48 protein-coding genes, 1 tRNA gene, 5 pseudogenes and 1 riboswitch (1 of these 55 cut by a window edge) are annotated in these 57,671 nt (G+C 64.7%); of the genes and pseudogenes, 15 read left to right on the top strand and 39 right to left on the bottom strand.

Annotated features, from left to right (window positions below):
• Positions 1-217 precede the first annotated feature (217 nt).
• Positions 218-448: pseudogene (locus NVV79_RS22505) on the top strand (PAS-domain containing protein); the annotation flags it as partial.
• A complete protein-coding gene (locus NVV79_RS03370; RefSeq protein ID WP_303986410.1) occupies positions 390-1,841 on the top strand; it encodes a hybrid sensor histidine kinase/response regulator in 1,452 nt (483 codons plus the stop codon). The pseudogene NVV79_RS22505 and the gene NVV79_RS03370, both read left to right, overlap by 59 nt.
• Here the strand turns inward: NVV79_RS03370 and NVV79_RS03365 are convergent.
• From NVV79_RS03365 to NVV79_RS03355, 3 genes are all read right to left on the bottom strand, one after another.
• Entirely contained in the window at positions 1,838-3,187 is a 1,350-nt protein-coding gene (locus NVV79_RS03365) for an MATE family efflux transporter (protein ID WP_303986224.1), read from the bottom strand. The genes NVV79_RS03370 and NVV79_RS03365 overlap by 4 nt on opposite strands.
• A 343-nt stretch (positions 3,188-3,530) precedes the next feature.
• Positions 3,531-4,202: a nucleoside/nucleotide kinase family protein gene (locus NVV79_RS03360; protein ID WP_303986222.1), complete on the bottom strand. Its 672-nt coding sequence runs from the start codon at positions 4,200-4,202 to the stop codon at positions 3,531-3,533.
• A complete protein-coding gene (locus NVV79_RS03355) occupies positions 4,202-4,492 on the bottom strand; it encodes a DUF6460 domain-containing protein (protein WP_303986220.1) in 291 nt (96 codons plus the stop codon). Before NVV79_RS03355 ends, NVV79_RS03360 begins: the two co-directional genes overlap by 1 nt.
• A 318-nt stretch (positions 4,493-4,810) precedes the next feature.
• Here NVV79_RS03355 and NVV79_RS03350 point away from each other — a divergent pair, with 318 nt between their 5' ends.
• Both NVV79_RS03350 and pdeM read left to right on the top strand, forming a co-directional pair.
• Positions 4,811-7,297, top strand: coding sequence for a ligase-associated DNA damage response DEXH box helicase (locus tag NVV79_RS03350; protein WP_303986218.1), 2,487 nt, complete (start codon positions 4,811-4,813; stop codon positions 7,295-7,297).
• A 41-nt stretch (positions 7,298-7,338) separates the two neighbouring features.
• Entirely contained in the window at positions 7,339-8,001 is a 663-nt protein-coding gene (gene pdeM, locus NVV79_RS03345; RefSeq protein ID WP_303986215.1) for a ligase-associated DNA damage response endonuclease PdeM, read from the top strand.
• Here pdeM and NVV79_RS03340 read toward each other — a convergent pair.
• The 5 genes from NVV79_RS03340 to NVV79_RS03320 all read right to left on the bottom strand — a co-directional run bounded on the left by NVV79_RS03340 (position 7,998) and on the right by NVV79_RS03320 (position 14,805).
• Complete coding sequence (locus NVV79_RS03340; RefSeq protein WP_303986213.1) at positions 7,998-8,750, bottom strand: 3-oxoacyl-ACP reductase family protein; 753 nt, start codon at positions 8,748-8,750, stop codon at positions 7,998-8,000. The genes pdeM and NVV79_RS03340 overlap by 4 nt on opposite strands.
• Positions 8,751-8,832: 82 nt before the next feature.
• Positions 8,833-9,450 (bottom strand): TetR/AcrR family transcriptional regulator, encoded by a 618-nt coding sequence (locus NVV79_RS03335; RefSeq protein WP_303986211.1) that lies wholly within the window; start codon positions 9,448-9,450, stop codon positions 8,833-8,835.
• 11 nt (positions 9,451-9,461) lie between these two features.
• Positions 9,462-10,223 (bottom strand): TIGR02186 family protein, encoded by a 762-nt coding sequence (locus tag NVV79_RS03330; protein ID WP_303986209.1) that lies wholly within the window; start codon positions 10,221-10,223, stop codon positions 9,462-9,464.
• Positions 10,220-11,146 carry a sulfite exporter TauE/SafE family protein gene (locus NVV79_RS03325; RefSeq protein WP_303986206.1) on the bottom strand — a complete coding sequence of 309 codons (927 nt, stop codon included), beginning with the start codon at positions 11,144-11,146 and terminating at the stop codon, positions 10,220-10,222. Before NVV79_RS03325 ends, NVV79_RS03330 begins: the two co-directional genes overlap by 4 nt.
• 152 nt (positions 11,147-11,298) lie before the next feature.
• A complete protein-coding gene (locus NVV79_RS03320) occupies positions 11,299-14,805 on the bottom strand; it encodes a peptidoglycan-binding protein (RefSeq protein ID WP_303986204.1) in 3,507 nt (1,168 codons plus the stop codon).
• A 200-nt stretch (positions 14,806-15,005) separates the two neighbouring features.
• Here NVV79_RS03320 and NVV79_RS03315 point away from each other — a divergent pair, with 200 nt between their 5' ends.
• Positions 15,006-15,677, top strand: a complete 672-nt coding sequence (locus NVV79_RS03315) for a response regulator transcription factor (RefSeq protein ID WP_303986203.1) — start codon at positions 15,006-15,008, stop codon at positions 15,675-15,677.
• Between the two features lie 131 nt (positions 15,678-15,808).
• Here the strand turns inward: NVV79_RS03315 and NVV79_RS03310 are convergent.
• A pseudogene (locus NVV79_RS03310) lies at positions 15,809-16,897 on the bottom strand (quinone-dependent dihydroorotate dehydrogenase); the annotation flags it as partial.
• On the bottom strand, positions 16,894-17,250 hold the full coding sequence (locus NVV79_RS03305) for a DUF952 domain-containing protein (protein ID WP_303986201.1): 357 nt from the start codon (positions 17,248-17,250) through the stop codon (positions 16,894-16,896). The gene NVV79_RS03305 and the pseudogene NVV79_RS03310, both read right to left, overlap by 4 nt.
• 129 nt (positions 17,251-17,379) lie before the next feature.
• Here NVV79_RS03305 and NVV79_RS03300 point away from each other — a divergent pair, with 129 nt between their 5' ends.
• Both NVV79_RS03300 and aac(6') read left to right on the top strand, forming a co-directional pair.
• Positions 17,380-18,021 (top strand): helix-turn-helix transcriptional regulator, encoded by a 642-nt coding sequence (locus NVV79_RS03300; RefSeq protein WP_303986200.1) that lies wholly within the window; start codon positions 17,380-17,382, stop codon positions 18,019-18,021.
• The gene (aac(6'), locus tag NVV79_RS03295; RefSeq protein WP_303986198.1) at positions 17,988-18,470 is read left to right on the top strand and encodes an aminoglycoside 6'-N-acetyltransferase; all 483 of its coding nucleotides are present in this window, start codon (positions 17,988-17,990) and stop codon (positions 18,468-18,470) included. The genes NVV79_RS03300 and aac(6') overlap by 34 nt, the downstream gene beginning before the upstream one ends.
• Here the strand turns inward: aac(6') and NVV79_RS03290 are convergent, their stop codons facing one another.
• Both NVV79_RS03290 and NVV79_RS03285 read right to left on the bottom strand, forming a co-directional pair.
• The gene (locus NVV79_RS03290) at positions 18,471-19,133 is read right to left on the bottom strand and encodes a DUF4087 domain-containing protein (RefSeq protein ID WP_303986196.1); all 663 of its coding nucleotides are present in this window, start codon (positions 19,131-19,133) and stop codon (positions 18,471-18,473) included. It lies immediately after the preceding gene.
• Between the two features lie 16 nt (positions 19,134-19,149).
• Positions 19,150-20,799, bottom strand: a complete 1,650-nt coding sequence (locus NVV79_RS03285) for a lysine--tRNA ligase (protein ID WP_303986195.1) — start codon at positions 20,797-20,799, stop codon at positions 19,150-19,152.
• A 139-nt stretch (positions 20,800-20,938) separates the two neighbouring features.
• On the opposite strand from NVV79_RS03285, the gene NVV79_RS03280 reads away from it, so the two are divergent.
• Both NVV79_RS03280 and NVV79_RS03275 read left to right on the top strand, forming a co-directional pair.
• Positions 20,939-21,352 carry a tellurite resistance TerB family protein gene (locus NVV79_RS03280; RefSeq protein ID WP_303986193.1) on the top strand — a complete coding sequence of 138 codons (414 nt, stop codon included), beginning with the start codon at positions 20,939-20,941 and terminating at the stop codon, positions 21,350-21,352.
• A gap of 16 nt (positions 21,353-21,368) precedes the next feature.
• Positions 21,369-22,040, top strand: a complete 672-nt coding sequence (locus tag NVV79_RS03275) for a DUF2161 domain-containing phosphodiesterase (protein WP_303986191.1) — start codon at positions 21,369-21,371, stop codon at positions 22,038-22,040.
• On the opposite strand, the gene NVV79_RS03270 is transcribed toward NVV79_RS03275, so the two are convergent.
• The 3 genes from NVV79_RS03270 to metZ form a co-directional block, all read right to left on the bottom strand.
• Positions 22,034-22,657, bottom strand: coding sequence for a transporter substrate-binding domain-containing protein (locus tag NVV79_RS03270; RefSeq protein ID WP_303986189.1), 624 nt, complete (start codon positions 22,655-22,657; stop codon positions 22,034-22,036). The genes NVV79_RS03275 and NVV79_RS03270 overlap by 7 nt on opposite strands.
• The gene (locus NVV79_RS03265) at positions 22,654-22,854 is read right to left on the bottom strand and encodes a hypothetical protein (RefSeq protein WP_303986187.1); all 201 of its coding nucleotides are present in this window, start codon (positions 22,852-22,854) and stop codon (positions 22,654-22,656) included. Before NVV79_RS03265 ends, NVV79_RS03270 begins: the two co-directional genes overlap by 4 nt.
• 119 nt (positions 22,855-22,973) lie before the next feature.
• Complete coding sequence (gene metZ / locus NVV79_RS03260; RefSeq protein ID WP_303986185.1) at positions 22,974-24,182, bottom strand: O-succinylhomoserine sulfhydrylase; 1,209 nt, start codon at positions 24,180-24,182, stop codon at positions 22,974-22,976.
• A 43-nt stretch (positions 24,183-24,225) separates the two neighbouring features.
• Positions 24,226-24,301, bottom strand: a riboswitch (SAM riboswitch).
• A gap of 75 nt (positions 24,302-24,376) precedes the next feature.
• Between metZ and NVV79_RS03255 the strand changes: the two genes are divergently transcribed.
• Entirely contained in the window at positions 24,377-25,489 is a 1,113-nt protein-coding gene (locus tag NVV79_RS03255) for a 2'-deoxycytidine 5'-triphosphate deaminase (RefSeq protein WP_303986183.1), read from the top strand.
• On the opposite strand, the gene NVV79_RS03250 is transcribed toward NVV79_RS03255, so the two are convergent.
• From NVV79_RS03250 to NVV79_RS22495, 12 genes and pseudogenes are all read right to left on the bottom strand, one after another.
• Positions 25,486-27,228 (bottom strand): hypothetical protein, encoded by a 1,743-nt coding sequence (locus NVV79_RS03250; protein ID WP_303986181.1) that lies wholly within the window; start codon positions 27,226-27,228, stop codon positions 25,486-25,488. The genes NVV79_RS03255 and NVV79_RS03250 overlap by 4 nt on opposite strands.
• Positions 27,225-28,355, bottom strand: a complete 1,131-nt coding sequence (locus NVV79_RS03245) for a chemotaxis response regulator protein-glutamate methylesterase (protein ID WP_303986179.1) — start codon at positions 28,353-28,355, stop codon at positions 27,225-27,227. The genes NVV79_RS03250 and NVV79_RS03245 overlap by 4 nt, the downstream gene beginning before the upstream one ends.
• 10 nt (positions 28,356-28,365) lie before the next feature.
• Positions 28,366-29,250 carry a protein-glutamate O-methyltransferase CheR gene (locus NVV79_RS03240; RefSeq protein WP_303986177.1) on the bottom strand — a complete coding sequence of 295 codons (885 nt, stop codon included), beginning with the start codon at positions 29,248-29,250 and terminating at the stop codon, positions 28,366-28,368.
• Positions 29,251-29,305: 55 nt separating this feature from the next.
• Entirely contained in the window at positions 29,306-29,767 is a 462-nt protein-coding gene (locus NVV79_RS03235) for a chemotaxis protein CheW (RefSeq protein ID WP_303986175.1), read from the bottom strand.
• Positions 29,768-29,778: 11 nt separating this feature from the next.
• Positions 29,779-30,735: pseudogene (locus tag NVV79_RS03230) on the bottom strand (methyl-accepting chemotaxis protein); the annotation flags it as partial.
• Between the two features lie 170 nt (positions 30,736-30,905).
• On the bottom strand, positions 30,906-32,999 hold the full coding sequence (locus tag NVV79_RS03225; RefSeq protein WP_303986174.1) for a methyl-accepting chemotaxis protein: 2,094 nt from the start codon (positions 32,997-32,999) through the stop codon (positions 30,906-30,908).
• A complete protein-coding gene (locus NVV79_RS03220) occupies positions 32,996-33,496 on the bottom strand; it encodes a chemotaxis protein CheW (RefSeq protein ID WP_303986172.1) in 501 nt (166 codons plus the stop codon). The genes NVV79_RS03225 and NVV79_RS03220 overlap by 4 nt, the downstream gene beginning before the upstream one ends.
• Complete coding sequence (locus tag NVV79_RS03215) at positions 33,493-35,508, bottom strand: chemotaxis protein CheA (RefSeq protein WP_303986170.1); 2,016 nt, start codon at positions 35,506-35,508, stop codon at positions 33,493-33,495. The genes NVV79_RS03220 and NVV79_RS03215 overlap by 4 nt, the downstream gene beginning before the upstream one ends.
• Positions 35,505-35,873, bottom strand: a complete 369-nt coding sequence (locus NVV79_RS03210; RefSeq protein WP_303986169.1) for a response regulator — start codon at positions 35,871-35,873, stop codon at positions 35,505-35,507. The genes NVV79_RS03215 and NVV79_RS03210 overlap by 4 nt, the downstream gene beginning before the upstream one ends.
• Entirely contained in the window at positions 35,870-36,205 is a 336-nt protein-coding gene (locus NVV79_RS03205; RefSeq protein ID WP_303986167.1) for an STAS domain-containing protein, read from the bottom strand. The genes NVV79_RS03210 and NVV79_RS03205 overlap by 4 nt, the downstream gene beginning before the upstream one ends.
• Positions 36,206-36,757: 552 nt before the next feature.
• Positions 36,758-37,366 carry an HD-GYP domain-containing protein gene (locus NVV79_RS22500; protein WP_369684695.1) on the bottom strand — a complete coding sequence of 203 codons (609 nt, stop codon included), beginning with the start codon at positions 37,364-37,366 and terminating at the stop codon, positions 36,758-36,760.
• Between the two features lie 154 nt (positions 37,367-37,520).
• Positions 37,521-37,763: pseudogene (locus NVV79_RS22495) on the bottom strand (response regulator); the annotation flags it as partial.
• A gap of 146 nt (positions 37,764-37,909) precedes the next feature.
• On the opposite strand from NVV79_RS22495, the gene NVV79_RS03195 reads away from it, so the two are divergent.
• Positions 37,910-37,983: transfer RNA gene (locus NVV79_RS03195), tRNA-Gly, on the top strand.
• Positions 37,984-38,013: 30 nt separating this feature from the next.
• Here the strand turns inward: NVV79_RS03195 and NVV79_RS03190 are convergent.
• The 11 genes and pseudogenes from NVV79_RS03190 to NVV79_RS03140 form a co-directional block, all read right to left on the bottom strand.
• Complete coding sequence (locus NVV79_RS03190; protein WP_303986165.1) at positions 38,014-38,382, bottom strand: DUF1850 domain-containing protein; 369 nt, start codon at positions 38,380-38,382, stop codon at positions 38,014-38,016.
• Positions 38,382-40,483, bottom strand: a pseudogene (locus NVV79_RS03185) (TRAP transporter permease). The gene NVV79_RS03190 and the pseudogene NVV79_RS03185 overlap by 1 nt, the downstream one beginning before the upstream one ends.
• Before the next feature lie 68 nt (positions 40,484-40,551).
• A complete protein-coding gene (locus NVV79_RS03180; RefSeq protein WP_303986164.1) occupies positions 40,552-41,511 on the bottom strand; it encodes a TAXI family TRAP transporter solute-binding subunit in 960 nt (319 codons plus the stop codon).
• A 190-nt stretch (positions 41,512-41,701) separates the two neighbouring features.
• Positions 41,702-43,036 (bottom strand): sigma-54 dependent transcriptional regulator, encoded by a 1,335-nt coding sequence (locus NVV79_RS03175; RefSeq protein WP_303986162.1) that lies wholly within the window; start codon positions 43,034-43,036, stop codon positions 41,702-41,704.
• Entirely contained in the window at positions 43,033-44,838 is a 1,806-nt protein-coding gene (locus tag NVV79_RS03170) for an ATP-binding protein (protein WP_303986161.1), read from the bottom strand. Before NVV79_RS03170 ends, NVV79_RS03175 begins: the two co-directional genes overlap by 4 nt.
• Positions 44,839-44,933: 95 nt before the next feature.
• Entirely contained in the window at positions 44,934-45,674 is a 741-nt protein-coding gene (locus NVV79_RS03165; protein WP_303986159.1) for a FadR/GntR family transcriptional regulator, read from the bottom strand.
• A 1-nt stretch (position 45,675) separates the two neighbouring features.
• Entirely contained in the window at positions 45,676-46,653 is a 978-nt protein-coding gene (gene yjfF, locus NVV79_RS03160; RefSeq protein WP_303986157.1) for a galactofuranose ABC transporter, permease protein YjfF, read from the bottom strand.
• Positions 46,650-47,654: an ABC transporter permease gene (locus NVV79_RS03155; RefSeq protein ID WP_303986155.1), complete on the bottom strand. Its 1,005-nt coding sequence runs from the start codon at positions 47,652-47,654 to the stop codon at positions 46,650-46,652. The genes yjfF and NVV79_RS03155 overlap by 4 nt, the downstream gene beginning before the upstream one ends.
• A complete protein-coding gene (locus NVV79_RS03150; RefSeq protein WP_303986154.1) occupies positions 47,651-49,168 on the bottom strand; it encodes a sugar ABC transporter ATP-binding protein in 1,518 nt (505 codons plus the stop codon). The genes NVV79_RS03155 and NVV79_RS03150 overlap by 4 nt, the downstream gene beginning before the upstream one ends.
• Positions 49,169-49,258: 90 nt before the next feature.
• Positions 49,259-50,233: a galactofuranose ABC transporter, galactofuranose-binding protein YtfQ gene (gene ytfQ, locus NVV79_RS03145; RefSeq protein ID WP_303986152.1), complete on the bottom strand. Its 975-nt coding sequence runs from the start codon at positions 50,231-50,233 to the stop codon at positions 49,259-49,261.
• A gap of 155 nt (positions 50,234-50,388) precedes the next feature.
• A complete protein-coding gene (locus tag NVV79_RS03140; protein ID WP_303986150.1) occupies positions 50,389-51,051 on the bottom strand; it encodes a class I SAM-dependent methyltransferase in 663 nt (220 codons plus the stop codon).
• Between the two features lie 88 nt (positions 51,052-51,139).
• On the opposite strand from NVV79_RS03140, the gene NVV79_RS03135 reads away from it, so the two are divergent.
• Entirely contained in the window at positions 51,140-52,012 is an 873-nt protein-coding gene (locus tag NVV79_RS03135; protein WP_303986148.1) for a LysR family transcriptional regulator, read from the top strand.
• 2 nt (positions 52,013-52,014) lie between these two features.
• On the opposite strand, the gene NVV79_RS03130 is transcribed toward NVV79_RS03135, so the two are convergent.
• On the bottom strand, positions 52,015-53,058 hold the full coding sequence (locus tag NVV79_RS03130; RefSeq protein WP_303986147.1) for a LacI family DNA-binding transcriptional regulator: 1,044 nt from the start codon (positions 53,056-53,058) through the stop codon (positions 52,015-52,017).
• Positions 53,059-53,287: 229 nt separating this feature from the next.
• On the opposite strand from NVV79_RS03130, the gene NVV79_RS03125 reads away from it, so the two are divergent.
• From NVV79_RS03125 to NVV79_RS03115, 3 genes are all read left to right on the top strand, one after another.
• A complete protein-coding gene (locus tag NVV79_RS03125; protein WP_303986408.1) occupies positions 53,288-55,606 on the top strand; it encodes an alpha-L-rhamnosidase in 2,319 nt (772 codons plus the stop codon).
• A gap of 109 nt (positions 55,607-55,715) precedes the next feature.
• Entirely contained in the window at positions 55,716-56,963 is a 1,248-nt protein-coding gene (locus tag NVV79_RS03120) for an ABC transporter substrate-binding protein (RefSeq protein ID WP_303986406.1), read from the top strand.
• A 69-nt stretch (positions 56,964-57,032) separates the two neighbouring features.
• On the top strand, positions 57,033-57,671 hold the 5' portion of the coding sequence (locus tag NVV79_RS03115) for a carbohydrate ABC transporter permease (protein WP_303986145.1). Its footprint extends 273 nt past the window's final position; only the first 639 of its 912 coding nucleotides appear in the window; it begins with the start codon at positions 57,033-57,035; its stop codon lies off the right edge, out of view.

Here is a 57,671-nt window from a genome sequence, read left to right as displayed (position 1 = left end):
TCTGGTGATCCGCCTTCCCAAGACGGTCCGCGCGACCGGCGGGTGTCGAGAATTCCTTAGCTGGCAAGTAAATGCAATGGGTCCAGAGTCGGTCTTGCGCAGGTTTGATGGCGAGCCGATAGTTCCCGCGCGCCCTTAATCTGGTTTTGTCGCGTTTCCCAACCGCAAAACCGCATCCACTTTTGCTGGAAACGCTCAAGCCCCAGGATCGCATTCGATGTCCGCCCAAAGACATGACGCCGCCAGCAGCCTCAGGCAGGCGATAGACCACATTCCGCAGGGCATTGCCGTGTTCGATGCGAGGCTGCACCTGGTCACCTCCAACAGCCGCTACAATACGCTGCTGGCTTTGCCCATGCCGCTGACGCGGCCGGGCACGCCGCTATTCGATATCGCCCTCTTTCTGGGGGGATCGGGGCGATCTGGGCGAGGGCGACGCGGCGCGGCTGGCCATCGAGCGCATCAACCTGCTCACGGCGGCGCCGACCACCGTGACCCAGCGGCTGGGCAGTGGCGGACAGGTGCTGGAATTCCATTCGAGCCGCCTGCCCGATGGCGGTCTCGTCATCAGCTTTTCCGACGTCACCGCGCGGGTGCGGGCCGAAGGCGAGCTGGCCGGCATGAACCAGTCGCTGGAAGAGCGGGTGGAGGAACGCACGGCGGCGCTGACCCGGGTCAATGCCGAGCTCGAAAGCGCCCGCGCCAAGGCCGATGCCTCCAACCATGACAAGACGCGGTTTCTCGCCGCCGCCAGCCATGACCTGCTGCAGCCGCTCAATGCGGCGCGCCTCTATACCTCGACGCTGATCGAGCGCGCCAAATCCACCGGCCTGGCCGATCTCGCCAATTCCATCGAGGCATCGCTCACGGCCGTCGAAGATATCATGGGCGCGCTGCTCGATATTTCGCGCATCGACAGCGGTGCGCTCAGGCCGGCCCCGGCGGCGGTGGCCGGGCGCGATCTGCTCAAGAAGATCGAGGTCGAATTCGGTCCCATGGCGCGCGAGCGCAACATTTCGCTGCGCATCGTCGCCACTGACGCCACCGTATTGGTAGACCGCATGCTGGTGGGCCGCATCGTGCAGAACCTGGTTTCCAACGCCATCAAATATACCCAGCCCGGCGGCAAGGTGCTGGTGGGCCTGCGCCGCCGCGGCAACCGCATGCGGCTCGACGTGATCGATACCGGCATCGGCTTCAACAAGGACCAGCATCGGCTGCTCTTCGCCGAATTTTCGCGGCTCGAACGCGGCGCCCGCATGGCGCAGGGGCTGGGGCTGGGCCTGTCCATCGTGCAGCGCCTCGTGACGGCCCTGGGCCTGACGCTCGAACTCGACAGCCGCGAGGGCCATGGCTCGCGCTTCTCGCTGTTCCTGCCGGCCACCCGCACCATCCGCGCCGAGCCGGAAGCCAGCCCGGCCCCGACCGAGACCAGTTTCGGCACGCTCGATCTCAAGGTGCTCTGCGTCGATAACGAGCGCGCCATCATCGAGGCCATGGAGGGCCTGCTGCGCCATTGGGGCTGCGACGTGCGCAGCGCCCTCTCGCTGAAGCAGATCGACCGCGAGCGCCTGCTCGAAGGCTGGTATCCCGATCTCGTGCTGATGGATTACCACCTCGACCAGACATCGGGGCTCGATGCCATCGAGTGGCTGCGCCACAATGTCGGCGGCCACCTGCCGGCGGCCCTGGTTACCGCCGATCGCAGCCCGGCCGTGCGCGCTTTGGCCGAGGAACGCGGCATTGCCGTCGTCACCAAACCGGTCAAGCCCGCCGCCCTGCGCGCCGCCATCAGCGGCCTCGCCAACCAGAGCCGCAGCCCCGCCATGCGGGCGGGCTAGGCAGCCGCCGCGAACAGGCCCGCCTTGCGCCGCTCCAGCGCCCACCAGTAGATCCCGCCCCGCGCCACGAACCAGCAATGCATCGCGGCCCAGAGGCCCCAATTGCCCAGCACCGGCTCCAGCGCCAGAGCCGCCACCAGGAACACGACCAGCGACACGACCATGCCGTTGCGCATTGTCGTATTGAGCGTGGTGCCGACGAGAATCCCGTCATAGACGAAGGCCGGCATGAAGGTGACGGTGCAGAGCGCCGCGATGGGCAGGTAGGTCAGCGCATATTGCTGCACCTCGACATTGGTGGTCATCAGCCCGATGACCCAGGGCCCGCCGAAATACCAGGCCAGCCCCAGCGTCAGGGTAATGACCAGCCCCCACAGCATGGAGAGCCCATAGGCCTGGTCGAAGGCCGGCCGCCAATTGGCGCCCACCGCCTTGCCGGTCAGCTGCTCGGCCGCCTGGGCGATGCCATCGAGGAAATAGGCGACGATCATCAGCAGGTTCAGCAGCACGGCATTGGCCGACAAGGCCACCTCGCCCATGCGCGAGCCCTGCGCCGCAAACCAGGCATAGGCGCCCATCAGCGCCGCCGAGCGGATCATCAGGTCGCGGCTCAGCCCGAACATGCGGCGCAGAGCCACCGCATCCATCAGTTCGCCCGGCGCGATATGGCGCAAAACGGCGCCCAGCCCGCCATAATGGCGCAGCAGCAGGAAGAGGCCGACGAAAGCCGCCACCGCCTGCCCGATCACCGTACCAACAGCCGCGCCGGGCACGCCCCAGCCCAGCCCATGCACAAACCAGATCGACAGCACGATATCGAAGCCATGCAGCAGCAATTGCAGCATCATGCCAGTCTTGGCCGCCGCCCTTCCATAGAACCAGCCGAGCAAGGCGTAGTTGATCAGCGAGAACGGCGCCGACCAGATGCGATAATGGAAATAATCCGCCAGGGCCGCCGAGGCCCCCGCCTCCGGCGCCAGGAACCAGGTCGCCAGAAACAGGATCGGCCCGCCCAGCGCGATCATCAGCACGCCGATGCCGACCCCCAGCAGGATGGCCCGGCTCACATGCAGCAGCCCGTCGCGCTTGTCCCGCGCGCCCACCGCCTGCGCCGTCAGCCCCGCCGTGCCGATGCGCAGGAAATAGGCCAGCGAAAAGATGATGTCGAACAGCAGCGCCCCGAGCACCAGCCCGCCCAGCAGCCCCGCATCGCCCAGCCTGCCAATGACGGTGATATCGACAATGCCCACCAGCGGCTCGGTGATGAAAGCCACGGAAGCCGGCAGGGCGATCTTCCACACATCGGCATGACGCACGGTAAAGGGATATTGCGGACGGGGAGACATGGGAGACGACTCGGGACCAGGCAGGAACCCGACCCTATCCACGCTGTCATTCCCGCGAAAGCGGGAATGAACGGTCAGTTGGACGCATAGCTCGCCAACCCACCGGCCACCCCTCTCCCCTTGTGGGAGAGGGATAGAAAATCCTCGTTCAGAGGATTTTCGAGGGTGAGGGGTCTGCGCTATCCCATGCTTGGATGTTGCGGACAGCGCAGCCCCCTCATCCGCCCTTCGGGCACCTTCTCCCACAAGGGGAGAAGGGCAGCCTTGTGGGGGCGCAAGATAGCGCCACATCCCCAATCTGTTCCTCCCCTTTCAGGGGGAGGTTAGGAGGGGGTATTCCTCCCTACCTTTCCACATCCATGGCAATCACCACATCCGCCCGATCCTGCGACAGGCACACGAGATCATAATTCGGCAGGTCGTTCCGCTCGATATGCGCCCGATTGCGCTCCTCGGTGAACAGCCCTTCCTCGCCATGGCGCTTCAGCAATCGCGCCTTGACCAGCTCGCGCGACACATCCACGAACACCGCATAATCCAGCAGCGGCTTCACCCCGGCCCAAGGCCCCTCGGTCAACAGCAGGTAATTGCCCTCGACCACCAGCACGCGCACCTCGGCGCCGACGGTGAAATCGCCATCCACCACATCTTCGATCTTGCGCGAATAGCCCGGCCCGCTGACCGCTGCCGTCGCCACCTTGAGGTGATGCAGGAAATTGACGAATTCCGCGCCCTCGAAAGTGTGCGGCGCTCCTTTGTAGTCCACCTGCCCCAGGGCTTCGAGCTTGGCATGGCGCATATGGAAGCCATCCATCGGCACCAGAGCCGTGCTGCCCGGATGAACAGCATTGAGCATGGTCACCAGTTCCGCCGCCAGCGTCGATTTGCCTGACCCCGGTCCACCGGCCAGGCCCACGGCGATACGGTGCTGCGCCCGGCTTTCCATATCGAGAATATGCGGCACCAGCCGCGACAGCGCCTGTTGCGGCGTCAGGCGCAGCCGCTCGGGCGCCATCAGCGCGCCTTGATGGCGCGGATGACGACCCAGACCGGCACGACCAGCACGGCGCCGGTGACGATATAGGCCCAGATATCGCGGAACACGCCGAAGCCATCGCGCAGGACCTCGCGGAACAGCTCCACGGCGCCGCGGATTATCCCCTGCGGGCTGAAGCCGAAGACGCTCATCAGGAAACCCACCACCAGCGAAATCAGCGCCAGCCGCAGGATGACGTTGACGGGGTGACCGCCCATGAAGCGCTCGACCACGGAACGCGGCTTCTCGGTCTGGGATTGGTCGGTCATGGCTGTCCTCCGCTGCCCTGTTTTGAGCATTGCTGATCATATAGGGTGTTTGCCGATTTGCAGAAGGTGTGGCTGGTGGTTTTTAGGTTTGTGGATACAACCTCGACCGATAAGCGGTCGCTGGCCCAATCCCATGCACCGCTTCCCCTTCTCCCCCTTGCGGGAGAAGGTGCCCGAAGGGCGGATGAGGGGTCCTGTGCCATCCACCAGCACTGAAGCATGGGCGAGCGCAGAACCCCTCATCCGGTTCTTCCGCTGGACGCGGAAGAACCACCCTCTCCCGCAAGGGGAGAGGGGAAACCCCGAGGCTGGGCGAAGATGACAGCACATCTCAACCCGATCATATCCGACTGGTTCACCCGCAAGGGCTGGTCGCCGCGCCAGCACCAGCTCGACGTGCTCGCCTCCTGGCAGTCCGGCGCCTCCGCCCTGCTCATCGCCCCCACCGGCGCGGGCAAGACCCTGGCCGGGTTCCTGCCCACCCTGACGGACCTCGCCGAAGGCCCTTTCGACGGCCTCCACACGCTCTACATTTCCCCGCTCAAGGCGCTGGCGGTGGATGTGCAGCGCAATCTCAATGCGCCCATTTTCGAAATGGGTCTCAAGATCAGTGCCGAAACCCGCACCGGCGACACCCCCGCTTCCAAGCGCGCCCGCCAGCGTTCGCGGCCGCCCAATATCCTGCTGACCACGCCCGAGCAGCTCTGCCTGCTCATCAGCCACCCCCATGCCGACCTGTTTTTCGGTTCGATGCGCCGCATCGTGCTCGATGAATTGCATGCCCTGGTCACCTCCAAGCGCGGCGAACTTCTGTCCCTCGCTCTGGCTCGCATTGCCCGGCTCGCGCCGAACCTCCAGATCACCGCGCTCAGCGCCACGGTCGCCCGGCCGGACCTGCTGCGTGACTGGATCGCAAGGCCGGTGCCGGCGCGGGAAACCCATCTGCTCACCGCCTCGGGCGGCGCGCCGCCCGTGCTCGAAATTCTCGAAACCGAGCAGGTCTTGCCCTGGGCCGGGCATTCCGCCAATTACGCCCATCGCGACCTCTACGAGGTCATCAAGCGCCACAAGACCACGCTCTTGTTCGTCAACACCCGCAGCCAGGCCGAAATGCTGTTCCAGGGCCTCTGGGCGGTCAATGACGACATGCTGCCCATTGCGCTCCATCACGGCTCGCTCTCGGTCGAGCAGCGGCGCAAGGTGGAAAGCGCCATGGTCGCCGGCAATCTCAAGGCTGTGGTCTGCACCTCGACGCTCGACCTGGGCATCGACTGGGGCGATGTCGACCTCGTCGTGCAGGTCGGCGCGCCCAAGGGCAGCTCGCGCATGCTGCAGCGCATCGGCCGCGCCAATCACCGGCTCGACGAGCCCTCAAAGGCCGTGCTCGTCCCCTCCAACCGTTTCGAAGTCCTAGAATGCGAAGCCGCGCTCGAAGCCGTCGCGGAAAACCATCAGGACAGCGAAGCCCCGGTCTCGGGCGGCTATGATGTCCTCGCCCAGCACGTCCTCGGCATGGCCTGCGCCGCCCCCTTTGCCGCCGACGACCTCTATGACGAAATCCGCCATGCCTGGCCCTATCGGGACCTCGAGCGCGAGAAATTCGACCGCGTGCTCGATTTCGTCGCCACCGGCGGCTATGCCCTGCGCGCCTATGAGCGCTATGCCCGCCTCAAGCCCACCGAGGACGGCAAGTGGCGCGTCGCCAATGCGCAGGTGGTCCAGCAATACCGGCTCAATATCGGCACCATCATCGAGGAGCCAATGGTGCGGGTCCGCCTCATCCGCCAGCGCGGCCTCAAGAAGGGCCAGAGCAACAGCCCTATCGGGGCCGGCGGGCGCGTCCTGGGCGAAATGGAGGAATATTTCTTCGGCACGCTCCTGCCCGGCGACACCTTCATGTTCGGCGGCGAAATCGTCGCCTTCGAGGGCATGCGCGACAACGAGGCCTTCGTCTCCCGCGCCCAGGCCAGCAATCCCAAGATTCCCTCCTATATGGGCGGCAAGTTCCCGCTCTCGACCTATCTGGCCGAGCGCGTCCGCCGCATCATGGACAGTCCCGCAGAGTGGAAGAAGCTGCCCGAGCAGGTGGAAATGTGGCTCCGCCTGCAGCGCGACGTCTCGGTGCTGCCAAAACGCGACAGCCTGCTGGTCGAGACCTTCCCGCGCGGCGCCCACAATTACCTGGTCTGCTATCCCTTCGAAGGAAGGCTGGCCCACCAGACGCTGGGCATGCTGCTTACCCGCCGGCTCGAACGCGCCCGCGCCCGTCCGCTCGGCTTCGTCGCTTCCGAATATGCCCTGGCCATCTGGGGGCTCGGCGATCTCTCGGCCCTGATCCGCACCAACAGGCTGTCGCTCGACGACCTCTTTTCCGAGGACATGCTGGGCGACGATCTCGAAGCGTGGCTCGATGAATCGGCGCTGATGAAGCGCACCTTCCGCAACTGCGCCATCATTTCCGGCCTGATCGAGCGCCGCCATCCCGGCAAGGAGAAATCCGGCCGCCAGATCACCATGAGTTCCGACCTCATCTATGATGTGCTCTACCAGCACGAGCCCGACCATATCCTGATCCAGGCCACCCGCCGCGACGCCGCCCGGGGCCTCCTCGATATCGAACGGCTGGGCGACATGCTGCGCCGCATCCGCAATCACATCGTCCACCAGCCCTTGCAGCAAATCTCACCGCTCGCCGTCCCGGTCATGCTCGATATCGGCAAGGAGCCGATTTTCGGCGAAGGCCGCGAATCGGCTATGGCTGACGCGGCAGATGAATTGATGCGGGAAGCCCTCGGGCAGTCGTGAACCAGCCTCTCCACCGCGCCGAGATCACGGAGACCCCGGTCTTGCGCTTTGCCGGCCACAATTTCGAACCCCTGCCCTCGGGCGCGCTCTATTGGCACAACCAACAGACACTTTTGGTTGCCGACCTGCATTTCGAAAAGATGGCGAGCTTCGCCCGGCGCGGCCAGATGCTGCCACCCTATGATACGGGCCTGACTCTGGCGCGTCTCGAAGCCGATCTGCGGCGCACCGGAGCCACCCGGCTGCTGTCGCTCGGTGACACGTTCCATCGCGTCGATGCTAGCAGTCTGTTAACGAATTCGGACCGAATGAGACTCGATGCGGTCACCGAAATGGTCGATTGCATCTGGCTGTCAGGCAACCACGATCCGGCCCCGCATGCCATTGGCGGCACCTGCCTGCCCCGGCTGGAACTGGCCGGATTGACCTTCACGCACGAGCCGGAGCGCGGCACGACAGGGCTTGTGGCCGGCCATTTGCACCCGGCGGCACATGTCTGGTTCCAGGGGCGCTCGACCCGCCGCCCCTGTTTCGTCCACGATAACAGGCTGATGATTCTCCCGGCCTACGGAGCGTCCACGGGTTCGCTCAATATCTTATCCCCGGCCTTTTTCGGCTTGCTAAACTGGCCCTCGGTCGAGGTGACGATGCTGGGGAAGGACCGCACTTATCGGGTGAGCCCGAAGCGGCTTGTCCGGGGCTAGGTGGACATGCCCCCGTCCATGGTGAGGCTCGCCCCGGTCATATAGCCGGATTGGGGACCGGCCAGATAGGAGACGAGCCCGGCTATCTCGGCGGCATCCCCCATGCGCCCCACCGGCAGTTGGGCCAGTATCCAGGCGGCGCGTGGGCCATCGGCAGGGTTCATGTCGGTCACGGTCGGGCCGGGCTGCACATTATTGATAGTGATGCCGCGCGGTCCCAGGTCATGTGCCAGAGCGCGCGTCATCCCGGCGACCGCCGTCTTGGAAAGGGTATAGACGCTCGAACCGGCAACGGTGGATTTGACCGCGGTATTGCTACCGATATTGATGATCCTGCCGCCAGGTTGCATGTGCCGCGCCGCCGCCTGGGCAGCAAAGTACATGCCGCGGACATTGACGTTGATGGCTCTGTCAAAGTCGGTGGCGGTCATTTCATCGAATGGCGCAAAAACCATGACGCCGGCATTGTTGACCAGAATGTCGAGCCCGCCCATTTGCTCTGCGGCCTTGTTCACGGCCACCTGCAATTGAGCGACATCACCGCTGTCTGCCTTGATGGCTAGGGCGGAACCGCCATTGGCCTCGATTTCTCGCACGACGGCTGCGGCAGCGTCGGGGCTGGCAGAGTAGGTCAGCGCAACCTGCGCGCCATCGGCTGCAAGGCGCCGCACAATGGCCGCGCCAATGCCGCGCGAGCCGCCAGTCACGAGCGCACGCTTGCCGGAAAACGGAGAATTTGGAGAGGTCATAAGAGATCTTTCATGGTTGGGGTATTTTTGGACTGTTCAGTCCAAAATTGGGTATGCAGAGGCTCCGGGCGGTAGAGGGATATCAGGACATTGCTTTGAGTGCCCTCATGGCGAAATCGGCGGCCCGGCGGAGCTCGTCGTCACTGGCACCGGCCTGGGCTCTCACAGTAAGGCCCTGGAGCGTTGCATAGAGAAATTCGGCAGCCTGCCGGGGGTCGATCGTTGCAGCAAGTTCGCCCTGCTCCTGAGCGGCCCTCACCTGCCGTTCGATGATGGCCTCGCTCGTCTCGGCAGTTCGTCGGGCCAGGGCCGTCACGTCAGGGTTGGACTGCCCGAAGGTCGTCGTAGCATTGATACCCATACAGCCGTACTGACGCTCCTCGACAGTCTGATCCGCGAAGTGACCGAGGAACCGACCGATCACCTCCATAGGTGTCATCCCGTCAACGGCGAAGCGCCCAAGCGCCCCACCATTGGTCTCGTGGTAGCAGCGCAGCGAGTCCACGAACAGCTTATGCTTGTCGCCAAAGGTGTCATACATGGACTGCCGCCCGATCCGCATTGCCGACAGCAATTCATCGGTCGAGGCAGCCTCGTATCCCCTACGCCAGAAGACACCCATGGCCGAGGACAACGCCGTGTCGCGATCAAACTCTTTAGGTCTTGCCATGGCATCGGAATAGATATTCTGGACTGGCAAGTCAATAATTTTTATCGCCTGAACAGCACGCCGCCGAGCCAGCCGGTGAACAGCGCCAGGATGACGCAGACCAGGCCGTAGAAAAACGGCTGCTGCACCGCCGACTGCGCCAGAAACCGCTCGAAACCGATCTTGCGCACCGCAAAGCCCTCGGACTTGCGGGCGATGATCTCGCCATTCTTGAACACATAGGTCAGGGCGATATAGGGCCCCGGCGGGGCATTACTGGGCAGGGTGAGCCGAGCGGAATAGAAGTTGTCGGCCGGGAAATTGACGCCGTTTTCCTGCACACCGAACAGGCCCTGCTCGGTCATAAGCCGCACCAGTTCGCGGCCGAAGACGGCGCCCTTCCACCAGTCGCTGCCGCTGGCCGCCAGGGTGTGGGATTCGGGCAGGATGAGGTTGGTGGTCAGCGTGGTGACATCGGTAATGTCGGTCAGCCTGCCGCTCGACAGAACGTGGAAGTAGCTGGGAAAATTGTTGAATTCGACCTGCTCGGTATTGAGCCAGATGCCCAGCACATTGCTCATCTTGCGGGCCACGCGGTTCTGGGTGGGACCGAGCACGACCACAACGACATGGAACGGGCCGGTGACGAATTTGTCCGACGAGCCGGCATCGGGAATGATGGTGCCGAAGAAGTTCATGCGCTCGCCGGCAAAGCTCGACGTGATCTCGATGGTCTCGTTGGAGACCTGCGATACCAGCCGCTCGGCCTGCGCCGGCGCCGCGAAGACAAGCAGACAGGCCAGCAGGGCCAGCAGCCGGCTCATTGCGCCGCCCCCGTCACTGCCATGGAGAACACATCGGCCGGCGCCAGCACCAGCGACAGGCCGAAGCGGATCGCCACGGCCAGCACCAGCAAGGCCAGCAGGCCTCTCAGTTGTTCGCCGCGCAGATATTTGCCGGCCGAAGCACCGAACTGGGCACCGGCCGTGCCGCCCACCATCAGGCAGAAGGCCAGCAGGATATCGACGCTCTGGCTCTGCACGGCATGCAGGATCGTGGTGGCCGCCATCATCGCCACCACCTGCGCCAGCGACGTACCGATGACCACATTGCCGGGCACGCGCAGCAGGTAAACCAGCGCCGGCACCATGATGAAGCCGCCGCCGACGCCGAGGAGCGAGCCGACAAAGCCGATGAAGAGGCCGATAATCAGCACCGGCAACACGCTGATATAAAGGCGCGATTTCTTGAAGCGCACCCGCATGGGCAGGCCGTGGATCCAGTTATGCTGGTTGGGCAGGCGCTCGCGCACCACCACGCCCTTGCGCTGCTTGAGGATAGCGCGTGTGGACTCGACCAGCATCAGCACGCCGACCGAGCCGAGCAGGACGAGGAAGCCCAGGGAAATCACCAGATCGAGCTGGCCGGCATCGCGCAACAGGGCGAAGGTCGCGACGCCGCCGAACGCCCCCAATACGCCTGATAGCACCAGATAAAGCGCCAGATGCAGGTCTATGGCGCCGCGCCGGTAATGCGCCAGCGCCCCCGAAGTCGAGGCCGCCACGACCTGCCCCGTCACCGAAGCCACCGCCACGGGGGCCGGAACGCCGGAGAAAATCAGCAGTGGCGTCAGCAGGAAACCGCCGCCAACCCCGAAGAGCCCGGACAGGAAACCGACCGCCCCTCCGATCCCCACGAGAAAGAAGAGGTTCACGGACAACTCGGCGATCGGCAGATAGACCTGCAAGACCCTGATCCGTTTGAAAATGACTACGCCGCACGACCTTACAGGCCGTCCGTCAACAATAGGTCAAGACTTCCGGCGTAGCGGAAGCTCATCACGGCCCGGGATTAGGACCAGGGTCGGGCCGTGTCAAACGACAGTTCGGTGTCAGACAGTCAGACCGGCTGGCTGCCCAGCACGGCGAGCAGGCGCGGATTGACGGCACCGCTTTCGGTCATCCCGGTGCCCCGCTCGAACGCCTTGATGGCCTCGGCCGTCTTGGGGCCAGGCAGGCCGTCGGGCGTGCCGACATCGAAGCCGAGCTTGTCGAGCACCGTCTGCACCTTGGCGATCACATCCTTGGTGGTGATGGTCTCGCCCGGATCGAAGCTGGGCGACCAGGTGCCCAGCGGCGCGAAATTGGCCGCCAGGTCGATCGGTTCGGCCTGCCATTGGGCCAGTTCGCCGGTGACGCGGTCGACCGCTTCGGCGGTCAGCGACTTGGCGATATCGTCGCGAGCCTTGGCCGCATCGCCGTCGCCGCTACGGGCGGCAAGCGAGAACCATTTGTACGACTGCTCGAAATCCTGCTCCACGCCCAGCCCGCGGGCATAGAGCATGCCGAGGTTGAACTGGCTGTCGGTCATGCCGCGCGCGGCCGCCTGGGCGAACCATTCGGCCGCCGATTCGAACTGCTGGTCGCCCAATTGGCCGCCGGCATAGAGCGCGGCCAGATTGTGCATGGCCATGCGGTTGCCGGCCTCGGCGCCGCGCTGGTACCACAGCTTGGCAACCTCGAAATCCTGGTCCACGCCCTGCCCGGCTTCATAGAGATTGCCGATGCGGTATTGCGCCGGCACGAAGCCCTGTGCGGCGGCGCGCTCGTACCACCTGGCCGCCTCGGGGTAATTCTGTGTGACGGCGCGGCCTTCGGTATAGATGGCGCCGATTTCGAACTGGGCGCGGGCATCGCCATCGGCGGCGGCCTGGCGCAGTTCGAGCGGGCCGACGCCCTCGGGCGGCAGTTCGAATGTCTCGACCGCGGCCACATCGTTGTCGATGCTGCCGGTGACTTCCGGGGCAATTTCGGTGGGCACGTCAGACGGCGCAATTCCACCGCTGGTCAGCGCCATCAGCGAGGGCGGCATCGGCGTGGCGACGACGGGCTTGGTGAAGCTCATCGGCTGGCCGGGATTGATGGAGGCGGTGGCATCGCTGTCGATCATGTCGATAGCGCGCGGCTCGGGCCGGACCAGGGAAACATCGTCGGTCGCCGCCGGTTCTGGCGAGGGCTGCGCCACTTCACCCTCGGCCACGGGCGGGGCAGCAGGAGCGGTAGCCGGCGCCATGCGCTGCATGACCAGGTTGAGCGCCAGCATCGAGACGGCAACCAGCGTCGCCGCCAGCAGCAGCGGACGGCGGTGCCGGGTCAGGAAGCTCTGTTTCGGCTCGGCCAGCGTGTCCATTTCCCCATCGACGCCCAAAGCCGGCGCCATGGGCGGAAGATCGTCGGCCTTGGCCTTCTTCTGTTTGACTGGCTTGGCGGGCTTGGCCGGTTTTTCGGCCTTGGGCGCAGGCGGAACGGCCTCGTCGCCCACAGGCGCCGAACCGGGCTTTACCCGTGCCAGGGCGCGGCTGATCAGCGAATTGCTGGAGACGGCCGGGGTCGCGGCTTCCTGACGGGCCCGCTGGGCCCGGCGGGCCGCGGCGACGAACGTGCTGGTGCTGCTCTGGCTGACCGGCGTCTCGACCTGGGGCGCGGCAGTCACGGCGGGCGCCGCAAACGGATCGGTGCTGGTGGCAAAGCTCGATTGCGGGCGCGGCGGGCGCTCGACACTGTTCGGATCAAAGGCGGGGCGTTTGGCAGCCAGCTCATCCACCGGTGCCGATACCGGCTTGCGGACAGCATCGGCCTTGGCGTCGAGCGCGGCACGGACGGGGCCGGCATGCTTGAAGCCGGGATCGACCAGCGGCGCCTCATCGCCCGGATTGGCCGGCATGGCATCGCTTCGGGCGGCCGATTTCGGACCGGCCAATGCGGTCAGCATGGTGTCGAGGCGGGCCTGGTCGCCATCGGTCCGAGCAGCCGGCTTGGCGGCAGGTGCTGAAGCAGCCTGCTCCTTGCGCGCGGTCAGGGCGGCTTCCAGTCGCGCCAGACGTTCGGCGGTATCCTTGCCGGCGGTGTTGAAGAGCGCGGCCATGCGCTGTTCCAGCGCCGCCATGCCCTCTTCGCTCATGCCGCCAGCAGCGGCGGGGGCAGACTTGGCCACTGCCTCGGAAGCACGTTCGGCCACCAGGGTGGCAAGCGTTTCGTAATCCGGCGTCTTGCCGGCCGACTTGATCAGGCCAGTCAGCCGGTCCTCGATGCTCTTGAGGCTATCGGGGCCGAACATGGCGACCGGCGCCGGGGCCTTGCGGGTCACGGCATCGCTGGTGCGCTCGGCCACCAGCGTGGCCATGGCTTCGAGATCGGTCGCGTCGGTCTGGCTGGAATAGAGCTTGGCGAGATCGTTGAGCTGGCTGCCGGTCTCGTCCATGCGGGCCATCAGCAGCTTGAGCTGGCCTTCGACCTGCGCGGAATCGGCCGGGGCCATGCGGTCGGCCAAAGCTTCGATCTGGCTTTCGATGCGCAGGAAGCGCGGTTCCATCCCGGCCATGACAGCATCGCGCAGCGAGGCGATATCCTGCTTAAGGCCGGCGACATCACCGTTGGCAGTGTCGAAATCACCGATGCGGGAGGCGAGGGCATCGACCTTGGCGACGAGCTTGCCGGGCGCCGCCTCGCCCTCCTTCATCGCCTGGGTGAAGGCGGCCATTTCGCTGGTCAGCCGTTCGAAATCGCCGGACGACAGGGTCACATTCTTTTCGATCGCGTCGATGCGGTCATAGACGTTGCGGACGCTTTTCTCGATGGCCTGCATGGCCGGAGCCAATACGGAGGCGCCGGCGGGCTCGCCGGCCTCCCGCGCCATCTCGTGCTCCATCTGCCGGGCCTGCAATTCGGCCAGCGTGCCCACCGTGGCCGAGACGTCGTCGAGCCGCTTGTTGATGGCGGAGAGGTCGACACGCGGCCCGCCTTCGATCAGTGCGGCCAGCGCGCCGATCTGGGATTCGAGGCGCTTGACCTGGCCGGTTTCGCCGACGGCGCCGGCCAGCAATTCCACGACATGGGTCAGTTGCTCGACCTGGGCGGCGACCTCGTGCACGCTGCCACTGCCGCGCTGCGACTTGAGTTCGCCTTCGAGCCGTTCGAGGCGGCCGGACAGGCCACCGACCAGCGCGCTCAACTCGCGGAACTCGGGCATGTCGGCGGCGCGGCGGCCCAAAGCGGCGGCAGGCGCCGACATCTGGCGACCACGGATTTCGGCAATGGCGTTGCTCAGCTCGTCATGATCATGGCCGCCCAGATCGTCGCGCTCGGTGAAGCGGTCCACGGCGCGCTTGACGGTGCGCAAAGCCTCGCGGCGGCGCATGGCCGGTTCGGGCCGGACGACCTGATCGCGCAGATTACGCACACGGCGGGTGAGGCCGGACAAAGCCGGCTCGTCCCGTTCGTCATCGACGTAATGGCCTTCGACCTGATCGAGCAGGGCAACCAGTTCACCGCGCAAAGCCTGCCATTCGCCGGGCTGCGGTTCCGTTGCGGGCTCGGGCATATCCGGAAATTGGTAGGCGCGGGCCATGGTCAGTCCCTGTCATGAAAGGCGGTCCCCTCGCGATTCAACACGAAGGTATGACGGTCACTCTTGGGAAAACATGGTAAAGAACCCGTTAAGTATTGCCGCAATATGCAAGAGCCACAGGCTGAAAGACCTGATTTCGTAGCGATACGAAGCTGGCGATTCGGAACTTTGCGTATGCCGTTGAGGAGCTGTCTGCCGTCATGACCCGCCGCCGCATCATCATCGTCGACGATCATCCGCTGTTCCGGGCGGCGCTGCGGCAGACCCTGTCGGGGGGCGACGCCACTGTCAGCGTCGAGGAAGCCGGCGATCTCAACGGCCTCAGCGCCGCGCTCGACGCCGACCGCGACTGCGATCTCGTGCTGCTCGACCTCAACATGCCGGGCGTGCGCGGCTTTTCGGGGTTGCTGCTGCTGCGGGCCCAGTATCCCGATATTCCGGTCATGATCATCTCGGCTGTCGAGGACGGCACCGTGGTGCGCCGCGCTTTCGAGCTGGGCGCTGCCGGCTATCTTCACAAATCCGTTGGACCGACGGAAATCCGCCGTGCCATCGAGACGGTGCTGTCGGGCGAAGTCTTCGTACCGGAGGGCACGTCCCTCGGCAGCGACGACGATCACACGGCGCTGATGCGCCGGCTTTCGACGCTGACGCCGCAACAGGTGCGCGTGCTGATGATGCTCAGCGACGGGCTGATGAACAAGCAGATCGCCTATGAGCTGTCGATCTCGGAAGCCACGGTCAAGGCGCATGTCTCGGCGATCCTGCAAAAGCTGGACGTGGACAGCCGCACCCAGGCGGTGATCGCCGCGGCGCGGATCGAGGATGGCCAGTTCGAGGCGCTGTTCTCGATCGGAGGCGAGAAGGCTTAGCCGGATTCACGGAAACCTCATGGTGAGCTTGTCGAACCATGAGATTGAGCGAGTGGAGGGTTGGGTGCCACGCCCTCTTGGTTCGACAAGCTCACCATGAGGGCTACGGGGAGATCGTCCCCCCTGCCCTTCGCCCAGTCATCCGTCTTCGTTCCCACCAATTCCCCGATATTGGTCTTGCCCGCGGCACGGACGGCGGCCACCAGCCCGCGCTTGAGGCGATCGAGCAGGTCGAGCCCGCCGAAGACCATGGCCGAATAGAGCTGGATGGCGTTGGCGCCGGCTTCGATCTTGGCCAAGGCCGATTGCGGCGAGTGGATGCCGCCGACCCCGATAAGGGGCAGCGCGCCGACGCGCTGGCGCATCTGCGCCAGGCGCCGGGTCGAAAGATCGAAGAGCGGCTTGCCGGAGAGGCCGCCGGTTTCATCGGCATTTTCCAGCCCCGCCACCGCATCGCGGGTGATGGTGGTGTTGGAGACGATCAGCCCGTCGAGATCGGTCGCCAGCACGACCGAAGCGATGGCGTCGAGCGCCGCTTCATCGAGATCTGGCGCGATCTTGAGGAAGACCGGCACGCGCGTTTTCGCCTTGGCGCGGGCGGCCAGCACCTCGCCCAGCAAGCGTCGCAGCGCCTCGTCGGCCTGCAGATTGCGCAGGCCGGGCGTATTGGGCGAGGAGACGTTGACCGTCAGGTAATCGGCGAGGTCGGCGAAACGCTGTACGCCCAGAACGTAGTCGGCGACGAAATCCTGGCTGTCCTTGTTGGCGCCGATATTGACGCCGAGCGCCGCCGGAACGCGCTGGCCCCTGAGGCGGGCGAAGACGGCGTCATGACCTTCATTGTTGAAGCCCATGCGGTTGATGACACCCTCGGCCGCGCCGACGCGGAACAGGCGGGGCTTGGGGTTACCCGCTTGCGGGCGCGGCGTGACAGTGCCGATTTCGACCATGCCGAAACCCATCAGCGCCAGGGGCCGGGCCACTTCGGCATTCTTGTCGAAGCCGGCGGCCATGCCAAAGGGATTGGCCAGTTCGAGCCCGCAGAGACTGGTGCGCAATTCGGCGCCGTCGGGATGCCCCTGCTCTGGCGCAAGGCCCAGGCGCAATGCGGTGATCGTCGCGCCATGAGCCGTCTCGGGGTCCATCTTGAGCAGGGTTTGCTGGGTGAGGCCCGACAGGGCCGGAATGCGCAGCAGGGGCGAGAGCGCGGAGAAGATCATCGCACGGCCTCGGGCAGAATGCAGGCACCATCGGCTGCCACACTCAGCGGCGCCTCCCAGGCGATATCCGCTATCTTGAGCGGCCCGCCATAGAGATGGGGGAAGAGTGCGCCGCCGCGCGAGGGCTCCCACACCAGATCGGCGCCGAGATCCTTGCTGCGCACGGCCAGCAGCACCAATCCGCCCTGGCCGGAGAAATGCAGCCGCAGCGTTTCGGCCAATTGGTCGGCGGTGGAAAAGTGCATGTAGCCATCCTTGGCGTCGATGGGCATGCCGGCAAAGCTCGCGCTGCCGCGTGCGGGCGCGAAGGCCGCTTCCGTAGCGATCTTGTAGACGAATTCGGGGGTGCTCATGGGCGCGAACCTAATGGCGCGCGCCGGAGGCCGCAAGCGGAGGGCGGGCCTTTACAAGACAAAGTTGGGACGTTAAAAGATAGGACTTAATTCCATCAATAAGATATATTTCCTTATCCGGTCATTGCCATGCTGTCACACAGAGCTATCTGGGACGGGATCGACGCCCTCGCGCGCCGCCATGGCCATTCGGTCTCGGCGCTGGCGAAACTCGCCGGGCTCGACGCGACCGCCTTCAACGTCTCCAAGCGCGTCAGCAAGGATGGGCGCGAGCGCTGGCCTTCGACCGAGAGCATTTCCAAGATTCTCGAAGCCACGGGGGAGAGCTTCGATTCCTTCCTCACCGGCACAGGCGCCTTCCTGCAATTGAACGACAACCTGCCCAACCGCACCGTGCCGCTGCTGGGCCTGGCACAAGCCGGCTCCGGCGGTTTCTTCGACAGCGCCGGCTTTCCGGCCGGTCAGGGCTGGGACGAGATCGCCCTGCCCTCACCGGGCGAAGGCGGCATCTATGCACTCGAAGTGCAGGGCGACTCGATGGAGCCGCTCTATCGCGAGGGCGACCGGATCGTCGTGTCGCCCACCGAGCAGGTGCGACGGGGTGACCGCGTCGTGGTCAAGACGCGCGACGGCGAGGTGATGGCCAAGATCCTCCATCGCCAGACCGGCAAGCAGATCGAACTCCATTCCATCAATCCGGCCTATGAGCCACGGCTGTTCGAGCTGAGCGAGATCGAATGGATCGCCCGGATCATCTGGGCCAGCCAATGATGCGTGTCGCCGCGATGACGCTCGCCGACGCCGAAGCATGGGCGGCGATGCGGGAAGCGCTGTGGCCGAACGGCGGGGACCATGGCACGCATGAAGAGGATGTGGCACGGTTGCTGGCCGAGCCCGGAGATACGGTGAACCTGATAGCCCGCAACGAGAGCGGCAAGCCGGCTGGCTTCGCCGAAGCCAGCTTGCGGCACGATTATGTCAATGGCTGCGACACGTCACCGGTAGCGTTCCTCGAAGGCATCTACGTTGTGCCGGCCATGCGTGGACAGGGCGTCGCCCGGGCATTGGTGGCGGCTGTGCAGGCATGGGCGCAGGCCCAGGGCTGCAGCGAGCTGGCGTCGGATGCCGCGCTGGATAATCTGGGCAGCCAACAGATGCACAAGGCGCTGGGTTTCGCGGAAACGCAGCGCGTTGTCTATTTCCGGAAGATGCTGGACTAGCTACCAGTCGGCCGGCGACGGCAGAGCTGGGTCGGCCTCGCAGGTCGCCAGCGGCAGGCGCTTGCTGGTGCCGATGGCCAGCACCCTTCCCTCGTCGGGGTCGGTGGTGACGGTCAGGCAGGCGCAGCCATAGCCATAATAGCTGCCGGTCGAGACGAACTCATCCGTATCGAAAGCGGGCACACGATCCATGACAGCGGTGGTAACGGGATTGTCGTCGCCCTGGTTCGACAGGGTCCAACGGCGATCCCGATCGATCAGCCGCCAATTGCCCGGCGTCGGATTGGCCAGCCAGCCGCAGCGGCGTTCGAAATCGGCGGGTTCCGCGCAGCGGACCATGGGCCGCGCCGACCCCATACCAAAGCCTTCGGGGTGGTAGACCAGCATGTCTCTAGCCGCGACATATTCGTAGTTGGAGACTTCGCCTTCCGCGCGGAAATGGATGGTGCCGTCGCTGCCATCCTCGGGTGAGAAGAACACATCGTCGATCATGCCGTTGGCATAGACCAGCGTGGTGGCCGAGATCACCATGGGCACCCCCACCGCTTCGCAGGTCTCGTCCCCGCCCACCCATTTGCCCTGGATGGATTCGGGGATGTCATCGCTGGCGGCATAGGCAGGCATGCTCAATGCCAGAAGCAGGAAAACAGCAAGAAACCGCAAGGAAATCTCCTTAGTTTCAGCCGGCCTTGACGAACTTGCCGGCCAACGCATCCTCGATCAGCTTGCGCGTATTGTCGATGCCATAAAGCGCGGCGAAAGACCCGAAGCGCGGGCCGCGCTCCTGCCCGATCAGCACAGAATAGAGCATCTGGAAGAAATCGCCGGAGACGCCAGGGCCGCCAGTGGGGCTCTTTTTGGTGTGGTCCTGATAACGCTCGATGGTGCGCGCCACATCGAGCGCCGCATTCTGGATGGTTTCGTTGGTGGCATCATCAGGCAGGGCAGCGAAGGCTTCCGAGAGGGCTTCGAGCGCAACGCGTTCCACGTCGTCGGGCGCGCGATAGGTCTTCTGCACGAAGTCGCGGAAGTAGCGAATGGCATAGCCGACAAGCGCATCCAGATGCGGATGCGTCTGCGGCGACACGCCGGGCGCATAGGCGGAGATATAGCCCCACATCACGTCAGGCGTTTCCGGATTGGAAGCGGTCGCAAGGTTCAACAACAGCGCAAAGGTAACCGGCATGTCGACTTCGGGCACCTTGCCGTAGTGAACATGGAATGCCGGGTTCTCCAGGCGCGCGGCGGTATCCTGCTTCTGGTAGGACGCAACATGCGCGAAATATTCATCGACGGCGCGCGGAATGACGTCGAAATGCAGGCGCTTGGCCGTGCGCGGCTTCTGGAACATGTAGAGGCCCAGGCTCTCATTGCCGGCATAGGTCAGCCATTCATCGATGGTCAGGCCATTGCCCTTGGACTTGGAAATCTTCTGGCCCTCGGCATCGAGGAAGAGCTCGAACACATAATGCTCGGGCGCTTTGCCGCCGAGGATTTCGCAGATCTTGTCGTAGACATGGGCGTTGGTCTGGTGGTCCTTGCCGAACATCTCGAAATCGACGTCGAGCGCAGCCCAGCGCATGCCGAAATCGGGCTTCCACTGCATCTTCACATGGCCGCCGGTGACCGGCAGCGTGGTATCGCTGCCGTCCTCGTCGGCGAAGGTCACCGTGCCGTTTTTGGCATCGACTTCCTTCATCGGCACATAGAGCACACGGCCTGATATCGGGGAGATCGGCAGGAAGGGGCTGTAGGTGGCCTGGCGCTCGGCGCCGAGCGTCGGCAGCATCACCTTCATGATATCGTCGTAGCGCTCGGCGGCGCGCAGCAGCACCGCATCGAACTTGCCGGAGCGGTAGTAGTCGGTGGCGCTGGCGAATTCGTAATTGAAGCCGAACGTATCGAGGAAGCGGCGCAGCATGGCGTTGTTATGCGCACCGAAACTGTCGAACTCGTTGGTCCAGGGATCGGGCACCGAGGTCAGCGGCTTCTGCAGATGCGGCTCCATGGCCTCGCGCGAGGGCACGTTGTCGGGGATCTTGCGCATGCCGTCGAGATCGTCGGAAAAGCAGATCAGCCGCGTCGGGATCTGGTCGCGGGTCAGCAGGCGAAAGGCCGTGCGCACCATGGTGGTGCGGGCCACTTCGCCGAAAGTGCCGATATGGGGCAGGCCCGACGGGCCATAACCGGTTTCGAACACCGCTTCGCCCTTGCCCGATTTCTCCAGCCGCTTGACCAGTTTCCTTGCTTCCTCAAACGGCCATGCGCGGGCAGTCTGGGCGGCGTCGAAGAACGCGGGATCGAGCGGGGGCAACGGAGCGGGCGACAAGGTCAGGCCTTTCGGGGAGATGGAGTGTCGGTGTGTTGCATCCCGTCGCGCCAACGTCAACGTTTTCGGGGGCCGATGCTTGCCAAGGCCGCCTGACACGCCTAGCTATCGAGGCACAGAACAGCTCCAGGAATCCCCGATGTCCCATGCCGCCCACGACGCCCTCATCCACCTGATGATCGTCGCCGCCTCGTCCGACAGCGCCATGACGGACCGGGAACTGGTTCGCATCCAGGCATTGATCGGCCGGCTGCCGGTATTCGAAGGGTTCGACAAGAACCGGCTGGCCGCGGTCGCCAATGCTTGTGCCGACAAGCTCAACGGCCCGGGCGGACTGGACCAGGTGATCGACGACGCCATCGCCGTATTGCCGGTCAAGCTGCAGGACACGGCCTATGCCGTGGCGGTGGAGGTGGTGTCGGTCGACCTTCATCTCGAGCAGGAAGAGCTGCGCTTCCTCGAATTGCTGCGCGACAAGCTCGAGCTCGACCGGCTGACCACGGCGGCCATCGAGACGGCGGCCCGGGCGCGGCATCGGCGCATGCCGAGCTGAGCCAAGCGCTCGGCCCATGGAAACGTCGCTTTATCAGCCGGTCAAGGCTTTCCTCGAAGCGGCCGGCTATGAGGTCAAGGGCGAGGTTGGCGCCTGCGACCTGGTCGGCCTCAGCCCCACCGATCCGCCCGTCGTCGTGGTCTGTGAGCTCAAGCTCACCTTCAACCTCGAACTGGTGCTGCAGGCTGTCGATCGTGCCGGTATCGCCGACGAAGTCTGGATTGCCGCCAGGATGTCCAAGGGCAAGGGCCGCGAGGCCGACAAGCGCTATCGCAATCTCTGCCGGCGGCTGGGCATCGGCATGCTTGGCGTGTCCGACCTGGGCGATGTCAGCATCATCGTCAGTTCCGTCGCGCCCATGCCGCGCACCAATCCCAGGCGCCGGTCACGCCTCGTGCGGGAACACCAGCGGCGGCACGGCGACCCGACCCTGGGCGGCAGCACCAGAACGCCAATCATGACGGCGTATCGGCAACAGGCCTTGATCTGCGCCGAGGCGCTATTCGAAGGCCCGCTTCGGCCGCGGGACATCAGGCCCGCCGCTCCGGATGCCGGCAAGATCCTGCTCGGCAATGTCTATGGCTGGTTCGAGCGTGTCAGCAATGGCGTCTACCAGTTGACCGAGGCGGGTCGCCTGGCGGTCGCACAGCATCGCCAGCTGCATCCGGCGGTTGAAAATTCTCAATAGAAGCCGACCGGGAACCAGCGCAGGTAGAGTTCGTCCAGCGCGCCATTGTCCTTGAGCTTGACCAGCGCCCAATCGATGGCATGACGCACCGCATCGTGGCCGGTGGGCACGGCGACGGCGAGGCCTTCGCCGAACAGGTTCGGACGGAAATAGGGCTGGCCGGCAAAGCCGCAGCAGCTGAGATTTTCGTTGAGCCAGAACGAAGCGCGCATGGCGTCGCCGAAAAACGCATCGGCCTCGCCCTCTTCGACCGCCTCGAGCGCCGCGATTTCGCTGTCGAAGCGCGCGACCTCGGCCTCGGGCAGATAGCGGGTGACGAAGGTTTCGTGTGCACTGCCCCGACGCACCGAAACGGTCTTGCCTGCCAGCGCATTGGCATCGAACAGGCCGATATCGGCGGCGCGCGTCACGAAGCGGCCGGGCAGCGCCAGGTAGGTGGCGGAAAAATCGAACAGCGCGCCGTTCTCGTCCGTCATCGCCAGCCCGGCGATCAGCGCATCGCCCTGGCCATCGCCAAGAGCGCTCGCGGCTTGCTCCCAGGGCCAGGCCTGGATGGTGCAGGCGACATTGACCTCGGCGCAGATGCGCTTGGCCAGATCGACATTGAAGCCGATCAACTCGCCCCCGCATCGCGGAAATTGAAGGGCGGGAAATCGGCCGTGGTCAGGAAGCGGATGGCCGGCACCGGCGTCAGGCTCGGCAGAATTTCGCGGGCGCTGGGGTCGGAATGATAGGGCAGAGACTGGGCGAAGACGGGCGTAGAAAGCGCAGCGCATAAGCCAAGCGCAAGCAGCAGGCGGAGCTTTGACGTCATTGACTGCACCGGGGGCACGACCTCGTCCTTCGACAGGCTCAGGATGAGGTCTACTGCTTCATTTCGCAAGTTCAGTAGCCTCATGGTGAGCCTGTCGAACCACGAGGCGTGGCAGGATTTCAAACCTGATCCAGCCCATACATCAGGTCGGCAATCAGGTCGTCGGGGCTTTCCAACCCCACCGACAGCCGCAGCAGGCCCGGGGTGACGCCGGTTTCCAACCGCACCTCCTCGGTAAAGCGCGCGTGGGTGGTGGTGCGCGGATGGGTGATGAGCGACTTGGCGTCGCCCAGATTGTTGGAAATCAGGATCACCGCCAGGCTGTCCGACAGGGTGAAGGCTCCTTCCTGACCGCCCTTGACGTCGAGGGCGATGATGGTGGAGCCGCGCTGCATCTGGCGTTTGGCCAGTTCATATTGCGGATGGCTGGGATGGTGCGGATAGATGACCCGGTTGATCCTCGGATGGCTGGCCAGGGCCGCCACGATCTTTTCGGCGCTGTCGGTCATCTGCCTGATGCGCAGCTCGTAGGTTTCGAGCCCCTTGAGCAGCACCCAGGCATTGAAGGCGCTGAGCGTGGCGCCGGTCTGGCGCAGGAAGGTGTGGACGTCGCCCTCGATCAGTTCCCTGGACCCCAGCACCACGCCGCCGAGCACCCTGCCCTGCCCATCGATATGCTTGGTGGCCGAATAGGTGACGAGATCGGCGCCGAGTTGCAGCGGCTTCTGGTAGAGCGCGGTGGAAAAGACATTGTCGACGATCAGTTTTGCGCCATGGGCGTGGGCGATGTCGGCGACGGCCTTGATGTCGACCAGCTCCAGCGTCGGATTGGTCGGCGTCTCCAGGAAGACGACCTTGGTATTGGGGCGCATGGCGCGGGCGAAGTTTTCGGGGTCACGGCCATCGACCAGCGTCGATTCCACGCCGAAGCGCGGCGCGTAATCTTCCACGACATAACGACAGCCGCCGAACAGCGCCTGAGCGGCGACGATGTGGTCGCCTGCGCGGACCTGGCTCATCACCGCATTGGTGACCGCGGCCATGCCCGAGGCAAAGGCACGCCCGGCTTCGGCCCCTTCGATCAGCGCCATGCGCTCCTGGAACATATCCACCGTAGGGTTGGCGAAGCGGGAATAGTTGTGGCCGCCGGGAATCTTGTTCTGGAACAGCAGTTCGGCATGTTCGGAGCTGGGATAGGAATAGCCCGAATTGAGAAAGATGGCCTCGCTCGTCTCGTTGAAATCGGTGCGCTTGCCGCCGCCATGCACCATCTGGGTGGCAGCGGCTCGCCGGTTCGGATCGAGGAGGGGGTTCTTATCTCGGGACATGGTCACGCCTTCAAAAACAAAAAACCGGCACCCAAAAGGGCGGCCGGTTCCCACGACGGTCTTTAGCGATTTCTTTTAAGTGGCTGCAAGCGACCGGCCAAATCACCACTGGGTTGTGATGTAAGGCCAATTGCCTGTTGGCGTCAATTGCGTGGATTGGTAGGGGTAGCCACGGTTTCCTGGGACGCGAGAGCATGGACAAGCAACAGGCCTGGCCGCAGGGCGTCTTTCCGGCGCGGTTGATCGAGAGCCTGCACAAGCAGGGCAGCATCGCCGCGGCACGGCCGTTCGACGTCGATCAGGTGCAGCCGGCCAGCCTCGATCTGCGGCTCGGCGACGTGGCCTATCGCGTGCGCTCCAGCTTCCTGCCCGGCCCCAGCCATTCGGTGGCCGAGCGCATCGAGGCGCTCAAGCTGCATGAGATCGACCTGACGCGTGGCGCCGTGCTGGAGCGCGGCTGCGTCTATCTGGTGCCTTTGCAGGAAAGCCTCGACCTGCCCGATGCGGTCAGCGCCTCGGCCAACCCCAAGAGTTCCACCGGGCGGCTGGACGTGTTCACCCGCGTCATCGGCGACCGGGCGCGGGGCTTCGACCAGATGCCCAATGGCTACAAGGGGCCGCTCTATCTCGAAGTCAGTCCGCGGACCTTCCCGGTGCTGGTGCGCACCGGCTCGCGGCTCAGCCAGATGCGGTTCCGTTCCGGCGATAACCGGCTCACGGTTGCCGAGCATCAGGCCTTGCACGCTTCCGACACGCTGGTGTTCGACAATAACGTGCCGGTCGGCGAGGGCGTGGCGCTCTCCATCGATCTCAAGGGCGAGGGCCGCAACGGGCTGATCGGATTCCGCTCCAAGCGCCATACGGCGGTGGTGGATGTGGACAAGAAGGCTGCGCTCGACGTGCTGGATTTCTGGGACCCGCTGGTCAATCGCGGGCGGGAAGAGCTGATCCTCGATCCGGACGAATTCTACATCCTGGTCAGCGATGAGGCGGTGCATGTGCCGCCGACCCATGCCGCCGAAATGGTGCCCTTCGATCCGCTGGTGGGCGAATTCCGCGTCCACTATGCCGGCTTCTTCGATCCGGGCTTCGGCCATTCATCGGCCGGGGGCAGCGGCAGCCGTGCCGTGCTGGAAGTGCGCAGCCGCGAAGTGCCCTTCCTGCTGGGCCATGGCCAGACAATCGGCAGGCTGATCTATGAGCGGCTGGCCGAAGCACCGGACCGGCTCTATGGCACGGCCTTGGGTTCTAACTACCAGGCGCAGACGCTCAAGCTGTCCAAGCACTTCAGGCCCTATTCGGGCTAGAAGAACAGCGCGTCGAGGTCTTCGCTCTCCGTGGCCGCTTCGACGGCCGGCGCTGTCGTGTCGGCGCCGAACAGTTTCTCGTGAATCTTGCGCTCGGCATCCATCGTGTAGCGAGCGCGGTGAGCGGCCAACATGTCGGAAATCGACTCCGTCTGAGTGGCCGACGCCATCAGCGGACATGCTGCTACGAGCTGCATTTCGAGATCGCGCATGGTTTCGGAAATTGCTGCCTGGCTGACGAAGGTCTCGGCTGCCGTACCCAGGAGGGCAATGACATTGGGGCCATCGCGGTTGAGCGTCGCCAAGGCCTCGGCCAGTGCGGCATCGACACCCTGCAGCAGGACCAGCGCGGCCGTCGCTTCCTGTTCGAGCTGGCCGACGCGGCCGGCCGCATCGCCATTGGCAGCAGCGCCGAAAGACTTCGCGAGACCGGCTGCTTCATGCAGTCCGGCCATGGAGGCTTCGGCCGCGCTCACCGTCTCGCCGGTCAGTTCGCGCAATTGCCTGGCGATGACGTTGAGGGCGGCCCCGCGCGGGCCGAGCTGGGCGCATTTGACTGCGGCATTGAGGCTGACAAGGCGCATATTGGCCTCGATTTCCTGCACGGCCTCGACATGGCTCAGCAGCACGCCGACGGTTCCCAATACGGCGCCGGCCACCAGTTCCAGCTTGCTGCGCTCGGCCTCGCAATCGCGCAGGACCACAGCGGCATGGCGTACCGCCTTGCTCAGCGCGGCCAGCGAGGAGGCGCCGGCCTCGTCGCCCTGGCCGTAAATGGCCTGGCTCTGATCGGTAATGGCGCGGGCATCGGCAGCGAGGTCGCGCAGGGCGTCACCCGCCTCGACCACGTCGCCTTCGAAAGCAGCGGTCGCGGCGGAGAGCTGGGCAACCTGCAGGCCGCCCACGATCGAGGCGGCAGCCTGCCTGTCGGTTTCCGGTAACTCGCCGCCGTCCAGCAGGTCGACAAGCGCCGCTATGCCGCTTTCGATATGTTCGATGCGCTGGCGGGTGGCGTCGCCCACCTGCAGGGCCATGACGGCGCTGGCAATGCGGGTGACGATCTGGCGGGAGACCCGGCCGGTCTCGGCGCTGCCATCGACGGAAATGGCGCGCTGTCGCGCAAGCTCGGCCAAAGCGGTGTCCATGCCGGCGGCGAGGGTGCTCAGCGTATCGGCATGGGCATTCTCGAACTGGCTGCGCTGGCGGGCGGCCTGGCCGACCTCGTCGGTGAGCTGCCGATAGGCGGCGGTGAACTGCTGGATGGTGCTGCTGGCGCTTTCCGAGAGCTTGGCGATATCGGTGGTGAACACGTCGAAATCATCGCCATCGCCCACCACGCTGGCCGCCACGACGCGGGCATTGATGGCGACGATGCCCATCATCTTGACGGTGCGGCGCAATTCGGAAATCGGATGGTCGGCGGCGCGAACCACTTCGACCAGCCGCGTCAGGTCGGCCTGTTCGGTGGCGAACAGGGCCGAGATGGTCTGGGCCTGCTTGCCGACATCGGCGAGACGCGTCGAGGCTTCGACCAGTTCGGGGCTCTGCAACTGGGCCGGCAGCGCCTCGAACACCTTGGTGACGCGGTTGAGCATAGCCGCGCCTTCGGTCAGGCGGGCGCCTACGGTGACGAAAGTGCTTTCGATCTGCTCGCGCGGTGCGGCCAGTGCCACGCCGACAGCCCGCAAGGCGGTGGCATCGGCGGCTTTGGCCGGCAGTGATTGCGCCAATGCGCTCATAGTGAAGTCCCCGTGCGCTGGGCGTTACGGCCATAGGTTTCGATTTCGGTGGCGACGCGGCTCAGCGGCAATATCTTGACCGCGGCGTTGCGCTGGATGGCTTCCTTGGGCATGCCGAAAACCACGCAACTCTCTTCGTCCTGCGCGATGGTGTGGCTGCCGGCCTGCCGCATTTCGAGCAGGCCCCTGGCGCCGTCATCGCCCATGCCGGTGAGGATGATGCCCATGGCATTGCGACCCGCCACTTGCGAGGCCGAGCGGAACATCACATCGACCGAGGGGCGATGGCGGGACACATGCGGCCCGTCCACGATATTGACCGTGTAGCGGCTGCCGGCGCGGTGCAGCACCATATGCTGGTTGCCGGGGGCAATGAGCGCCCTGCCCGCCTGCACCACATCGCCATCCTCGGCTTCCTTGACCGCGATGGCGCAGAGACCGTCGAGGCGGCGGGCAAAGGCCCCGGTGAATTTTTCGGGCATGTGCTGGACGATGACAATGGCGGGGCTGTCGGCGGGCAGCTTTTCCAACACGTCGCGCAAGGCTTCGGTGCCGCCGGTGGAGGCGCCGATGCAGATGATCGGCTCGGTCTGCGGCTGTTTGGCGCGCAGCGAGGCGGCCCGTGCTTCCGACAGAGGCGGAATGATCGCGTCGGCGGTGAGCTTGGCCTCGACATTGATCGGCGGCGGCGGCGCCTTCTTCACGCCGCGGAATTTGGCATGGGCGGCCGCCTTGGCGGCGTCGCAGATGCGCATGCGCGATTCCTGCAGGAACTGGGTGGTGTCGACGCGCGGCTTGGCCACGACATCGACAGCGCCGGCTTCGAGCGCCTGCATCAGCGTATCGGAACCGGCCTCGGCCAGGCTCGAGCAGATCACCACCGGAATGGGCCGCTGGCTCATGATCTTGCGCAGGAAGGTCAGCCCGTCCATGCGCGGCAGCTCGATATCGAGGAACATCACATCGGGCACTTCCTGCCGGATGCGCTCCACCGCGACATAGGGGTCGGCCGCGGTCGCCATGACTTCGAGGTCAGGGTCACCGTCGATGATCTCGCTCAGCGTCATGCGCACCGAGGCGCTGTCATCGACGATGAGCACACGGATCTTGCGGTGGGTTGCAGGCATGGTCTTGCTTTCAGGCCTTCTGGAATACGGCGGGGGCAACCTGGCGCATGGTCACCGTGGTGCCGATCATGGATTCAGAATGACCAAGAATGAGATAACCGCCGGGCCGCAAATGACTGACCAACCGCAGGATCACCTTTTCCTGGTCGGCCTTGTCGAAATAGATCAGCACATTGCGCAGGAAGATCACGTCCACGTCGCGGTCGAAGGGATAGCTGGTATCCATCAGGTTGAGCCGCGCGAAATGCACCAGCCGGCGCAATTCGGGCACGATGCGCACTTCGGGCCGCATGCCGGGCTTGCGGGCATGCATCAGGTAGCGCTGCTGCTTGGCCGGCGGCACCGGCGCGAGCAGTTCGGTCGGATAGATGGCCCGCACGCCCTGTTCCAGCACGGCAGTGGAAATGTCGGTGCCGAGAATGGCGAAGCGGAAGTCCTGCCGTTGCGCCAGAAGATCGGCCAGAACCATGGCCAGAGTATAGGCTTCGGCGCCGGTCGAGCTGGCAGCGCTCCAGATCTTGAGCAGCGGCTTGCGTTCGCCGCGGCGCAATTCGATCAGGTCAGGCACCAGGCGCTGCTCGAGCAGGTCGAAATGCTCGGGTTCGCGAAAGAAATCGGTCTTGTTGGTGGTGACGGCGTTGATCAGGTAGATGCGTTCGGCGGCCAGACCGTCGCGCTGGAACAGATAGGCGCCGTAGTGATCGAGGCTGGCCAGCCCCAGGGCGCGCACACGCTTGCGCAGGCGGCCTTCCACCATCAGGCGCTTGGTCGGCGGCAGCTTGATGCCCACCTCCGTGCTGATCAGGTCAGCGATACGCTTGAAATCGCGCGGGGACAGGTGGTCGTCGTCGGCATGGTCCAGGCGGGCGGCAGCCTGATGGGCGGAAAAGGGCAATGGAGTATCTCCAGGGCGAAGGGGGCATGCGGCCGGGTGGTCGCATGCCGCTTGCTCAGGCAGCGCGGGCGGTGTCCTCGAACGAACCCAGCAGGCGCTCGAGATCGAGCACGGTGACGAACCGTCCGTTGCGCCGGCCGATGCCGGCAATGCAATGACCGGCCCAGGTGCCGCTGACCGAAGGCGGCGGATCGAGGTCGTCGTCGTCGAGCACGGTCACCTCGAACACCCGGTCGGCCCGCAGGCCCAGCCGCAGGTCGCCATCGCGTCCGGCGAGAGAGAGGACGAGAATACGGGTATTCTCATTGTCCGGCGCCGGCGGCAGGCCGAGGGTGAGGCGCAGGTCGACCACCGGAATGCCCTGCCCGCGCACGTCGATCATGCCGAGCAGGGTTTCGGGCGCCTGCGGCAGGCGCGCAATGGGCCGCATGTCGAGGATTTCCTGTACCTTCTCCACCGGGGCGGCGAAGAGTTCCTCAGCCACGCCGAGAGTGACGTATTGAGCCCGTTCGGCCATGGTTCTTCTCCTTATGCCGCGCCGCGACGGGTGAATTCGCCGTCGAGTTCATCATGGCCATCATCGAGGTCGAGATCGAAACCACCGCCCTTGCCGCTCCGCGTGCCGGACCTGGCCTCTCCCATATGGGGGGCTTTGGCCATGATCGCGTCGCGCAGGCCAGCCCGAGCCGGTTTGGCCTTGGCGGCGGCCTGGCTGGTCGGGCTGGCGTCGATGCGGAAGTAGCTGATGGCGGTCTGGAGCTGTTCGGCCTGGCTGGCCAGCTCTTCTGATGTCGCCGACATTTCCTCGGCGGCCGAAGTGTTCTGCTGGGTCACCTTGTCGAGCTGCTGGATAGCAGTGTTGATCTGCGCGGCACCGGCATTCTGCTCGCGGCTGCCGGCGGAGATTTCCTCCACCAACTCGGCCGTGCGCTGGATATCGGGCACCAGCTTGCCGAGCATTTCGCCGGCTGATTGGGCCGCCTTTACGGTTGTTCCCGACAGCGTCGAGATTTCGGCCGCGGCAGCCTGGCTGCGCTCCGCCAGCTTGCGCACTTCGGAGGCCACGACCGCAAAACCGCGGCCATGTTCGCCGGCGCGCGCCGCTTCTACCGCCGCGTTGAGGGCCAGCAGGTCGGTCTGGCGGGCGATTTCCTGCACCACCATGATCTTTTCGGCGATGGTTTGCATGGCCGCGACCGCGTTGTCCACGGCCTCGCCCGAGGCGATGGCGTTTGCGGCGGACTGACGGGCGATCTTCTCGGTTTGCGAAGCGTTATCTGCCGACTGCTTGATGGTGGCAGCCATTTCTTCCATCGAGGCCGAAGCCTCTTCGGTCGAGGAGGCCTGTTCGGTCGCGCCCTGGCTCAACTGTTCGGCCGTGGCCGACATTTCCTGGCTGCCCGCCGCGACATTGTTGGCGGAGGAAATGGCTTCGGTGATGACGTCGCGCAGCTTGGAGACCATGCGCTCGAGTGCCAGCCCGAGGAATGTCGCAGCCAGTTTTACCTTTATGGTCAAACGCATAAACGTGCCTTTCTTGGCTTGAGGGCACGCTTCTGCGGTCCTCCAGAGTCGACTAATGACGCTTGGAATATTCGGGGTGCATCGGGGCCGGAGAGGAGCCGGTCCCGATGCCCGGGCAGATAGCTGTCGGGTCAGGCGCTGCGGCGGGTGAAATCCCCGTCGAGCTCGTCGTGCCCGTCATCCAGATCGAGGTCGAAGCCGCCCGAATTGGGGGCCTTGGCCTTCCCGCCGGTCTTGCGCGGCGCCATATGCGGCGCCTTGGCCAGGATGGCCTGCTTGAGATCGCCGGTGGCCTTGGCTTCGCTCTTGTTCGCCGCGACCGGGATCGACGAGGCGTCGATGCGGAAGTAGCTGATGGCGGCCTGGAGCTGTTCAGCCTGGCTGGCCAGCTCTTCTGATGTCGCCGACATTTCCTCGGCGGCCGAAGTGTTCTGCTGGGTCACCTTGTCGAGCTGCTGGATGGCGGTGTTGATCTGGGCCGCACCGGCATTCTGCTCGCGGCTGCCGGCGGAGATTTCCTCCACCAGTTCGGCCGTGCGCTGGATATCGGGCACCAGCTTGCCGAGCATTTCGCCGGCCGATTGGGCCGCCTTTACGGTCGTTCCCGACAGTGTGGAAATCTCCGCTGCGGCAGCCTGGCTGCGTTCGGCGAGCTTGCGCACTTCGGAGGCCACGACCGCAAAACCGCGGCCATGTTCGCCGGCGCGCGCCGCTTCGACCGCCGCGTTGAGGGCCAGCAGGTCGGTCTGCCGGGCGATTTCCTGCACCACAATGATCTTCTCGGCGATGGTCTGCATGGCTTCCACGGCATTGTTCACCGCTTCGCCCGAGGCGATGGCATCGGCCGCGGACTGGCGGGCGATCTTCTCGGTCTGGCTGGCATTGTCGGCCGACTGCTTGATGGTCGAGGCCATTTCTTCCATCGAGGCCGAAGCCTCTTCGGTCGAGGAGGCCTGTTCGGTCGCGCCCTGGCTCAACTGTTCGGCCGTGGCCGACATTTCCTGGCTGCCCGCCGCGACATTGCGGGTGGCGACCGTGACTTCGCTCACCACTTCGCGCAGCTTCTGCGTCATGGAATTGAGCGCCTTGATCAGGTCGCCGACCTCGTCGTCGCTCTTGCTGACCACGGTGGCGCTGAGATTGCCATCGGCCACCTCGTTGGCGAGGCGGACAGCGCTGGTCAGGGCACGCGAGATCGAGATGACGATCCAGAGCGCGGCGATGAGCGCGATCAGTACCGAGCCGACCAGGATGCCGATCAGCAGCATGCGGCTGGATTCGTAGAGTGCATCGGCGTCCACGGCCGCCTGGCGCAGCAGCGCGTCGTTGCGCTCGACGATGGTCTCGAGCAGATCGACGGCGGCAGCGCGCAGCGTTGCGCCCTCGCCATCGGCAAGTTCCACGGCGTAATATTGCGAGCGCTGGACCGCCACATCGACGGCCTTGTTCATGGCGACGATCATCGCCTGATAGTCGGCCTGTGCCTGGGTGGCGAGGCCTGCTTCGGCAGGGCCGACAATGCGAACCAACTGGGCGAATCCGCCTTCCAGATCGGCCACGGCCGTGTGGTAGTCGTTGAGCCACTCGTCCTGTTTGGCAGGATTCCCGTCGGCCAGCAGGATATTGCGCTGCTGCCGGAAGGCATCGCTGGCCTTGAGGAACATGGCGTTGGCGGTGTCATAGGCGGGCACCGCCGACAGGTCCCCGGCATTCAGCCGACGGCCAAGGGCGCCGATCAGGCTGCCCATGGTTTCTTCCAGGGCCGTGATGGACGCGCTGCCTTCGCTGGTGGTGATTTCGAAGGCCACCGTATCGGAATTCAGCTTGGCGTAGTCCTGCACCTGCACGGACACCGCCCAATACTGTTCGAGAGCGGTGACAAAACTTTCCATGTCACGGTTGGATTCCTCCACCGTGAACGTGCCGCTCATGCCCTCGGCATCTGCAAGCAGTTCGCCGTACAGAACGCTCAGCGCCTGCTGGTCCGCCGCAAGCTCTTCAGCGCTCGAGCTCAGGATCATGGCGCGCAGATTGTTGCTCAGTCCGGTCAGATCTTCCTGCATTTCCTTGAGCGCGATGGAACGCGCCGCCGGCCCGGTGATGATGTGCTCGAGGTTGTCATTGAGTTGCCCGAGATTCTGCAGGGCGATGAACATGCTGGCGCCCGAAAGGGCCACGACCACGGTGAACACCGCCGCCAGTTTGGTTTTGATTGTCAGTCTCACGTTGCAGACCTTTCTTCTGATGCTGCCGGGGACGCGGTTCTGGCGCCCTGTGTCTCGAAAATTCGCCCCAGATCGGGGATGATGATGAAGCCGCCGTTGCGCTTGCCGATGCCGCGGATGAATTCCGGCCGCCAGCGCATGCCGACCCTGGGAGCCTCCTCGATGGAGGCGGCTTCGATATCGGTGACGTCGTGGACCTTGTCGGCGAGAATGCCGGCCACGGTGGGTTCGCCGTCGATATCGACTTCCATCACCACGATGCGGGTGTCCTCGTCCGGCTCGGGCCGGTCCATGCCGAACATCACGCGCAGATCGGCGAGCGGCACGACGCGGCCGCGCACATTGATGAGGCCGCTGACGAAGGGCGAGGCATTGGGCACTTCGGTGATCGGCACGAGATCGAGGATTTCGCGCACGCTGCCCGCCTCGATGGCGAACAGTTCGTCCTGCAGGCGCAATGTCAGCGCCTTCATGGAGCCGGTTTCGGTGGTGCTCATGCTGCCCTCCCCTGGTCGACATAGCCCTGGCCGAACTGGACCAGGTGGGCGGTATCGAGGATGAGCGCGACCGTGCCGTCGCCCAGTATCGTCGCCCCGGAGAACGACTTGATGGAAGAGTGGAGCTTGCTCAGTTGCTTGATGACTGTCTGGTTGTTGCCAATGATCTGATCGACCACGAGGCCGACGCGGCCCTCGCCGGAGGAGACGATCACCACCTTCTGGTGCGGCTCGGCCGGGGCTTTGGTGCCGAACACTTCGCGCAGGCGCAGGAAGGGTACGAGGCTGCCGCGGATATCGAGGAAGTTGCGGCCACGGGCATTGGCTTCGATGCCCTCGGGCAGTTCGACGCATTCCTCGACCGCCGCGAGCGGGATGGTGTAGCGGCCATTGCCGACCCGCACGAGCATGCCGTCGATGATAGCCAGCGTGAGCGGCAGGCGCAGGGTCATGGTCGAGCCGCTGCCCGGCGTGGTAGCGACATCGATGCTGCCGCGCAGCCCGTCTATGATGCGCTTGACCACGTCCATACCGACACCGCGGCCCGACAGGGAGGTGACTTCCTTGGCGGTGGAGAAACCGGGGGCGAAGATCATCTGCCAGAGATCCTGGTCGGCGATCTTGGCATCGGGGGCGAGCAGGCCCGCTTCCTCGGCCTTGGCGCGGATACGGTCCGCGTTGAGCCCTGCCCCGTCATCGGTGACCGAAATGGCGACTTCGGCACCGGCATAGACGGCCGAAAGTCGCACCGTGCCCTTGGCAGGCTTGCCGGCGGCGAGGCGCTTTTCGGCCGGTTCGAGGCCATGGTCGACCGAATTGCGGATCAGGTGGACCAGCGGATCGGCCAGGCGCTCGATCATGGTCTTGTCGAGTTCGGTGTCTTCGCCCGAGGTGATGAAGTCGATCTCCTTGCCGAGATCGCGGCTGAGGTCGTGGATCAGGCGGCGGAAGCGGCTGAACAGGGTGCCGATGGGCACCATGCGGATGCCCATCGTGGTGTCGCGCAGGCCCGAGCTCAGGCGTTCGAGTTCTTCGGCAATGGTCTTGAGATTGCCGTCGCTGCTCATGGCGGCGATCTGGGTCAGGCGCGCCTGGGCGATGACCAGTTCGCCGACCCGATCCATGAGTTCGTCGAGCCGTTCGGCATCAACGCGCATGGAGGAGGATGCCGCGCGCTCGGCATTGGCCGGCGCTTCCTTCTCGACCGATTTGGCGGCCTTCGGCGCCTTGCCCGGTTTGGCGGGCGTCGCCACGGGCGCAGGTTCAGGCTCGGGCTCGGGTTGGACCGCAACGGCCTCCGCCTCCAGCGGCTCCACCGACAATTCCATGCCGTCCTTGAGGAACAGGAAGACGTCGTCGATGGCGGCGCGCGGATCGTCGGCCGTGAGATCGACCTGCCAGCCCATATAGGGCACTTCGGGGTCGATCACGTCGAGCGGCGGAATGGTATCGGTCAGCGCCACGATGGTGCAGGGGCCGATAGCCTTGATTTCGTCGAGCAGCAGCAGCGGATTGGTGCCATAGACCAGCGCATCGCCCGGCAGGCGGAAGCGGATACGCCAGCGACCATTTGCGGCCGTAGCCGGCGCGGCGACCGGCTCCGGTGTTTCAACCTCGACCGGCGCGGCGGCTTCGATATCGGCTGCCGTGAGGACGATACGCAGGGCTTCGAGAATGCCTTCGCCGCCGGCCTGAGGCGCGTCGGGCTGTTCGATCAGCTTGTGGATATGATCCTTGGCGTCAAGCGCCACGGCGATCAGTTCCGAGGTGGCGGGGCTATGCCCCTTGCGCACCTGGTCGAAAGCCGTCTCGAATTCATGCACGAAGGCGGCGACGGCGGTGAAGCCGAACATGGCGCCGGAGCCCTTGATGGTGTGCAGCGCCCGGAAGGTGGAATTGATCAGGTCGTCATTGGCCGGGTTCTGCTCCAGGTCGAGCAGGCCCAGTTCGAGCTGTTCGAGCAGCTCGCGGGCTTCCTGGCGGAATGTCTCTGACGGATCGGGGAAGCTCATGCGCCGGTGACCTTCTTGATGACGGCCAACAACTGGTCCTGCTTGAAGGGCTTGACGATCCAGCCGGTGGCACCGGCTTCCTTGGCCTGGCGCTTGAGCTCTTCGTCGGACTCGGTGGTCAGCAGGATGATCGGCACACCCTTGCTGGACGGGTGCTGGCGGTATTTTCTGATAAATTCGATGCCGTTCATGACCGGCATGTTGAGGTCGGTGATGACGGCATGGACCGTCTGGCTGGTGGCCTTGGTGTAGCCATCGGCGCCGTTGATGGCCTCGATGACATCGAGCCCGGCACCGGACAGCGTCATCACCACCATCTGGCGGATGGATGCTGAATCGTCGATGGTCAGGATAGTCTTTGTCATGCTGCCTTGCCCTTGGCTGGTGTCCAGAAGTCGCCGTCTTGCGTAAGCGGTCGGCCATCGGCAGAGAGACACCCGCTCTGGATCAGCAGATCGCGCAGCACGCCGGTCGGCGGCGCCGCAAGCGACAGCGACTTTCCAGAGGCCAGAGCCTGTTTGCGGGCGGCCAGCAGAAGCTGAATGGTGGTGATATCGGCGCCTGATATCGCCTCGGTGGCGATGGCAACCTTGTCATGGCCGGCAAGCGCCTCGCTTAGCGACGCGGCTATATCCTGCGCTGCGCGCAATCCGGCATCACCGGAAATTTTGACGACGTGGACACTACCTCTGGTCACGGCAATGACCGAGTCGTGGAGCACAGGAAGCAATACATGACTTTATACCGCGGGGATGGGGATCACGGCCGCGGGAAACCAGTCATATTACCAGTTTCTTAAGGCGTGATCTTACGTTTCCGTTGACTTCGACTACACGCATCGTATTCCCATCCGATGCATTACAGAAGGTAAGCGCAGTTGATTAAAGCTGTCTTACTTTAGCCTACTTTCGCCAATCAAATCTTTATTTCGATTGGCAAATAAGTATTGCTCTCTTGATTCAGAGTCATGGAAGCCTGATCAGTGAATCCAGTGAATCATGACTCTGGTGTCATGAGTCTTCGATTCAGCGCGGTGAGTCGGATGTGAATCTCGATTCAAGTAATACTTGCAATATTGCGCAGTATCATGCCGCGCGGAACGGCGTGATCCGGGCCGCTGTTCTTGTATGGCTGTTTCTGCCCAACCGAGAACTCGCGACTGCCCCCCATTCGTCATCACCAACTGACGCACGTAGCGCAGCACTGCCTGCAGGCGTCGGGTCGCGATGGCAATGACGGAGCTGAACGCCTAGAGGCCGACGGCCTCGGCCTGCGTGCCACCCATGATGGCTTCGATCTCGGGCCACTTGGCGCAGAAGGCGGCAACGCAGGCTGGGTCGAAATGCGTGCCGCTGCAGGCGACGATTTCGGCATAAGCCTTGTCGATGGGCCAGGCCGCCTTGTAGGGCCGTTCCGAGCACAGGGCGTCGAAGACGTCGGCAATGGCGACGACGCGGGCTTCGATCGGAATGTCGGTGCCCGACAGCCTGTCGGGATAACCCGCGCCGTCCCAGCGCTCGTGATGGCTCTGGGCGATCAGTTCGGCGGTGCGGATCAGTTCGGACGAACCGTTTTCGAGAATGCGGGCGCCGATAGTCACATGCTCGCGCATGATGCTGAACTCTTCCGGCGTCAGCTTGCCGGGCTTGCCCAATATGGCATCGGCAATGCCGATCTTGCCGATATCGTGCAGGGGCGCCGCCAGATAGATCATGCGGCAGCGTTGCGGGCTGAGCCCGATACCACTGGCGATGAGCTGGCTGATCTGGGCCACGCGCGAGACATGCTCGCCGGTGTCGCCGTCGCGATATTCGATGGCGCGGGCCAGCCGCCAGATGATTTCTTCCTCGCGCGCCAACAAGGTGCGCCGTGGCCAGCTCGACCTCGCGCGCCAGCCAGTTGGCGCGGTCGGCCAGTTCGACCTGGGCAGTGCGCAGGGTCAGCAGGTTGGCGACGCGCGCCTGCAATTCGGTAGGGTCGAACGGCTTGTTGACGAAATCGGTCGCGCCGGCCCTGATCGCCTCGATGCGCGTGTTGCGGTCCATGTCCGAGGTGACCATGATGATGGGCACCAGCCGGTAGGCCTCGCGCGCCCGCAAAGCGCTGGTGAATTGCACGCCGTCCATTTCGGGCATGATGTGGTCGACCAGGACCAGATCGTATTGTGTAGTCTCGCTGCGCTCGAGCGCTTCGCGCGGCGACAGGCAGGAGTCGATATCCGCATTGGTCGCCGCCTTGATGATCGTGCCGATCATGGCAAGGCTCGACCGGCTGTCGTCAACAATCAATACGCGCATATCCGCCCCCGGATTTGCCGGAAGCATAGGGCGACAGCAGTTATGCGACTGTTAATCGCCATGCCTTGACGCCTCGAAGGATTTCACGCATCTAGTGGCCGGTCGCGGGTGTAGCTCAATGGTAGAGCAGAAGCTTCCCAAGCTTACGACGAGGGTTCGATTCCCTTCACCCGCTCCAAAATTTCCCGATCATTGTGTAGCTATGGCATCAGTCGCAGGTTTCGGCGGCCCAGAGCCTTATGGTGGCGGCCGGCTCGGCGCCCAGCGTCAGGCATTCGTTGCCTGGTGTGCACAGGGTCCATGGGCTGGGGGTCATGCCTGACGCGGCCAGGTTCAGGTTGGACAGCGGTGGCAGGTCGGGCGTGTAGGTCCAGCGCCCATCGGCCCATGTCGCGTCGGGCGGGACGGCAATGCCCGCCCCTGACCCTTCCACGCTGGCTTCCACCAGTTGCAGCCGGTTCTCCTCTATCACCCAGCTTTCCCGCCATTGGGTGTGTTCCACCGAGTGGGTCCAGCTCAGGGTGAAGCTGGTCGCGGCCAGCGCGGTCACCACGCCGGCCGCTGCGATGCACAACATCAGGACGCCGCCCCCAAAGCGGGCCGCCGCATGCGCCACCAGTGCTGGCCGATCAGCAATAGCGCAAGCACGAAGCCGGCCTCGTCGGTCAGCGGCAAAGCCAGCATCAGCAGAACGCCAATGGCAAAGGCCGCGATACGCTCGAGCCAGTTGGCCGGCCCGAAGAGATAGCCGACTACGGCCACGCCCAGCAGGCCAATGGCCAGCACCGTCTTGAAGACGATGTAGACGACTTCCACCGGATAGCCGAACTGGGCGGCGATGGCTCCGCCATCCTGCAACATCAGCGACGGCGTATAGACCGCCATGAAGGGCACGATGAAGCCAGCGGCAGCCAGCTTGGTGGCCTGGATGGAGATCTTGAGCCCCGACGTCTTGGCCATGGGGGCCGCCGCGAAACAGGCCAAGGCCACGGGCGGGGTCAGGTCCGCCATGATGCCGAAATAGAAGACGAACATATGGCTGACCAGCAGCGGCACGCCCAGTTCCAGCAAAGCCGGCCCGGCCAGTGACGAGGTGATGATATAGTTGGGAATGGTGGGAATGCCCATGCCCAGCACAAGGCAGGTGCACATGGTCAGCACCAGCGACAGGAACAGGTTATTCTCGCCGATGGCGATGATGGCGCCGATGAAGGTCGAGGCGATGCCGGTCAGGGTCAGCGTGCCGATGACGATGCCGACGACAGCGCAGGCAACGCCGACCGGCAGCGCATTGCGGGCTCCTCGGCCAGGGAGTCGCGCACGATGAGCAGGGTCTCGCGCCCGCCATTGACGAAGACACAGGCCAGCACCAATGCCGCGATGACGATCATCAGCAGGTTGACGCCAAAGCGCAGGAAGGCGGCCGAGGCCAGGCCCAGCGCAATCCAGAACACATAGCGGAACACGCGCGGCCCGATGGCGGCGGCCAGCGGCGTGCCCAGGATCAGCACCACGACCAGGGCCAGGCCCATCGTGCCGGCGAAGATCGGCGTGTAGCCGGCAAACAGCAGGTAGACCAGAGCCGCCAATGGCAGCACCAGCGGCCAGTGATCGCGCACGGCATGCCAGGGATTGGGCAATTCGGCCTTGCTCATGCCGCGCAGCCCGGCCTTGCCGGCCTCGAGGTGGACCACCCAGAAGCAGGTGGCAAAATAGAGCATGGCGGGGATTAGCGCGGCGATGACGATGGTGCTGTAGGGCACGTCGAGCGTCTCGGCCATGATAAAGGCCACCGCCCCCATGATCGGCGGCATGATCTGGCCACCCATGGAGGAGGTTGCCTCGACCCCGCCGGCAAAGGCGGAGCGGAAGCCGAAACGCTTCATCAGCGGAATGGTGAACTGGCCGCTCGCCACCACATTGGCGATGCCGGAGCCCGAAATGGTGCCCATCAGCGCCGAGGACAATGTGCAGACCTGGGCCGGCCCGCCGCGCCAGCCGCCGACCATGCCCAGCGCGAAATCGTTGAACAGGCGGATCATGCCGGCGCGTTCGAGGAAGGCGGCAAAGACCACGAAGATAAAAATATAGGCCGAGGAAACATAGACCGGCGTGCCGTAAATGCCTTCCGTGCCGAAGCCGAAATGCTCGACGATCTGCGCGAAGTCATAGCCACGATGCACGAACGGGCCGGGCATGTATTGGCCGAAGAAGCAGTAGGCGAGGAAAATGCCGGAAATGATGGCCAGCGGCAGCCCCATCAGGCGCCGCGCCGCCTCGAAGACCAGCACGACGACAACACTGCCCGCTACCAGGTCGAGTGGTGTCAGGAAGCTGCTGCGCTTGAGCAGGTCGGCATAGAATACCCAGTTGTAGATCCCGGTGAGGAAACCGAGCACGGCCAGGGTCCAGAAGAAAATGCGGCTCCAGACCGTCTTGGCCACCAGGTTGCCGATCAGCCCGAAGCCGAGCAGCAGCAGGAAGCCGACATGCATGGCGCGCACCACCTGGCTGGGCAGCGTGCCATAGGCGGCCGTCCATAGCTGGAACAGTGTGAAGGCTACGGCGATGCCGAAGGCGATGTGGCCCATGAGGCCCGGGCCGAAGCCCGGCGGCAGGCCCTCCACGGCTTCTTCGGCGCTGTCGGGCACCATGGTGGTCGGCGGAACTGTCGTCATCGAGTTTCCTCCCCAGGACTCGGCTGATAGGGCGCGTCCGGAGCCCCGGGCCCCGGACGCATCGGAACCTAGAGCAGGCCCGCTTCCTTGTAGTAGCGCTCGGCGCCTGGATGCAGCGGGATCGACAGGCCTTCGAGGGCCTTGGCCGGATCGATGGCAGCGGCGGCCGAGTGCGAGGCCTTCAGCCGCTCGAGATTTTCGAACAGCAGCTTGGTCATCTGGTAGGCCGTTTCGTCGCTGACGCCGGCATGGGTGACCAGGATATTGCCGATGGCGGCGGTGGGGACGTCGGCGTCCTGGCCGTCATAGGTGCCGGCGGGAATGATCGAAGCGACATAGGGTGCACCGATGCTCTCGACCGTCTCGGCCGGGATGGCGACGATGTTGATATCCATGGTCGCCGACAGGTCCTTGATGAAGGCGACGCCGAGGCCGGAAGACTGCAGGGTCGAGTCGAGCTGGCGGTTCTTGATGAGTTCGGCGGATTCCGCATAGGGCAGGTATTCGACCTTGCCCATATCGTCATAGCTCATGCCGGCGGCGGCGAAGATGGCACGGGCATTGAGTTCGGTGCCCGAGGCCGGGGCGCCGACCGAGATCGAACGACCCTTCAGTTCTTCGAGCGTGGTGATGCCGCTTTCGGCACTGGCCACGATCTGCACGTAGTTGGGATAGATCGCCGCGATGGCGCGCAGCTCGGTCAGTGGCGCGGGGAAGCCGGCTTCCTCCACGCCATCCCAGCCCGCCTGCACGGAATCGCCGAGGGCGAAGGCGAGTTCACCCTTGCCCTGCTGCAAGAGGTTCAAGTTTTCGACCGAAGCCTTGGTGGCCTGCACCTGGGTGCGGGCGCCGTCGATTTCCTCGGCATAGATTTCCGACAGGGCAACGCCGAGCGGGTAATAGACGCCGGAGGTGCCGCCGGTCAGGATGTTGATGAATTCCTGCGCGTTGACAGCGGCGCTGCCGCTGACGGCCAGCAGCGCGCCGGCGGCAAGACCCGCGACGCCGCGGGTAAGAAGAAGTGACATGCGAAAAGTCCTCCCTGAACATGTTCTGCAACAATGCCCCGCCGCCTCCACGCGACGGGATCGGCCATGTCCTTGCAACCGCCATGCCAACGTGCCAGACGCCGGAATTCAGGCGCCTGGTGGACCAACACGCTGGTGAATTTGGCGGCATTCCGCTCGAAAAACCGGAGCGCTGGCGGATTTCCGCCAGCTACCGGACAGGCTCGGCCGTGGCGCGCAGCCCGTAGCGGACAATCTTCTCGTTCAGCGTGCGGCGGGCGAGGCCCAGCCGTTCGGCCGCCTCGGCAGTAGAGCCACCGGCATCCTGCAGCGCTGCTTCGATGGCCGCGGCTTCGAAGCGGGCGACACGATCGGCCAGCGTCTCGGGCGACCGGGCCTTCTGCTGAACTGCGCCCTGCCGCGTCATGCCCAGCACCGCGCGCTCGGCCACGGCCTTGAGTTCGCGCACATTGCCCGGCCAATCCGACGCGGCAAGCCCGGCCGGCAGCGGCGGGATGGTCGCTTCGGGCAGCTTGAAGCGCCGCGCAGCATTGGCGGCGAAGAGGTTGAACAGCAGCGGCACATCCTCGCGCCGCTGGCGCAAAGGCGGGATGGCGAGTTCGACCGTGGCGAGGCGGAAATAGAGATCGGCCCGGAAGCGGCCGGCTTCGCTTTCGGCCTTGAGATCAACCTTGGTGGCGGCAATGAAACGCACATCGATCGGGCGGGACGCATTGCTGCCCAATGGCTCGATGCTGCGCTCCTGGATGGCGCGCAGCACCTTGGCCTGCAAGGCCAGCGGCATGGATTCGATCTCGTCGAGAAACACCGTGCCGCCCCTGGCAAAGTCGAGCTTGCCGACGCGGTCGCCGGCCGCGCCGGTAAAGGCGCCACTGGCATGGCCGAACATCTCGCTTTCAAAGATGGTTTCGGGAATGGCGGCGCAATTGATGGCGACGAACTGCCCCTTGGCACGGCTGCCGTAATCATGCAGCGCCCGCGCGACCACTTCCTTGCCGGTGCCGGTCTCGCCATTGATCAGCACATCGACATCGATATCGGCGAGTTGCAGGATGGATTGGCGCAGGCTGTCCATATCGGGGGCGAGGCCGACCAGCCGGTCCTCGAGCTCTGCCCCACCCGCCGCCTGCCGCAAGCGATGGAGTTCGCGCCCCAGCCGCCGCCGCTCGGTGGCCCGGTCCAGCACGGCGACGAGATGGTCGGCATCATAGGGCTTTTCGATGAAGTCATGCGCGCCGTCACGCATGGCGCCTACCGCCAGGGCAACATCGCCATGCCCGGTCAGCAGGACCACCGGCAGATCGGGTGCCATCGCCCGGAAATGGCGCAGCACGTCAATACCCGACAGGCCCGGCATGCGCACATCGGTCACGACGCAATCGACATTGCCCGGCTCGACGCGATCCAGCGCCTGTTGCGGCGCGGTGAAGCTGGTGACGGCGAAGCCGGAAACGCCCAGCCACGCCTCGGCGGCGGCGCAGAGCTCGGCCTCGTCATCGATGAAGACAATGCTGCCCCGGCTCATACCGCCTCCGCCACTTTGCGCGCCGGCTGCGGCTGGTAGAGCGGCAGGGCGACGCTGACAATGGTGCCGCCGCCGGCGCGCGGCTCGAAGCGCAGGCTGCCGCCGAATTCCTCCAGCAGCGTACGCGTGATGGAGAGGCCCAACCCCAGGCTTTCGCCGGTGCTCTTGGTGGTGAAGAAGGGCTCGAACAGCCGCTCGCGCACGCCTTCGGGAATGCCGGGGCCGGTATCGCCGACCTCCACGGTCAGTCCCGCTTCGCCTCGGCGCGCCGACACCTGCACCTGATTGTGCCCGGCCGAAGCAGTGGCCTCGATGGCGTTGAGCAGCAGGTTGATGAAGACCTGTTCCAGCCGCACCGCATTGCCGGCCACCAGCGGCAGGTCCGGCGCCACGGCAGCTTCGATATGAACGGCATCGTTCCGCGCCTGTGGCGTCACGATATCGAGCGCCGCCTCGATCACCCCGGCCAGGTTGACCGCCTCGGGCGGACCGGGATCGCGGCGGGAGGAGAAGGTGCGCAAATGCTTGACCGTGCGCTGCATGCGCCGCAGCAGGTTGCGCGCATTGCCCAGGTTGCGATGCACCTCGTCGCGCGCATCGCGCTGCGCATGCAGGTCCGCCGCCGCCAGCGTATTGTCGAGCGCCGAGAGCGGCTGGCTGACCTCATGCACGATGGCCGCCGACATGCGACCCAAAGCGGCGAGCTTGGCGGCGTGGATCAGGTTTTCCTGGGTGGCGCGCAGTTCCATTTCCGTCCGCCGCCGCTCTTCCACCTCATGGGCCAGCGCCCTGGTGCGCTCGGCAACGCGGCGCTCCAGCACGGCATTCTGGTCGAGCTTGAGTCGGATGATCTGGCGGCGCTGGTTGAAAAAGACCAGGGCGCCAAGAGCCAGCACCGCGACCGAAGCGGCCAGCCCGCCGATCAACCGCGCCTCACGCTCCATCGGTTCGAGCGGCAGGGCCGACAGCACCTGCCAGCCATCGGGCTCGACAGTGCGGCGACCGAGCAGGTGGCGCTCCCCGGCATTGAGGATCAGGCTGGCCCCGCCGGTATCGGCGGCCGGCGCCAGTGGGGCCGCTCTGCCGATGTCGATACCGTCATAGCGGCGCTGCACTTTCAGCAATTCCACGGTATCGACCGGCAGCGCCTGCAGCGGTCGATACATCCAGCCCGGATCGCCGGACAGGAAGACGATGCCATCCCCGTCGGCAATGGCGCTCATCTCCCCGGCCGCCGCCCAGGCGAGCGCCAGAGGCGCCATGTCGACCTTGGCCACGACAACGCCGATCGGCCCGCTGGCGGCATCGATCCGGCTGGAGAGAAAGTAGCCCGGCTTGCCTGTGGTCACGCCAACGGCATAGAAGCGGCCGCTGCCCGACGCCATGGCGTTTTCGAAATAGGGGCGGAAGGCATAGTTGTGGCCCACGAAACTGCCTGGTTCGTTCCAGTTGCTGGCGGCCAGCGTCTCGCCCGACAGGTCGAGGACGTAGAGTTCGTCGGCGCCCGACATGTCCCGCACGGCCTGCAGATAGGCATTGGTCTCCGCCACGGCGGCGGCCTGCGGTTGCTGTAGCATGTCGACCACGCGCCCATCCTGGCCGATGACGCCGGACAGGTAGCGGAACCGTTCGATTTCGCTTTCGACGGCGCGCACGTTGAGCGTCAGGCGGTCCCCCACCTGCCGCTCCAGCTCGCCCATCTGCCTGACATAGGTGAGCCACCAGAAGCCCAAGGCCACGCCGGCAATGGCAAACATGGCCAGCAAAGCCAGCCAGAAATGGCGCTGGATTTCTCCTCGCACCTCTAAACCCCTCCGATCCGCCGGTTCTTTCCGGCGTTGCTTGCTGCAAGTTGACCTCAGATCGGGGACGCTGGCAATGGCGCGGGCGCAGCGGGTTACGGCAGCAAAGCCATGACCTGGGCCTCGTCGAGATCGATGGCTTCGGCGACACCCTCAGTGGCCGCCACGGTGTCGGCGTCGCCAATGGCGGTGACCAGCCGCGTCAGCGCCCGGTGCGTCGCGCCCAGATAGTCCCCTGCCCCGGCGATCTGGCACTGCTTGAGCGCCAGGGCCAGGGTGAGTTCGACAATGCCGGTCACCGAGCGCAGCAGGGCATTGCCCGAGGTCTCGGCAATGGTGCGGTGGATTTCGAGCGCGGCTATGCCGTGGTTCTCGAGGTCCCCGCCGACCGATTCCATCTGGTGCAGCCAGTATTTCATGACGCGGATATTCTCGGCGGTGCGCCGCTGGGCCGCCAAAGCGGCAGCGCGGCTTGCCAGCGCGCGGCGCACATCGAACAGGCTCTGATAGAATTGCCGATCGGGCTCGGCATAGAAATGCCAGGACAGAACCTGCGGATCGAAGAAGCTCCAGCGGCTGGGCGGGGACACGCGGGTGCCCACCTTGGGTCGCGCCTCCACCAGGCCCTTGGCTTCGAGCGTCTTGAGCGCCTCGCGTAGCACGGTGCGGGACACGCCATAGGTTTCCATCATGACAGCATCGCTGGCGAGGATGGAGCCGACCGGAAACTTGCCCGTGACGATGCCGTGGCCGATTTCGTTGATGACGAAGGTGTGGAAATTCCGTGCAGCGGGTCGCCCGGATAGCGAGCGAATAAGGCTGCCTGCTTCGATCATGCTAGACTTTCTCGGGCTGCTCTTCCCGGGGTGCAGAGGCGGCGAATATGACGCGTTGCAGCACGATGAACAAGAACAGCAGCACGCCAATCACGATCTTGGTCCACCAGCTCGACAAGGTGCCGTCGAAGATGATGTAGGTCTGCACCAGGCCCAGCAGCATGACGCCGACGAACGTGCCCAGCACAAAGCCATAGCCCCCGGTCAGCAGCGTGCCCCCGATGACCACGGCGCTGATCGCGTCGAGCTCCACGCCCACCGCCGCCAGCGGATAGCCGGCCGAGGTGTAAAGCGAAAAGACGATTCCCGCCAAGGCGGCCAGGGTGCTCGACAGCATGTAGATCTGGATCGTGGTGCGGGCCACCGGTACGCCCATCAGCGAGGCCGAGACAGGATTACCGCCCAGCGCATAGACGTAGGAGCCGAACCGCGTGCGATGCGCCAGCAGCGCGCCAAACAGGAAGACGGCAACCATCAACAGCCCGATGAAGCTCAGCCGGCCGCCACCCGGCAGGCGGATGATGAGGTCGGAAATGGCGCTATAGAAGTCGTGATTGATTGGAACCGAATCCTGGGTGATGACCGAAGCGCCGCCCCGCGCCAGGAACATGCCGGCCAGGGTGACGATGAAACTGGGCACCTGCAGATAATGGATGGTGACGCCCATGGCCGCGCCGAACAGGGCCGCCACGCCCAGCGCGATGGCGAAGGCGGCCAGCGGATGGAAGCCCAGCCAGGAAATGAGCACGGCGACGAGGACGCCAGTGAAGCCGATCACCGCGCCCACCGACAGATCGATGCCGCCGGAAATGATGACGAAGGTCATGCCCACAGCGGCAATGCCCAGAAAGGCATTGTCGGTGAGGAAATTTCCCAGCACCCGCGTCGAGAGCATGCCGGGAAACTGCGCGACGCTGAGCGCATAGGCGATGAGGAAGATGACGGCGGTGGCGGCCAGCGGGCGAAGACTGCGTTTCATTTCGGGGCCGCCTGCCTGGTATCGCGTTTGAAGAAACCCATCACGGTGCCGACCAGGGGCGATTGCAGCATCAGGATGAGGATGATCATCCCCGCCTTGACGATGAGATTGAATTCGGGCGGGAAGCCCGAGACCAGGATGCCGGTATTCATGGCCTGGATGATGAGGGCACCAACCACGGCCAGGGGGATGGAAAACTTGCCGCCCAACAGCGAGGTGCCGCCGATGACCACGGCGAGGATGGCGTCGAGTTCGAGCCAGAGGCCGGAATTGTTGGCATCGGCGCCCCTGATATCGGCGGCGACGATGATGCCGGCAATGGCGGCGCAGAAGCCGGAAAGCGCGTAGACCAGCACCAGCAACATGCGGCTATGGATGCCCGCCAGGGAAGCGGCGGCCCGGTTGACGCCGATGGCCTGGATGAAGAGCCCGATGGCGGTGCGCCGCACCAGCAAGGTCACCAGCAGCATCAGCACCAGCGCGATGACAGCGGCCATGGGAAAGCCGAGGAAGGAGCCGGTGCCGATGAAGATCAGTGCCGGATCGTTGAAGGTGACGATATAGCCCTCCGTGATGAGCTGGGCGATGCCGCGCCCCGCCACCATCAGCACCAGTGTCGCCACGATGGGCTGGATGTCGAGCACGGCCACCAGGAACCCGTTCCACAACCCGCAGGCTAGGCCCACCGCGAGCGCGGCAATCACGGCGACCGGCGTGGGGTAGCCCGCCACGACCATGGTCGCCGCAACCGCGCCGCAAACCGCCATGATGGCGCCAACCGACAGGTCGACGCCCTTGGTGGCGATGACCGCGGTCATGCCGATGGCCAGGATGGCCACCGGGGCGCCGCGATTGAGCACGTCGATGACGCTGCCGAACAGGCGCCCGTCCTGCCAGGTGATGCGGAAGAAATTGGGAAACAGCAGCCAGTTGATGAGCAGGACAGCGACCAGCGCCAGCAATTGCGGATTGGCGAGGCGTTCGAGGTGAAGCCGCTTCATGCGACGGCCTCGTCGGTATTGTTGGCGATGGCCTGCACGATCACTCCGGGGTTGATGTTCCTGCCGCGCAGTTCGGCGACCATTTCGCGGTCGCGCATCACCACGATGCGCGAGCTATAGGCAACGACCTCGTCGAGCTCCGAGGAGATGACCAGCATGGCCATGCCATCTTCGCGCAGGCGATTGATGGTGCGGACGATTTCGGCATGGGCACCGACATCGATGCCCCGCGTCGGTTCATCGAGAATGAGGAAGGCCGGGTCGGTGGCCAGCCAGCGCGACAGGATCACCTTCTGCTGGTTGCCGCCCGAGAGGAGCTTGACCGGCATGTCGAGCGAGGCGGCGCGGATATCCATGGCCTCACCGAACCGGCCGGCGATTTCGAGCTGTTCGTCGCGGTTGAGCGCCTTGAACCAACCCAGCTTGCCCTGCAACGCGATGACAATATTTTCGCGCACGCTGAGGTCGCCCAATATGCCCTCGGCCTTGCGGTCCTCCGGACAGAAGCCGAAGCCGTGCCTGATCGCATCGCTGGTGCTGCGCAGGCTTGTCGGCTTGCCATTGACGGTCACCTCGCCCTGATCGGCCGGGTCGGCGCCAAACATGATGCGCGCCACTTCGGTGCGACCCGAACCGAGCAGGCCGGCGACGCCGATCACTTCGCCCTTGTGGATGGTCAGATCGAATGGCAGCACGCTGCGCTTGCGGCCGTAGCCCTTGAAATCGAGCAGGACTTCGTCCGGCGTTTCGCTTGGCTCGACATCGGTGGCGCCGGAAAAGGCGATGTCCTTGCCCAGCATGAGACGGACCACGTCGGTGCGGCTCAGGGCATCGAGCGGGCGGGTCTCGATCAGCCGGCCATTGCGCAGCACGGTCACCCGGTCGGCAATGGCGAAGACCTGGTCGAGGAAATGGGTGATGAAGATAATGGCGAGGCCCCCGGCCTTGAGGCCGCGGACTACGTCGAACAGGCGCTCGACCTCATTGCGGTCGAGGCTCGCGGTGGGCTCGTCGAGGATCAGCACCTTGCCTGACAGTTGCACGGCGCGGGCGATGGCGACGATCTGCTGCACCGCGACGGAATGCGTGCCCAATTCGCTCGACGGATCGATATGCAGGTCATAGTGGGCCAGCAATATGCGGGCATCGGCCTCCATCCTGCGGAAATCGACGAAACCGAAGCGGCGTGGCTGGTGCCCCAGAAACAGATTCTCGGCCACCGATCGGTTGGGCAGGAGATTGACCTCCTGGTAGACCGTGCCGATGCCGAAGGTCTGGGCATGCAGGGGATTGTCAAGCGACACTTCAATGCCATCGACATGGACGCTGCCGCCATCGGGCTGGTAGGCACCGGTCAGAATCTTGATGAGCGTGGATTTGCCGGCGCCGTTTTCGCCGAGCAGGGCATGCACCTCGCCGGAGCGGAGCCCGAAATCGACATTGTCGAGGGCAATATGGTTGCCGAAAATCTTGAGGACACCGCGCGCTTCAAGCACGTAGTCGCCGTCTGCCATGCGAGTCTCCCCCGGTCGTCCCCGCCGCCGTTCCGGCATTGTCGCGGAAGTGGTTCCGCCGGTCGACCGGCGGAACCCTGTTCACATCGATTAGTAGCCCAAATCCTTGCGGCGGTCATATTCGCCCTGCGGATCGTCGGCCGGCGTATAGAGCTTGGATTCGGTGATGATAAGCTTTTCAGGCTCCGTACCGTCGGCGAGGTAGGTCGAGAGCGCGGCGAAGGCTGGGCCGGCCATATCAGGGGTCAGTTCCACCGTGGCATTGGCCTCGCCGGCCGCCATGGCCGCGAAGATATCGGGCACGCCGTCGATGGAGGCCACCTTGATGTCGGTGCCGGGCTTGAGGCCGGCATCCTTGATGGCCTGGATGGCACCCACCGCCATGTCGTCATTGTGGGCATAAACCGCGCAGATATCGGCGCCGCCATTTTCGGCCTTGATGAAGCCCTCCATCACTTCCTTGCCCTTGGCGCGGGTAAAGTCGCCGGTCTGGCTGCGGACGATGGTGATGTTGTCATGGCCGGCAATGGCTTGCTCGAAGCCTGCCTTGCGGTCGATGGCCGGGGTCGAGCCCACGGTGCCCTGGAGTTCCACGACCCTGCAGTCGGCGTCGCCCACTTCACCCACCAGCCAATCTCCGGCCACGCGGCCTTCGAGAATCTGATCGGACATGACGGCGGTCAGATAGAGATCGTCCGGCGCATCGACGCCGCGGTCGAGCAGCAGGACGGGGATTTCGGCTTCCTTGGCTTCGGCCAGCACGTCATCCCAGCCGGTGGCAACGACGGGCGCCACCAGGATGGCATCGACGCCCTGGGCGATGAAGCCGCGGATCGCCTTGATCTGGTTTTCCTGCTTCTGCTGCGCGTCGGCGAATTTGAGATCGACGCCAAGGGCTTCGGCCTGCTGCTTGGTCACCGAGGTTTCGGCGGCGCGCCAGCCGGATTCCGAGCCGATCTGGCTGAAACCGACGGTCAGGCCCTGCAGGTTTTCCTGGGCAATGCTGACGGAAGTCAAAGCGGTAGCGAGGCTCGCCGCGATGGCGAGCTTGGAAATGATGGTCACGATGTCCTCCCAATGTGGACGTCGCGGCGTGTTCACCTGCGACGATGAGAGGACGCTACATAAAGTACTATTATATGTAAATAGCAAAAAGTATGATTAAAGCAACCTCAGTCCACGAGGGGAAAACGCACTATCTTTCAGCTAGTTAAGCCTGGTCAGGCTGTGTGTTGGTCCATGCTGGCCGGAAGCGTCGCTGGCGCCGCACCAGCCCGCGCGACGATGAATACCGCTTTCCCCATGCCCGGCTGCCATTGGTGCTCGATGGAAAATCCGGCGCCGTTCAGGCTCCGCACCAGGTCCGCCGTGGTCATCACGTCAAGCTGCGGCAGCAGGCCCAGCGCCTTGCCGATCGGGGCGATGAGCTTGAACAGACCCATCGTGTCCCCCAGGCAGGTCGTGCTGCTGATGAAGAGGCCGCCTGGCTTGAGCAGGCGGAACACCTTGGCGATGACCGCATCCTTGTCGGCCAGCAGGTGCAATATGCTCATTCCCAGGATCATATCGAAGCTGCCATCGGGCGCGACGAAGCTGGAGATGTCGGCGCGCTCGAAGGTCACATTCTCCACCCCCGCCGATGCCGCCTTGCCCCGCGCAATGGTCAGCATGGCTTCGGAGAAGTCGATGGCCCTGATGTGCCGCACATGCGGCGCGTGGATGATCGCCGTGCCGCCTGTGCCACAGCCGAATTCCAGTACTTCCATATCCGGCCGCAGATAGCCGCGCGTCACCTGCAACTTGGTCTGGTAGGCGGCTTCGTCGGCAATTGGCTGCCGCGCATAGCTGTCGGCCATCTTGTCCCAGAATCTGTCTTCGCCCATGACCTGCCTCATCTGTTCGCGATGACGATACCAAGCCGCCGCTTGCAACAAAATTGCAGAATTTTGTTCGAGCGATATACATATCCGTATGAAACAGCCGGACTGGAACCATCTCCGCGCCTTTCTCGCCACGGTCGAAACGGGCTCGCTATCGGGTGCCGCGCGCAGTCTAGGGCTGACGCAGCCCACTTTGGGGCGGCAGGTGGCGGCGCTGGAGCAGGAACTGGGCGTGCTGCTGTTCGAGCGGGTTGGCCGCTCGCTGGTGCTGACCCGGGCGGGGCAGGAACTGTTCGAATCCGCCCGCCCGATGGGCGAGGTCGCCGAGCGCCTGCCGATCATCGCCTCGGGCCAGTCACAGGCCATCGAGGGCCTGGTGCGCATCACCGCCAGCGACGTCGTGGCGGCCCATACTTTGCCGCCGATCCTGAAGCGGTTGCACGCCATCGCGCCGGGCATCGAGGTGGATGTCGTGGCCGCCAACGATGTGCGCGACCTGATGCGGCGCGAGGCCGACATCGCCATCCGGCATGTGCGGCCCGAGCAGCCCGATCTCATCGCCCGGCGCTGCCGCGGCACCACGGCGCATCTCTATGGTGCCAGCCTCTATCTCGACAGCCACGGCCGTCCGCGTTCGGGCGCTGATCTCTCGGCGGCAAATTTCATCGGCTATTCCGAAGCTGACGGGCTTGTCGCCGAGCTCAATGCCCGCGGCGTACCGATCACGCGCCGCAATTTCAGATGGACCACGGGCAGCGTCGTCACGGCCTGGGAAATGATCCGCCAGGGGTTGGGCATCGGCGTCATGTTCCGCGACGTCGCCGAGGGCGCAGCGGGTGTCGAACCCGTACTACCCGACCTGGCCCCGCTCGACGTGCCGATCTGGCTGGCGGTGCACCGCGAACTCCATACCAGCCGGCGCATCAGGCTGGTCTTCGACCTGCTAGCCGAGGAATTGGGCTGAAATCAATCCGGTCGGCGAGCCGTGCTCCTGCGGGCGACCACCTGCGGCTGCACCACGAAATGCTCGGCCGTCGTCCGGCCCGCGATACGCTCCAGCAGCAGGCGCGCCGCGTTGCGGCCGATCTCCCTGCCCGACTGGTCGATGCTGGTAAGATCGTTCTGCGTATAGGCGCAGGGCGGGGAATTGTCGTAGCCGATGACGCCGACATCCTCGGGCACGCGCAGGCCAAGCGAGCGCACCGCACTCAGCACTTCGAGCGCGTAGTAGTCGGCCCAGCCGAAGATGGCGTCGGGCGGGTTTGGCCCTTCGAGCAGCAGGCGCACCGTGGCCGTGACATTGTCGATATCATCAGCCGCAGGCGCGATGCGGATCGCACTGCCCTCGAAACCGGCTGCGCGCATGGCCGCGATGAAGCCGGCCTCGCGGCGCTGGGAAACATCGGCCTGGCCCAGATCGGCCCGGCGCAGGGTGATCATGGCGGGGCGCTTGTAGCCCTGGGACAGCAGGTGCTCGACCACGAGGGCGCCGCCACGCTCGTCATCATTGTTCGCCGAGTCGAACAGCGTCGCCTGCGGCGCATGATGGCCGATCACGGCGATGGCGGCCTCGCGGGCCGTGGCTTCCACCTCGGCATTGGTCAGGCGCTGGCCGATCATGATCAGCCCATCCATCCGGCGATCCACCATGGCATGCACGATGGCCTCTTCGGTGGTGGTGGAGCCGTGGCCGATGCCGAATAGCGGCACATATTGCGTACCTGCCAGGCCATCGTCGATGCCGTCGATGAGCTGGGGAAAGAACGGGTTCCGTACATCGGCCAGCAGCACGCCGATCGTATAGGTCTGGCCGCGCATGCCGCGGGCGGCCGTATGCGGGCGATAGCCCAGCTTGGCCATGGAGGCCCGCACCTTGGCCTGCATGAGGTCGCTGACGCCATAGGCGTCGCGCAACACCTTGGACACGGCGGCCACGGACACGCCGGCATCCTCGGCCACCTCCCTTATGGTGACGCGTCCACTCGCGCGGCCTGACGCCGTCCTGTCCATGCGCTGCTGTCCCCAGATGCCGGGATTCGGCCCGTCGCCAGCCTTATCACACGGCGTTTCAAAAAGACCATTGCCAAGTCGACAAATCTGTAGAACGATACACGTAGAACATTCTACAGACGAGCATACAGCTCGCAGCTTTTTGACTGGGAGGATCGGCGTGAACGACGCATTGGCACCGTCTGCATCGGCGCAGGGCACTATTTCCGGGCGCAACTGGTCCGCACAGATGGTTCGGCCCCTGGCCGACAAGGGCGTCGAAACGCCAGCCAGTTTCCTCAGCAAGAGCTTCACGCTCGACAGCGTCGGCGGCCGCGAAGTGCTCTATATCTCGGCGCTCGGCCTCTATCGCTGCTTCATCAATGGCAAGCGCGTCGGCAACGATCTGCTGACGCCGGGCTGGACGAGCTATGACGTCCGCCTGAGCTACCAGACCTATGCCGTGGGCGACCTGCTGGCGCCGGGCGAGAACCGCATCGAAATCTGGCTGGCCGATGGCTGGCTGCGCTCGCAGATGATGTGGGGCAAATTCCCGATCTTCAACACCTGGGGCAGCGAGATCGCCGCCATCGCCGAACTGCATTCGGGCAAGGGCGATGGCGCCCCGCTGCTGGTCACAGACGCAAGCTGGGACAGCGGCGAATTGCCGGTGCGCAAGTCGGGCATCTATTTCGGCGAAATCTTCGATGCACGCTTCACGCCCAAGGTCACGGCCGGCAGCGCCGCCATCGTCTTCGACAACAGCAAGCTCATTGCCCATGAAACGACGCCGGTCCGCGAACTCGCCCCGCTCCCCGTGGTCAAGAGCTGGACGGATGCCGAAGGCCGCATGGTCTACGACTTCGGCCAGAACAGCGGCGGCTATGTCGCCTTCGACGTGAGTGGCGAGGCCGGGGCCACTGTCACGGTGGAACATGCCGAAGTGCTGAACCAGGACGGCGAATTCTACAACGTGAACTTCCGCACCGCCGCGGCGCGGCTGGAATATACCCTGGCCGGTACCGACCGGGAGCATTACCGGCCCTATTTCACCTTCCAGGGCTTCCGCTACGCTCGCGTCACCATCAAGGGCAGGGCAAAGCTCGACAGCATCGTCTCGGTGCCGATCAGCTCGGTCACCGAGGTCAGGGCCGCCTTCACCTCCGGCAATGAACTGGTCAACCGGCTGGTGCTCAACACCGTCTGGTCGCAGCGCGCCAACTTCATCGAAGTGCCCACCGATTGCCCGCAGCGCGACGAGCGCCTAGGCTGGACCGGCGATGCGCAGGTCTTTGCCGGCACCGCCGCCTATTTCGGGGAGGTACAGGGCTTCTTCCACAAATGGATGCGCGACCTGATGGCCGACCAGCGGCCGGACGGCGCCGTGCCCCATGTCGTGCCCGACCCGACCAAGCTTAATCCCAAGGATTATCCGGGCTTCTATGGCAGCACCGGCTGGGGTGATGCCGTCGCGGTCATTCCCTGGCAGCTCTACCTGCACTACGGCGACAAGGCCTTTCTCAGCGAAGCGCTACCTTCCATGGTCAGGTGGGTCGATTTCGTCTGGTCGATCAGCGATGGCCCGGTGGTCTCACCACCACGCGAATGGGGCGGGCGCGGCTTCTCCTTCGGGGACTGGCTACAGCCGGGCGGGCCTTCGGCCAAGCCGCTGCCGACCATTGGCGACGATGCCGCCGCGACCATCTATCTGTTCATCACGTCTACGCTGGTCGCCCGTATCGCCCGCATTACCGGCAAAACCGATATCGCCACGCGTCTCGAAAAGATGGCATCCGAGGTCAAGGCGGCCTTCGCCCGTGAATTCATCACGCCTTCGGGGCGACTGGCCTATGACGACCAGACCTCCTATGCGCTCGCGTTCCTCCATGACCTCATTCCCGAGGACAAATACGAAGCAGCCAAACGCTATTTCAAGGCCACCATTGCCCGCTCGGACGGCCGCATCGGCACCGGCTTCATCGGCACCCCGGCCTTGCTGCCGGCTCTGGTCAAGATCGGCGAGACCGGGCTCGCCGCCGATGTGTTCCTGCAAGAGGACGTCCCCGGCTGGCTCTATCAGGTCAAGATGGGCGCGACGACCATCTGGGAGCGGTGGGACGCCATCCAGGCCGATGGCTCGATCTACAATCCGCAGATGAATTCCTACAATCACTACGCCTATGGCGCGGTGTGCCAGTGGCTGCTGGAAGGCGTGGCCGGCTTCCGGCCGGACGAGACCGATCCGGGCTTTGCCACCATCATCTTCGAACCAACCATCATCGCCGACCTGTCACCGGTCAAGGCCAGCCATGCCAGCCCGCGCGGCGATATCCGTACCGAATGGACGGCCGAGGGCGACCAGGTCCGCTACGAGGTCGAGGTGCCCGCCGGGTCGCGCGGCCTGCTGCGCTTCAAGCCCGACTATCGCAATGCACAGATCGATGGCACCGCCTGGGATGGCAAGGGCGACCACGCCCTCGCATCAGGCAAGCACACGATCACCTTCACCTACATGCCGGTCGCGCGGCAGGCGCGCGCCGAACACAGCATCAATGCCCGCACGCCCTGATCGAACAGGCGGCGGCTTGGACTGCCCGCATGGTGCGGGCGCAATGGGAGAGAGACCAATGACCAAGACTTCCCGCAGGATTGCCCTGGCCTGCCTGTCGGCAGGCCTCATGGCAATGACGGCGTTGACGGGCGTAGCCCATGCCCAGAGCATCAACCTCACCTACCTCATTCCCAGCGGCGCCGACGGCGTGGCGGTGGCCGAGGAACTGGTGAAGTCGTTCGAGGCGGCCAATCCCGACATCAATATCGACATCGAAACCCGCCCCGGTGGTTCGGAAGGCGACAACCTCGTCAAGACGCGGCTGGCCACCAGTTCCATGGCCGATATCTTCCGCTACAATTCCGGCTCGCTGTTCCAGGCGATCAATCCGGCCCAGTTCCTGGTCGACCTGACCAACGAGCCCTGGCAGGCCGATGTGCAGGCCTCGTTCAAGCAGGTGGTGACGGCGCCCGATGGCACCGTGCGCGGTGCGCCGATGGGTGCGGCCATGGGCGGCGGCATCTACTACAACAAGGCCATCTATGAAGAGCTGGGCCTCTCCGTTCCCAAGACCTGGGCCGAATTCATGGCCAATAACGAGAAGATCAAGGAAGCCGGCAAGGTCGCCGTGATCCAGACCTATGGCGACACCTGGACCAGCCAGCTATTCGTGCTGGCCGACTATTACAATGTCTCGGCCAAGGATCCCAGCTTTGCCAGCCGGTATACGGCGGGCGAGGCCAAGTTTGCCAGCGATGCAGCCGCCCTGCGCGGCTTCGAGAAGCTGCAGGAAACCCATGATGCGGGCCTGTTCAATGAGGATTTCGGCGCCGCCACGTATGACGACGGCCTGCGCATGGTAGCCTCCGGGGAAGGCGCGCATTATCCCATGCTGACCTTTGCCACCACGGCCATCGCCGCGTCCTATCCCGACATGCTCGACAATGTCGGCTTTTTCGCCCAGCCCGGCGACGAGGCCGACCTCAACGGCCTGACGGTGTGGATGCCCGACGGGCTCTATATCCCCAACACCACTTCGAACCTCGATGCCGCCAAGAAGTTCGTGGCCTTCGTCGCCAGCGTCGAGGGCTGCGAAGCCCAGACCCGTGCCGGCGGCGCCTCCGGCCCCTACCTGGTCAATGGCTGCACCCTGCCCGATGACGTGCCGCCGGCGGTGAGCGACATGCTGCCCTATTTCGCCGAAGGCGGGCAGAACGGCCCGGCGCTCGAATTCCTGTCGCCGATCAAGGGGCCGGCACTCGAGCAGATCACTGTCGAAGTCGGTTCGGGCATCCGCCCGGCTGCCGATGGCGCCGCGCTCTATGACGAGGACGTGCGCAAGCAGGCCCAGCAGCTTGGCCTCCCGGGCTGGTAAGCTCTTGCACATGGGCGGCTTCGGGTGCCTGGTCTCACCCGGAGCCGCCAACTTCCAACGGAGTCGCCCATGGCTGTGATGACTGAGACCGGAACGGCCAGTGCTGTTCCCCTTCCGGCCATGAAGCGCCGCTCGCCCTATCCGGGCTGGTTCTTCCTGCCCGCCGCCATCATTTACGGCGTGCTGTTCCTGCTGCCGACTGTGGCATCGCTCTATTTCAGCCTCACCCGCTGGAACCTCTTCAGTTCCACCTTCATCGGCTTCGACAATTTCGCGCAATTCCTGCGCGAGCCCTTTCTCATCAAGGGGCTGGTCAATACCGTGATCTATGCGGTGGTGACATCGGGGCTCAAGGTCGTGCTCGGCCTGCTGCTCGCCGTATTGCTCACCAGCCAGATCGCGGCGCGGGGCTATCTGCGCTCGGTGGTGTTCTTTCCGGTGCTGGTCTCTACCGTCGGCGTCGGCATCACCTTCACCGTGCTGATGCACCCCACCCAGGGCATGATCAATGAAGGACTGGCGCTGCTCGGCATCAAGGGGCCAGGCTGGCTGGTCGATCCCAATCTGGCGCTGTTCTCGGTGGCTCTGGTCGATGTGTGGAAGGGGGTGGGTCTCGCCACCGTCATCTACATTGCCGGCATCGTCGCCATTCCCAAGGATTATTACGAGGCCGCTCGCATCGACGGCGCCACCAGCTTCCAGAATTTT

The organism is Devosia ginsengisoli, assembly GCF_024707105.1.
Lineage (GTDB): Bacteria > Pseudomonadota > Alphaproteobacteria > Rhizobiales > Devosiaceae > Devosia > Devosia ginsengisoli_A.
Note: the sequence above shows the minus strand (reverse complement) of the source record. Positions and strands in the feature narration are given on the sequence as shown.

Excerpts from the sequence above, each read along its gene's own strand:
- NVV79_RS03365 (WP_303986224.1), bottom strand. The coding sequence starts at position 3,187 with ATGTCTCCCCGTCCGCAATATCCCTTTACCGTGCGTCATGCCGATGTG.
- metZ (WP_303986185.1), bottom strand. The coding sequence starts at position 24,182 with ATGTCCCGAGATAAGAACCCCCTCCTCGATCCGAACCGGCGAGCCGCT.
- NVV79_RS03135 (WP_303986148.1), top strand. The coding sequence starts at position 51,140 with ATGAAACAGCCGGACTGGAACCATCTCCGCGCCTTTCTCGCCACGGTC.
- NVV79_RS03120 (WP_303986406.1), top strand. The coding sequence starts at position 55,716 with ATGGCAATGACGGCGTTGACGGGCGTAGCCCATGCCCAGAGCATCAAC.
- NVV79_RS03360 (WP_303986222.1), bottom strand. The coding sequence starts at position 4,202 with ATGGCGCCCGAGCGGCTGCGCCTGACGCCGCAACAGGCGCTGTCGCGG.
- NVV79_RS03265 (WP_303986187.1), bottom strand. The coding sequence starts at position 22,854 with ATGACGTCAAAGCTCCGCCTGCTGCTTGCGCTTGGCTTATGCGCTGCG.
- NVV79_RS03250 (WP_303986181.1), bottom strand. The coding sequence starts at position 27,228 with ATGAGCGCATTGGCGCAATCACTGCCGGCCAAAGCCGCCGATGCCACC.
- NVV79_RS03315 (WP_303986203.1), top strand. The coding sequence starts at position 15,006 with ATGACCCGCCGCCGCATCATCATCGTCGACGATCATCCGCTGTTCCGG.
- NVV79_RS03350 (WP_303986218.1), top strand. The coding sequence starts at position 4,811 with ATGACAGCACATCTCAACCCGATCATATCCGACTGGTTCACCCGCAAG.
- NVV79_RS03150 (WP_303986154.1), bottom strand. The coding sequence starts at position 49,168 with ATGGCAGACGGCGACTACGTGCTTGAAGCGCGCGGTGTCCTCAAGATT.
- NVV79_RS03130 (WP_303986147.1), bottom strand. The coding sequence starts at position 53,058 with ATGGACAGGACGGCGTCAGGCCGCGCGAGTGGACGCGTCACCATAAGG.
- NVV79_RS03180 (WP_303986164.1), bottom strand. The coding sequence starts at position 41,511 with ATGTCACTTCTTCTTACCCGCGGCGTCGCGGGTCTTGCCGCCGGCGCG.
- NVV79_RS03220 (WP_303986172.1), bottom strand. The coding sequence starts at position 33,496 with ATGAGCACCACCGAAACCGGCTCCATGAAGGCGCTGACATTGCGCCTG.
- NVV79_RS03245 (WP_303986179.1), bottom strand. The coding sequence starts at position 28,355 with ATGCCTGCAACCCACCGCAAGATCCGTGTGCTCATCGTCGATGACAGC.
- NVV79_RS03300 (WP_303986200.1), top strand. The coding sequence starts at position 17,380 with ATGCTGTCACACAGAGCTATCTGGGACGGGATCGACGCCCTCGCGCGC.
- NVV79_RS03140 (WP_303986150.1), bottom strand. The coding sequence starts at position 51,051 with ATGGGCGAAGACAGATTCTGGGACAAGATGGCCGACAGCTATGCGCGG.
- NVV79_RS03175 (WP_303986162.1), bottom strand. The coding sequence starts at position 43,036 with ATGAGCCGGGGCAGCATTGTCTTCATCGATGACGAGGCCGAGCTCTGC.
- NVV79_RS03330 (WP_303986209.1), bottom strand. The coding sequence starts at position 10,223 with ATGAGCCGGCTGCTGGCCCTGCTGGCCTGTCTGCTTGTCTTCGCGGCG.
- NVV79_RS03355 (WP_303986220.1), bottom strand. The coding sequence starts at position 4,492 with ATGACCGACCAATCCCAGACCGAGAAGCCGCGTTCCGTGGTCGAGCGC.
- NVV79_RS03280 (WP_303986193.1), top strand. The coding sequence starts at position 20,939 with ATGTCCCATGCCGCCCACGACGCCCTCATCCACCTGATGATCGTCGCC.
- yjfF (WP_303986157.1), bottom strand. The coding sequence starts at position 46,653 with ATGAAACGCAGTCTTCGCCCGCTGGCCGCCACCGCCGTCATCTTCCTC.
- NVV79_RS03165 (WP_303986159.1), bottom strand. The coding sequence starts at position 45,674 with ATGATCGAAGCAGGCAGCCTTATTCGCTCGCTATCCGGGCGACCCGCT.
- NVV79_RS03305 (WP_303986201.1), bottom strand. The coding sequence starts at position 17,250 with ATGAGCACCCCCGAATTCGTCTACAAGATCGCTACGGAAGCGGCCTTC.
- NVV79_RS03125 (WP_303986408.1), top strand. The coding sequence starts at position 53,288 with ATGGTTCGGCCCCTGGCCGACAAGGGCGTCGAAACGCCAGCCAGTTTC.
- NVV79_RS03190 (WP_303986165.1), bottom strand. The coding sequence starts at position 38,382 with ATGTTGTGCATCGCAGCGGCCGGCGTGGTGACCGCGCTGGCCGCGACC.
- NVV79_RS03215 (WP_303986170.1), bottom strand. The coding sequence starts at position 35,508 with ATGAGCTTCCCCGATCCGTCAGAGACATTCCGCCAGGAAGCCCGCGAG.
- NVV79_RS03255 (WP_303986183.1), top strand. The coding sequence starts at position 24,377 with ATGGACAAGCAACAGGCCTGGCCGCAGGGCGTCTTTCCGGCGCGGTTG.
- NVV79_RS03340 (WP_303986213.1), bottom strand. The coding sequence starts at position 8,750 with ATGACCTCTCCAAATTCTCCGTTTTCCGGCAAGCGTGCGCTCGTGACT.
- NVV79_RS03155 (WP_303986155.1), bottom strand. The coding sequence starts at position 47,654 with ATGAAGCGGCTTCACCTCGAACGCCTCGCCAATCCGCAATTGCTGGCG.
- NVV79_RS03235 (WP_303986175.1), bottom strand. The coding sequence starts at position 29,767 with ATGGCCGAACGGGCTCAATACGTCACTCTCGGCGTGGCTGAGGAACTC.
- NVV79_RS03210 (WP_303986169.1), bottom strand. The coding sequence starts at position 35,873 with ATGACAAAGACTATCCTGACCATCGACGATTCAGCATCCATCCGCCAG.
- NVV79_RS03275 (WP_303986191.1), top strand. The coding sequence starts at position 21,369 with ATGGAAACGTCGCTTTATCAGCCGGTCAAGGCTTTCCTCGAAGCGGCC.
- NVV79_RS03320 (WP_303986204.1), bottom strand. The coding sequence starts at position 14,805 with ATGGCCCGCGCCTACCAATTTCCGGATATGCCCGAGCCCGCAACGGAA.